Origin of the sequence: Celerinatantimonas sediminis (genome assembly GCF_046054195.1) — a bacterium.
Lineage (GTDB): Bacteria > Pseudomonadota > Gammaproteobacteria > Enterobacterales > Celerinatantimonadaceae > Celerinatantimonas.
Genome location: NZ_JBEQCS010000014.1, coordinates 1 through 57,671, shown reverse-complemented (window position 1 = coordinate 57,671; position 57,671 = coordinate 1). Strand labels below are relative to the sequence as shown.

Genomic DNA, 57,671 nt, shown 5'->3' with positions numbered 1-57,671 from the left:
TTATCGAATATTTCATCTTTTGATGATGTTGCCACGCGGTTCGCTGTGGTGAGGGTTGGTTTGTTAATCGCTACTATCGCGGTCATCGTTGCTATGCTGGTGAGTGCAAGTCGCATTGAGTTTAAATGGCGTAAAAGAGCAAGCACTGAGCAAGTCTGATATCACTAAAATAAAAGAGCGGGATTACTCGTTGATTGAAATATTAAACACGTTACATAAACCTCATCAATAAAGTTTTCAGGGCGCATTAAAATAACCTATGACGCATCCGGATTTTAATTTATTAGCAGCGCTTGATGCGCTGTTATCTGAACAAAGTGTAGTGGGGGCCGCTAAGCACTTAAAGCTCAGCACTTCTGCCATGAGCCGCACTTTGGCTCGTTTACGCCAAGTCACCGGCGATCCGTTGCTGGTTCGTTCGGGTCGGCAAATGGTGTTAACGCCTTATGCCCAATCCATTCGTGAACGTACTCGACAAACCGTATTTGATGCATTGGATATTCTTACACCAGAGGTGAGTCAAGTCGATTTTACTACCCTTGAGCGCACGTTTGTTTTACGTGCAAACGAAGGATTTATTGATGCCTTTGCATCTTCGTTAATCATGCGAGTTGCCCAAGATGCACCTCATGTGCGTTTAAGCTTTATGCTAAAACCTGAAAAAAGTGCCGATGCCTTGCGAGAAGGGCGAACAGACTTAGAAATAGGTGTTTTAGGGAATAATCCGATGGGGCCCGAGATCCGAATTAAAGGGTTATTTCATGACCGATTTATTGGGGTGGTTCGCCGCTCTCATCCTTTAGCAAATGCAGAGCTGAGCCCGGAACGTTACACAACGTTTGGCCATATTGTTGCCTCTCGGCGAGGGGAATTTTCTGGGCCGGTCGATAAGCTGTTACAGCAGCAAGGATTATCTCGTCGGATAGTGGCTACTGTGCCGGGGTTTCCGGCAGCAATCAGTGTGGCAAAATCATCTGATTTGATTGCTTTAGTCCCTGCTTCTTTTTTAATTTCACAGCCGCTCAATGATGAGCCAGGAGCGGCTTTGTGGGCATTTGAACTGCCGGTTGCAACAGATTCAATTACGATTTCAATGATGTGGCATCCGCGTTTGCAAAATGATTCTGCGCATCGTTGGCTAAGAGATTTGGTGCAGGATGTTTGTCAAAAAGCGTTGGCTAAGCAAACTCTTTTTTCTAGTAAAGACGAAAATTTGTAAACTGCCAGTTAGATTTAAACTGGCAGTTTAACAGGGCAGGCAACGAATTAATCGTGCATTCCTATTCGCTGGCTTCATCAACAGCCAGTGACAGCATTAGAGCCTGCACTAAGCACATCGAGGCAACCTGCGAGCGAAATCCTTCCATCTGCGCTTCTTTTATTACAAAGCACACATCACTAAATGCCGCGAGTGGACTCACGATACTGTCCGTAATCGCAATCTGTTTGGCCCCACTTTTGGCCCCAAACGAGACTAAATCGACCACTTCTGGCGCATAGGGTGAGTAGCTAATTGCAACCACAACGTCATTGGATTGCACCATGCTTAACTGCTCTTGAAACATGCCACCTAAACCATCGATTAGAAAGACGCGGCGCTGCAGGTGACGCAGAGCATAGGTCATATACGAGGCAATACTAAATGAGCGGCGCAGTCCAATAATGTAAATATTATTGGCTTTATCTAAGATATCGACCGCTTTTTTAAGTTGCTCTTCATCGATTTGGTTAGAAAGCTGTTGCAGTGCCGCCTCGTTAACCATCGCGAAGTTTTTCAAGATCTCCATCGGTGTTTCAGGCACTGTATCCGAACCATTGGTTTGACGATAAAGGCGGACTCGTTCGGTGTAATTGACGGTATCTTCCATGAGATTTTGACGAAAGATTTGTTTCATTTCGTTAAAACCATCATAACCAAATGCGTCTGCAAAGCGGATCAATGTAGATGGAGGCACTTGTGCTTTTTCGGCAATTTCTGCAATTGTCTGAAAAGGGATGCTGTTACTATTATCGAGCACATACTGAGCGACCTGTTTCAGGCGTTTACTCAGTGAGTTGTAGCGCGATCTAATTTCTTCTTGCAACTGTGTAAGCTGAGATGTGTTAGTCATATATTTTTAATTTTTTAATTAATATTGCTATTTATATTAATCCAAATACTTAAGTCGTCCGTGAATTGGCGCTGAATTTACGCTCATCGAGTCGTTATAACGAGCGAAAATGCCAGTAATTGGCTCAAAGCACAGTTGCCATAGCTTAATATAAATAACTTTTAACGTGCAATTGAATTGGAATATTTTTTATAAAAATTCATAAAACGTGATATTTATTTCAATAGCGATACTCTGCCAGCATGAGTGCGCTGGCAGATTTCGCAATCAATTTCATCAAACCTAACTATCCACGTGATGATTGTGGGCGAACGCTGCGCCAATCATCAATGAGTTTTTCATAGTTGCGCTGCACATGCTCAATGAGCTGCTGATCGTCATATTCCCCTTGTAGCCATTTACGAGATGGCTGGCCAAAAATGGTTCGACCAACGGCAAAGCCTTTCACCCAAGGCATATCGGCGGCCTGAGCAAACCCTGCTTTAAGCTGTTCTTCTGGAGCATCCAGCCCCAACAGCACAATTCCTCGGCAATATGGGTCGTATTTTTCAATAATGGCACTAATGGTGACCCAGCTTTGGTGTGACAGCGAAGGCAGTTTCCACCAGTCGGGCTGAATGCCTAACTGATAAAAGTGCTCAACGATCTGCGCGTAGTATTTTTCATCTTTATCTTCGATGTCATCAGGCAGGATCATTTCGAGCAACAACTCATGACCTGATTGGCAACAAGCGTGGTAAACATCGGCAAGTAATGTTTCTTGTTCCTGTTTCATCTGCTCAGTATCAAGCGGATGGTAGAACGTCAAACATTTAACGATGTGTTCTTGTGGCCAACTGATCAGCTGAGAGCCAAGATTGCCATGCTCTAAGCTTAAAGGCCGAGAACTAGGTTGTTCAATCGGGCGTCCAATCCACCATCCTTGACCGGTGATTTCATTCAATGCAGCTTGGCCAAACGTGGTGTCGGCTAAAATCCCGCTTGAATGTTTGAGCCCTTTGGCTTCGGCAGTTTGTTTCGCTGCTTGCAATAACAGCGTTTTGAGCCGCGGAATGAGGGTTTCACTAACGCCAGCTTCTTGTGCCATATCTGTTAATTGACGACGATGATCAAAGGCAAAAATGCATAAGTCTTCATCCCATTGCTGTTTGCGGGTTGTTACCCGGTGCAGATGATTTAACCGAGCGTCTTTATCTGGCCGTGGCACGTCATGCTCACGCGAGAGATAATCATCTAGCTCAACTTTAGTCGGCATCGCGGGTGCACAGCCGTGACGAGAAACAACCAGAGCGCCGCAAGCATTCGCATAACGACAGCTTTGTTCCCAGCTTTCATCATTTAAATAGCCGCGTAATAGGCCAGACATAAAGGCATCACCAGCACCTAACACGTTGAGCACTTCGACTCTAACGCCACTATAGAGCGCTGTATCATTCCAACTATTGGGAATTTCACCTTCAAATACTGAGCAACCATCTGCGCCGCGTTTACAAACTAAGGTCGCATTGGTAAATTTGCGAACGTTTTTAAGAGCAACCAATGTATCCGTGCTGCCGCCAGCGATATTAAACTCTTCTTCAGTACCGACAATTAAGTCAAAGTTATCCAATACTTCCTGAAGGGATTCGGTCACCTCTTGTGATTCGACATAACGTGTTTCGCCATCACCTAATGATGTTAATCCCCAAAGAACAGGGCGATAGTCGATATCAAGCGCACGTTTGAGGCCATGTTTTTTAGCCAGTTTTAACGCTTTGAGTACCGCTTTACGAGTATTCGGGTGAGAAAGGTGAGTCCCTGTCACGGCAACCGCGCGTGATGATGCAATGTATGGTTCACTTATATCATCTTCACAAAGAGCCATATCAGCACAGTTATCACGATAAAAGATAAGCGGGAAAGTATCTTGGTCTTTAATCCCTAGCACCACCATTCCGGTGAGCCGTTCTTTATCGGTAATTAAATACTGCGTATCACAACCGACCCGGGTCAGCTCTTCGCGCAAAAAACGACCCATGTGTTCATCACCCACGCGAGCCAGCATCCCTGATTTCAACCCTTGAATAGCTGTGCCATAGGCAACGTTACCTGATGACCCACCAAGATATTTAGAAAACGAGCTAACATCTTCCAGTCGCGATCCAATTTGCTGACTATATAAGTCTAGAGCGATACGACCTATGCATATCACATCTAGTTTTTTGGCCACCTCATTCATTTTGTTCTTCCTCATTTGGTGAAACTATTAGCTGAATTATTAAAAATAAAAATTTCATTTTCAACTATTTTAAAATAATTAATGTCTTATTATAAGGATGCTGATGTCAAAAATGATATTTGGATCACGTTTAAAGAGCTTTTTGAAAGATGCTTAAAAAAGCTATTTCGTATTAAAAAATAAAATAATTTCAATATCTTATTATGTTTTTTGCAATTATTTGTAGTTTTCCAAATTGAAAAATGAAATTTCCTTGTAAATTTATGATCTAGATCTCTTTGTGAAATATTTGTTCTGTTTTATATTTAAATGAAAATACAGGCGAGTATTCTCTTCGTCATGAAATTCGTAACCTTAGGAAGATAGATGATGAACACTGTCAGATTAACCGTTGCTCAGGCATTGGTGCGCTTTTTAGATAACCAGTATCTTGAGGTTGATGGTCAAGAAATTAAATTTGTGAAAGGAATTTTTGGCATTTTTGGCCATGGTAATGTTGTCGGCCTAGGGCAGGCATTAGAAGAAAATAGTGGTTCTTTGGAAATTCATCAGGGCCGTAATGAACAAGGGATGACGCATGCTGCGGTCGGTTTTGCTAAACAGTCGCTGCGCCAACAAATTTTTGCCTGCACATCATCAATTGGCCCTGGCGCTGCTAATATGATTACCGCTGCTGCAACGGCCACTGCCAACTGTATTCCGGTGCTGCTCTTGCCTGGTGATACATACGCAACTCGCCAACCTGATCCAGTGCTGCAACAGATTGAACAGAGTAACAACCTGTCGATTAGTACGAACGATGCGTTTAAAGCAGTGAGCCGCTACTGGGACCGTATTACTCGTCCAGAACAACTGATGAGTGCTTGTATTAGCGCTATGCGAGTGCTTACTGACCCTGCGCAAACCGGGGCAGTTACGCTAGCTTTACCGCAAGATGTGCAAGGCGAAGCCTATGATTACCCTGATTACTTTTTCCAGCGCCGTGTTTATCGTCTAGAACGTCAAGAACCGACTCAGGCGATGTTGGCCCAAGCGGTTGAACTGATTAAATCTAAATCAAACCCGATGATTATCTGCGGTGGTGGCCTTAAATATTCGCAAGCGGCTGAATCACTCAAACAATTTGCCAAAGCATTTCAAATTCCATTTGCGGAAACTCAAGCTGGTAAAGGGACTGTAGAATCTAGCTATGAGCTTAATGTCGGTGGGATTGGTGAAACAGGGTGTTTGGCGGCTAACATCTTAGCTAAAAAAGCAGACTTAATTATTGGCGTCGGGACTCGTTACACCGACTTCACCACTTCTTCGAAATGGTTGTTCCAAAATCCAGATGTGAGCTTTTTAAATATCAATATCAACCGTTTTGATGCCTTTAAACTCGATGGTGTGCAGATGGTTGCGGATGCCAAAGCGACCCTCGATGCACTCTATCCATTGGTCAAAGCTCAGAATTATCATGCTCAATGGGGTGATGAAATTGCCGATGTGCGTCGCAAATATGAAGATGAACGCAAACGGCTTTATCAAATTGAGTTCAATGAAAAAGATTTTGTGCCTGAAATCGATGATCATCTGCCACGAGAAAAAGTTTATGCAGAGTTTAAAGCGCTAACCGATTCTGTTTTAACCCAGACTCGCGCACTTGGCATCGTCAATCGGTTGCTGCCAGAGAACGGCATTATTGTCGGAGCTTCAGGAAGTTTACCGGGTGATTTGCAACGTATTTGGAATGCGCCAACAGCAGGAAGCTATCACGTTGAATATGGCTACTCGTGCATGGGGTATGAAGTCAACGCCTCGCTTGGGGTGAAAATGGCTCAGCCTGATCACGAAGTATTCACCATGGTTGGTGATGGCTCATTTATGATGCTGCACTCAGAGTTGGTGTCATCGATTCAAGAACATCTAAAAATCAACGTTATCGTTTTTGACAACATGGCCAATGGTTGTATCAACAACCTCGAAATGGAACATGGCATGGATAGCTTCTATACCGAATTCCGTTTTCGTGGTGAACGTAAAGACCGGCTTGATGGCGGCTTGGTGCCAGTTGATTATGCAAAAGTTGCCGAAGGTTATGGCTGTAAAACATACCGCGTCGCAACTGCTGAGCAGCTTGAAGCGGCTATCAAAGATGCGCTTACCCAAGATCGCTCAACTCTGATTGATGTGAAAGTTCTGCCAAAAACAATGGTTCACAAATACTTTAGCTGGTGGCGCGTTGGGGTAGCTCAAGTGTCTGAAAAAGAAAGTATTCAAAAAACAGCTGAATGGGTAAACGAAAAATTATCACAAGCCCGTCAGTATTAACCAGCAGGAGTTCGTCACTGCGTAAGAAATTGAGGAGACCCTGAATGAAAATTGCCTTTGATGTGGATGTTATTCGCCCTTTAGGGATCACTGGGATGATTCATAAAGTTGCTGATTGGGGATATAAGTATATAGAGCAATCGCCGCATCCTCAGATTAACCCTTTTTATAAACATCCTAAAGCAGGTAAGGATGTTATGGATGAGTATAAACGCGCGTTAAAAGAAACAGGCGTTGAAGTCTCATCTTTCATTGTCGTGTATCGCTGGTCAGGGCCTGATGAAGAGCGTCGTCAGGCTGCGGTTCGCAACTGGAAACGAATGATCGAAATTGCCGTTGATTTGGGCGTGCAAGTGATCAATACCGAGCTCTCAGGGGACCCGAATCAGAGCGAAATATGCGAAGAGATGTGGTACAAATCGATGGAAGAAATTCTGCCGATTATTGAACGCGAAGGCATTCGGGTTGAAATCCAATCTCACCCTTGGGATTTTTGCGAAATCAATAATGACACCGTCGATTTAGTGGCATCGCTTTATAGTGATAACGTGAAGTATTTATACAGCGCTCCGCACACCTTTTATTATGACCAAGGCAAAGGTGATGTCAGCTCAATGCTTAAATATGCAGGATCTGAGTTATCGCATGTGTTAATTGGCGATACAATGAATCACACCAAACCGAATCGCTATATCGTTAACCCACCAGGGGTTGATGCCGTTGTGCACCAGCATACGGCGATTGGCGAAGGCGAAGTTGATTTTGATGGCATTTTCCAAAGCCTACGGGATATGGGATTTGCCCATCGGGAATTTAAAGTCGGTGGTGAGAGCATTATCACGCCAGCGTTATTTGGGTTCCCAGAAAAAATGGATGTTCAAGCGGTACAAACTCGGGAACGTATCGAAAAAGAACTTTATAGATAGTAATCATAGGTGGTTTCAGGGCTTCGTCTGAAGCCCTTTTTTTAGTAATGGACAGAGTATGATTTCAGCACGAAAAGCAGAGTTATTACTATTGCTTACGACTTTTATCGCCGGATGGGGATGGATATTTTCTAAAGAAGCTTCGCAAGGGATGCCAATTTTCTATTTTTTAGGAATTCGCTTTAGCTTCGCTGCTTTATTAATTGCGCTGATTAATATGAAATCATTCACCAAAGTTACCCGTAAAAATTTAAAAGGTTTAACCATTAGTGGCACATTGCAAGGCATTTCAATTATTGCTTGGATGTATGCCGTTAAAGTATCAACAACACTAGGAGAGGGCGCATTTATTATGAGCCTCTCGATGTTGTTTGTTCCTGTATTAGCAAGATTTTTATTTAAAAATAAAATATTAAAAGTATTTTGGATCTCATTGCCAATTGCTGTTGTAGGGCTTTTTTGTCTGACAGCAAGCACTTCAATGAAAATTACTTATAGTCAGGTTTGGTTTTTAATCGCAGCGTTTTTACAATCACTTTATTTTTGCTCTAATGCCTTTTATGCAGAAAAAATACCAACGATTCCGTTAACATCGGTGCAGTTATTATTCACCGGGGTGATTTCGCTATTGCTTGCTTTTAAATTTGAGATCTGGCCTGAGACGGTTACCGCAGTTACCTGGGGTTGGGTTGTCGCAAGTATTTGTATTGCCACTAGTTTAAGGTTTTATATTCAGCTGACTGGGCAGCGTTTTTGTTCGGCCTCTAATGCTGCCATTATTATGGTAATGGAGCCAGTTTTTACCTTTATCATTTCAGGCTATTGGTATCACGAAGAATTGTCTGTGCATAAGGTTATTGGCTGCATTCTTATTTTACTGGCTTTAATCATTTATCAAATCAAGAAAATAGAACATCGAAAATTATCTCGTAAATTAAATAGAGATATTCCGCAAGTCAAAGTTTAGGTTTATAACGTTTCAACACGTGTATATGTCGAGGAGTTTATGGAAAATAAAAACTTTAAGGTCGCCTTAATTGGATATGGTTTTTCAGGTAAGAATATCCATTCAAATCTGATCATGAATACTCCAGGTCTTGATTTAGAACTTATCTGCGATAGTGTTATTCAAAAATCAGAAAAATATCCATCGGTGCAATTTACAACTCAAGTTGATGATATATTTAATAACGCTGCAATTGATTTAGTCGTTGTTGCTACCCCAAATGCTAGCCATTTTGCATTAGCTAAAGCGGCATTACTCGCCGGTAAAAATGTAATTGTTGATAAACCATTGACGATTACCTTAGCTGAAGCAACTGAGCTTGTCGAAGTAGCTAAACAGCAAAATAAACTGTTGTGCACATTCCAAAATCGCCGTTTTGATAGTGACTTTTTAACCGTGCAAAAAGTACTTGCAGAAGGCGCTATTGGGCAGCTGCGCTATTTCGAGTCGAACTACACCTTCTTTTTCCCTGATGTTGGGGATGGCTGGCGTGAAAAAACAGGTCAGGCGGGAACTGGGGTTTGGTATGATCTTGGCGCGCATGTTATCGATCAGATGGTGCTGCAATTTGGCGAACCTCTAGATGGTTATGTGAACTTTGCCTGTCAGAGAGAAAATGCCGGATGTCCTGACTTTTTCAAAGCGCTGTATATCTATCCTGATTTTCGAGTCGGTTTGCAGGGAAATTTATTATGTCCTGCTAAATCACCGCGGTTTCATTTAAATGGCACGAAAGGTAGCTATGTGAAACATGGTGTTGAACAACAAGAAAGCCGACTGATAGCAGGCGTCGTTCCTGGTTCTAAAGATTGGGGTAAAGATCCCAATGATGGTGTACTGACGACTTATGAAAACGGTCAGCTAACTGAAAATGTTTATCCAAGTGTGGATGGTAACTATCTGGAATACTATCGCCAATTGCGCGAGGCGTTAAAAGGTAACCAACAGCCACCGGTTAGCTTTGAGCAGATGCTCGCGACGACGCGGGTGATTGAAAACACCAAACGCATCGGGTAAGTTGATTGAAAGGGCTTGGATAAGCCCTTTGATTTTTAATCAATTTAGGCTTTTTGAGCAGGTTGCAAAGCATGGAATTAACCAATCAGCGGGTATTTATCTTCGGTGGTACATCGGGCTTTGGTTATGCGCTGGCAAGAGCTGTTCTTGCTCAAGGAGCGAGAGTCATCATCACCGGCCGCAGTAAAGACAGGCTCAATCAGGCGCTTGATTCGCTAGCGCCAAAAGGCCAAGTGCAAGGATTTATAGCCGATACTGCTGATCGCAGCGAGATTGAAGAGCTTTTTGCCAAGCTTGGACAATTTGACCATTTTGTGTCACTGGCGGGGGGATTTACTCCGGGAAGCTTTTTAACCGGTCCCGAAGCTGATGTGCGCGCTGCTGTGGATGAGAAACTTTTCGTTAATATGATTTTAGCGCGCCTTTGTGCGCCGCATCTATCCTCTGGGGGTAGCATTGTGTTTACCGCTGGCGCTGATGGCACGCCAGTTGAAGCAGCTGGCGCTTATGTAGGTAATGCCGCAATTCGAACCCTGGTACAAGGATTAGCCGCAGAGCTTGCCCCCGGGATTCGCGTGAATGCCGTAGCGCCAATTTGGACGCCAACTGGTTTGTGGCGAGATTTACCCAAAGCACAGGTGGCTCAAATGCGTGAGCATCTAACTCAAACGATTCCATTAAAGCGGGTTGCAACAGTTGATGAAGTCGCTGATGCTTATTGTTTTTTAATGAAAAATACGTTTATGACGGGTCAAACAATAAATATTGACGGTGGTTTGAGTATTCCAAGATAGTTAGCGCAAGTCGCTTTTCGAAATGAGAAATGGTGCAGTCACATTACTTGGAGCTGCAAAGGTGGCCGCTCCAAGCAAATTGAATTAAGTTTTATGAATTTGATTGATCAAATGATAATTTGTGATAACCGCGTAAGCGATAATTGAGCAGAGAAAACAGCCAACAAGCGATCATAATCCCAACAATCCAAAATCCGATATTACCCAGATGCTCGTTAGCGCTTTCAATCCATTGGCTAAAATCGGAATGCCAATTGCCTTTATCAGCCAAAATTCCCAATGCTTCAAAGCCGCCAATAACCAATGCAATAACCAACGAGGATGCGGTGATCGTCAGGTTATAATAGAGCTTGCGAAATGGCTGTTCGAAAGCCCAACCATAGGCTTTGACCATAATGACGTTATCAACTGAATCGATAAATGCCATTCCTGCAGCAAATAGAGCAGGGAAGATTAAAATTGAGCTGATAGGCAAACCGTTAGAAGAACTCGCCGCCGAGATAGCCAATAAACCAACCTCAGTTGCCGTATCAAACCCGAGCCCAAATAAAAACCCAACGAGATACATTTGCCAGCTGTGATTGATAAAGCGGAACAGGCGGCGATAGAGCCATGTCATCAGGCCGCCACCGAGCGGTTCGCTAACTGATGCGTGCATCACTTGATGATTGCCTTGTTTGACTTGGCGGAATTTTTTCCAAATATCTTTAAAAATTAAAAAGTTGATGAAGGCAAGGATCAATAAAAATAAGGCTGAAACAGAGGTGCCAATTGTGCCACCTACATCCTGAAACCAACTGAGCTTGCTATTAAACTCACTGGTTGCTATGCCTACTAAAATTGATGCCAGAACAACAACGGTTGAATGCCCTAAAGAGAAAAAAGCTCCAACAGCCACAGGCTCTTTATTTTGCTGCATCATTTTTCGAGTGACATTATCAATAGCGGCAATATGGTCGGCATCGACGGCGTGACGTAATCCATATGTCCAAGCCAGCAAAGCTGTTCCGATTAAAGCGGGGTGGTGCTTAAATGCAATAAATGCCCAAATCCAGATAACTAAATTTAAAACTCCCAGACCACCTAACAGTAGCAGTCCCTTGGTTCGTATTGAAACTGTGTGTGACACAATAACGACCTCTTGTTGATAACGACGCTGAAACGATTTCATCCATGGGAAAGTTGCTTATCCAGATTTGGATAAAAAACTGTTCGTTTCAGTAAAATGGCTAAAAAAATATACCCTTTTAGTGAGAAGATGACTACAGAAAAGTATGCACTTTTTAAAAAAAAGTATGATTTAAGTCATTCAATCCAGATTTGCTCTTCAGATGAAGTTAGGTGAGAGAGAATTGATTGTAGGGAAAGTCGAGGGGAAAAAAGGACAAGGTTGGTGAATGTTTTTATGTTTTTTCACTTTTGCATTAATTTTTTTGACAATTCAGTCATTATGAAATTATTTCATTGAAAACAGTGACTAACCTATCGGTTTTAGATTTTAAAAATAGTAACATCAGTAACGCTTGTTACATATATTTTGTTTGTCTTGCTGATGACAATGCCCGGCCTAATCCATGCCGGGCTTTTTTTATGGTTTACACAATGATTCAGTCACACTTATCAAACAGATGCTACAACTTCAGATAATGTAACAGGCTCATGTTTTGGTGAGCTTTGATTGATTTAAAAGAAGTAGCGCATCCCTAACATGATCTGCTGGGTACGATAATTCATTTCATAAGAGCTATAAGTGGTTGAACCCGATGTTGTGCTTTTAGCTTTTACTTTTCCGTAATCGTTATAAGCATAAGATAAGTCTAATACGATATGTTTTGTGGCGGCGTAAGTGACGCCTAATTTTGTTTGCCATGCAAAATCGGTATGTGTATCGGCGTTATCTAAACTGACGACCCCTGCGCTGACATTATCCTCGTTAGCGCTTAAATCGCTTAATTTATTTCGACTAACCCCCACACCAAGACCAACATAAGGGTGGAACAACCAATCATCTTGGTTAAAGTAACTTGCTAAATCGATTTGACCTGAGAGCATCAAAGTTGTGCTTTTTATATGTTGATGACTCTGTTCGCTATAAGAGGTGCCATTAATAATGAAGGTATCACCTTGAGCTTTGAGTTTCGCATTATAATTTAACGATAGTTCGGTCGTTAACCATGATAGTTCGGGATAGCGATAACCGATAGCTAGTTGATAACTATCGCTATGTTTGAAGTCCAGGCTGTCTTTGGCATTTAATGTCGAGCTTGATGTCGCAGCTATGTTGAAGTTATCATTTTTGCCATAACTTTGGCCAATTCCTAATTTGGCATAGAACCCTGTCGGCATCGTTGCCGCTGATGTACTTGCTGATAAAAAGATGAGGCTACTAATCAGTAATCTATTATTCACTATTATTAAATTCCTTTTGCTGAAAATATTAAGTGCTCATCCAATGATAAGGTTAGTTCTGATAAGTATTTGTGACCGAGCTATCTTATTGATAAAAATAAAAATTAACTAATTAGTACTAATGATTTATATCTCAAATCAATATCTTTGATTTTTTATCGCAACGAGTGAATATCCACTTGCTTTTGATTCAATACCAAGTGTGATTTTTAGACTAAATGCAGCTTAGTGAAGGTGTAAGGAAACCATCAGCTATTCAAAATATGTCAGGGGGCTTTTGCTCTTTTGCTATTCAGTTTTGTTCAATTTTAAAACCGTTTGAGTGTGATGTGGTTTGTATGGTCTATCTCACTGAATAATTTAGCAATTTTATAGAATACTCATCTTTAAACGTTGAATTAAATAGGGTGGGGTTATCAATTGGCGAATTAAAAACGAAACTGCAGTTAAACTCCCATGTATGTCTTTTGGACGGGGAAATTTAAGGTTTTTTCATGATTTGAACTAGTATGAAACAAGGCCCTGTTCATTACGGAATTTTTCATGTTTTTCAATAAACGTTCAGATAAATCTAAGTCTGACACTCCTATTGTAAACCGCGATAGCCAAATTATAGATTCCATTCAAAAATATGTGGCGACCATCGAGTTTGATATTGATGGTAATGTTGTTGATGCCAATGACCTTTTTCTCTCAGCGATGGGATATACGTTAGATGAAATCAAAGGCAAGCACCATCGCATGTTCTGTTCCCAAAAAGATGCTAATAGCGCAGCATATCGCCAGCACTGGCAAGATTTAGCTAGAGGACTCAAAAAAGAAGGTACATTTTATCGATATAAAAAGGATGGTTCGTTAATCATTATTGAGGCGACTTATTTCCCAATTTTTGAAGGAAATAAAGTTACAGGATTTATGAAAATCGCATCTGATGTGACAAGTCAGCATGTCGAATCTCAGCGCATTGCCGATGCATTTACAGCATTGAATAAAACCTACGCGGTCATTGAATTTACCAATGATGGTACGGTGACCTTTGCTAATAATAACTTTTTAAATACGCTTGGATATACTGCTGACGAGGTTGTTGGTAAACATCATCGAATGTTTTGCTTTGATGAATTTTACGAGCAACATCCAGATTTCTGGCAGCAATTAGCTAAGTCTCGCGCCTACTCTGGGCGTTTTCGGCGTAAATCAAAATATGGTGATGAAGTATGGATACAAGCTTCTTATTGCCCAGTTCTGAATACAGACGGAGAGGTTTATCGTATTGTGAAATTTGCCGTGGATATTACCGAAGACGTTCACCACGAGCAAATTGTGAGGGATGCCGCTAATATCGCTTATAGTACGGCGGTTGAAACTGCTCAGGTCGCCGATCAAGGGAATGATAATTTGCAGCGCTGTGTCCAATTGGCTGACTATATGGATGAAACAGTCATATCAGCAATTGAGAAACTTAATCAGTTGGTTACGTTGTCTGATGATGTTTCAAACATCGTTAATACGATTAGTAGCATTGCCGAGCAAACCAATTTGCTGGCGCTAAACGCGGCGATTGAAGCTGCGCGCGCTGGCGAGCAGGGGCGTGGTTTTGCGGTTGTTGCTGATGAAGTCCGCCACCTTGCCTCTCGGACTTCTGGCTCAACGGAAAGCATTAATAAAGTTGTTCAGCAGAACTTGAAATTGACCAATGAGATTGTTGAAACCATTCGAGGCCTCTCATCGGTTGCCTCTGATACGAATGATAAAATTGATGAGGTTTCAGCCATTATGAATGAAATTCACAAAGGCGCTGACGATGTCTCTAGAGCGGTTGAAAACCTGAAACTCAACAATGGTTAAGCAGATTAGAATCTGTTAAGAGCTCGCAGCAACAACCATCTTCAAGAGTGGCTAATTCACTGTATTGGATTTGATATGAACGTACTGATTTTTTGACTGCAATATGTCGGCAATATTGATTTCAATCCAGTTGACTAATTCTGCCACTCGTTTGCCAACCTCTATGCCGTGCTCAGTCAGTTGATATTCAACATGAGGCGGGATCACTGGGTGAGCAATGCGCAATACAAATCCATCCGCTTCTAATGACTGCAGCGTTTGAGCCAGCATCTTTTCGCTGATCCCTGTTATTTTTTTCCTTAATTCACTAAACCGATGTGTTCCATCCAATAAAGAGAAGAGGATCAATACTCCCCAACGGCTCGTTACATCTTGTAGCACCGCGCGTGATGGGCATTCTTTAGCAAGTACGTTACCGCGACTTAATTTATCGGTTAATGACGCTCTTATATCTTCGCTCATGAGTCTTTCCTATTTTTTTATTTAATACTTACCAAAAAGTGCGTACTTACAAATAGTAAGTATATATGGCAAGCTGAATGAAATCGAGCTTATTTTAAGCAAACCAAGGAGAACAATATGATTGCAGTGACAGGCGCGACAGGTCAGTTAGGTCAATTAGTGATTAAATATTTACTTCAAAGAGCACCGTCAGAAAAATTAGTGGCATTGGCTCGAGACCTTGATAAAGCACAATCTTTAATCGGTTCGGGAGTCGAAATTCGCCAGGCTGATTATTCACAACCTAGTTCGTTAGTAGCTGCGCTAAAAGGCGTGACGAAACTTTTGCTTATTTCATCAAGCGAGGTGGGGCAGCGCTTTGTGCAACACAAAAATGTCATTGATGCAGCCAAAGAAGCTGGCGTAGAGCTCATTGCATACACTAGCTTATTGCATGCTGATACATCACCATTAATGTTAGCCGCAGAGCATGTAGAAACCGAAGCATATTTAAAACAAGCCAATATCCCGCATGTGTTGCTGCGCAACGGATGGTATAGCGAGAACTACTTGGCAAGTCTTGCGCCTTCGCTTGCTAACGGCGGATTTATTGGATGTGCTAAGGATGGCAAGATTAGTTCAGCCGCTCGTGAAGATTATGCTCAAGCTGGCGCAGCCGTTCTGACTAGCGAGCAATCCCAAGGCGGTAAAATTTATGAACTCGCTGGAGATGAAAGTTATACGCTGACCGATTTGTGTGAAATTATCAGTGAAGAATCGGGTCAAAAAATTCCATATATCAATCTGCCAGAAAGTGATTTTGTCAAAGCGCTTGAATCGGCCGGAATTCCAAGACCCTTTGCAGTTGTGTTAGCCGATTCAGATAAAGGAGCATCAAAAGGCGGTTTATTTGATGATAGCCATGACTTAAGCAAATTAATCGGTCATCCAACTCGCTCATTGCGTGAGATGATAAAAGCGAGCCTTTAAATCACTCTGTTTTTGCCAGAACAACGAGCAATGGCTTATTCAACGGCTGGCGAATGCAAAGGCCTAGGTATTGAGCTGGATAGGGAAATGCATGATGAGGCGAAGTCTGATATTAAATGAAATGATTTTCAAATGAGAAGATTAAATAAATGTAAATATCAAGATATATCGTAGAAAGTGTCGTTTTGAGATGCTAGTGTTAATTCGAATTAATCATAGAATAGCTTCATTTTTTGTCCCTAAGCCCGGTTACTCAATGCCGGGCCTTTTTTATTTCATTTGTTCATCCAAAATCGTATTGGCTAAGAGATAGTTAAAATCGTTGCGATTTGCTTACCTTTCTAAATTCCAACTCAACGCCTTTAAGCACATCTACATCTCGAACAGGTTTAGCTGCTGACAATGGCTAAACGATGATTCTCACGCTAACTTTTTACATCTGCAGCCGTGATGATAGCCGAGTAAGAGAGTGGTTGGGGCGAGTACATCTATGGCTTACATAACGAACATGAAATGATTGCATGTGAAAAGTGCGATATATCATAGCCAACCTTCATTATGAATAGTATTATCAATAACGCTTGTTACACATATTTTTGCTTGTCTTGCTTATGACAACACCCGGCATGATCCATGCCGGGTTTTTTATTTATTCGAGTCGGATTAGACAAGTGGAAGGCACAAAAATAATTGCGGATAACTGCTCAGGGCCAAGAGATTTGCCCAATGGCGAATGGGTCCTTCTGAGGGCTAAAAACCTGCATACGCAGCCACATCGCGCGATAAAAAAATTTTTAGCCCCCTAAGTCACCACCAACAGCAGAGCCAAAAGAGGCAAAATGGTGGTTGAGGTAGGAGAACGTGACGTGTCACACAATCTAGAATCCCCCTCCCATTGTGATTAAAAAATATAACCCATTCCCTTTAAAACTTAATTTTTTGTAGTATAATTCGGTTTAACTAAAGTTGATATGTGAGGAATGGTTAATGGCAAGTGTTAACGCGCAGCTTATGGGGTTCATTGCGAAGAATATTGAATGTAGCTTCTTTGAGCGTATCCGCGAACAGATCTATATTCGTTATGGTATTGCTGAAAACTTCCTCACAGAACAAATTACCCATACTCCAAAAGGTCGGTTAAGACCGCAAATGCTGCGTTATCTTACTGATGAAGTTTTAGCTGAAGTAGGCGGAGAAGTTCGTCAGACTAGACCGCTAGGAGAACATTATTTAGTTTCGGAGCACGAAAATATTGTTATTTCCCACGTGGCAGTAAAGGCTAATGGACGTGTCCGAGCAGCAGCGCATCGAAAACTCCTCGCTATGGGAAATACAATTTTAGAACCATATACTCCAGATATGTTTCGTGATGACAATGAAGATATACGTGGCAAACTGCATGTTGTAATCATTGTAAGTCAGCCTGAGTCCCAAGCAGCACAGCAAGGAGTCCCCCAAGGAATTTTTATAGCTGTTCCATTTTCCGATTGGTCGGGATACCATGCGTGGCTTTCAATTGACGAGATGATTGAACAGTATCAATCAGAAGATGTTCAAGAAGCAGACACTGCATGGCCTGTCTTGAAAATTGCGCTTCAGGAACAAGAACATAAACAAGGTAACGGTGAATAATGAAAACGGGTGTGGGTGGATTTCAACCGCAGCGATTGACGCAAGCTAGAGAAGCTTTAGGACTGACCAAGGTTGCATTAGCGACTTTGGTGAATGTTTCTAGTGCGACGGTGACGCAGTGGGAAAGTGGTAAGCAAAACCCGCAAGAGGATAAATTACAGGCTCTAGCATCTGCGTTAGGGCAAGCATCTCATTGGTTTTTAAAACCCGTTCATGAGTCCGTAAACGGAGCTTATTTTTATCGAGCTCTTTCTGCTGCGACAAAAGGTGGTCGTACAGTCACAAAAACTAAGCTTAATTGGATTATTGAACTGAGCCAAAGCTTAGAAAAATTTGTTGATTGGCCAAAATATAAATTGCCAGCATTAGACAAACCCTTTACATCTATTTCTGATGAAGAAATCGAAGAAATGGCGTTAGAGTATCGGAATGTAGCTGGTTTAGGTTCCGGACCAATTAAGGATTTAATGCTTTCAGCTGAAAGTTCGGGTGTTATTTGTGCACGAAGTGAAATAGGCTACGATAAACTGGATGGATTATCGAATTGGAACTTTGATGATCAACGAGCTTATATTTTATTAGCCTCAGATAAAGATAATGGGATTCGTAGCCGTTTCGATTTAGCGCACGAGATAGGTCATATGGTACTTCATCGTTCTATGCCTGTTGAGAAATTAACGATTCAAAATCATAAGGAAATAGAAAGACAAGCTAATTTGTTTGCAAGTAGCTTATTATTACCAGAATCGGGTTTTGCTAAAGAGTTAAACTCACCAACATTAGAAACATTTCTAACACTAAAACCAAGATGGAAAGTTTCAATGGCTGCAATGATTTTTAGAGCGCATTCATTAGGTATTTTGACGGATCTTCAATACTCTAATTTGTACAAAAATCTATCCGCTAAAGGGTGGCGATCAAAAGAGCCATACGATGAGCAAGTGCGACCAGAAAAACCAAAACTACTTCATCGAGCTGTAGATATGCTTGTGAATGCAGGGATGAGTAAAGCTGATTTGCTTGAAATACTGGGGTTACAGGAATCGATGATTGAAGAGTTCGCAGATTTGCCAAAAGGATTCTTTAGTGACAATATTGATGTAGATAACTTGCTTGCATTCAAGAAAATCAATATGGAAAGTAATCAATCCAATAAATTCATTGGAAATAATATATATAAATTCGAACGATGAATATATATTACGAGTGTGTGATAATGCACACTCGTTAATACTATCTATTTATTTTTTATTTCTCCTTTTTTATATTTTTCATACAAAAAATAATTATATAATATATTATTTCAACAACCAATGGATGGCCTTTTAATAAAAATATAGAGATAAATATATGTGGTATGAAAATATGAATTATCAAAAATACTATTAAACCTACTATTAACCCTATTATTAACTTAAACGACATTAGCCCTCGTTAAGTCAATTAGAGTCAAAGTTTTAACTTTATTTAAATGGAATTTTCCATCCATTGTTGCTTGCTCAGCTATATGCTACTAAACCTAAAAATATTTCTGATAATTATCTGAATAATCAGAATCGTTTTATCGCTGGCAAGCATTACTTTAAGTTAACTCATTCTGAATTAAGAAATTTTAAGAACAGACCCGATTCTATCGGGTTAGTTAAAAAACATGCTCGTAGCGTGATCCTATGGACGGAGCGTGGCGCTGCAAGACACGCAAAAATGCTTGAAACCAATCAAGCGTGGGATGTGTTCGAAAAGCTGGAAGATTATTACTTTAGTCGGCAAGCTAAATCAGATGTGAGTGTTCAAACTCGCCAATGTACCGCCGAACAACTAACCCCACTGCGCCAAACCGCCGAACGACTGATTACCACGGGCGTGGCCAACATCTATCCGGATATCTGGAAACTCGTTCATCAACACTTCGATGTTCAACACATCAACCAACTATTGCCAGAGCAAGTGAGTGAAGCAATCGATTATCTCGATGTCATAGAAGGGGAGTTTATCGGCAAACAGGCCGCACTGGCCGCGCCAAAACCAATCTGAACTTTCCCATGAGTTGGTGGAAACAACACCAAAGAATACTTCAGGCGAGGGGACTCAAACAAATCAATATCAACAATCAATCAGTAGGACTTCTCCACAAAACTACACTATAGCAATATCTGCGATTTCTCCTCAGCAATTTCTGAACTACTCATCGAACTTGAAAAAGCTGGCTTCAACGTCCAAGCCGCCCGCTTCGAAATCCAAGCACATCGCCATCACTTAGAAATGACCGAGCAAAAGCTAGAAAACTTAGCCAAACTCACAAAAAACTACACCCGCGAAGCCCCGCACTGCCTAGTGCTATCATAACCACTTCCGCTTTTTCCTCCAAAATGAGGAAAATCATGTGTTCAATGCTTGGCTAATCGTCCAATCGTTTAAACGCTTTTTGATATACTTCGCTTCGTTCGCGTTTGCCTACGGCCAGAACGGTGATGACAATGATGTCATCCTGAACTTCATAAACAAGTCGATATCCCGATTGACGGAGTTTAATTTTATATAAACTTTCTGCGCCGGAAAGCTTTGCTGATGGCACTCGCGGCTGAATCAGGCGCTCTGAAAGTTTCTTTTTAAACTGCAGCTGAACCGTTGCCCCGAGCTTTTCCCATTCTTTGAGAGCACTTTTCTTAAATTCGAGTTTATAAGTCATCGAGATTAACCGGAATGCTTTCTTCCCCGATGCGTTCTTTGGCGATTGCTACCAGCTCAAGATCGTCAAGTTTATCCATCATCATTTCATAAACTTCAGCAGGGACACAGTAAAATGCGGGGGCATTACGGTTTAAAACCGCAATTGGTTCGCCGTGTGCACTCTGCACAACTTTCATCGGATTTGCTTTTAGTTCAGTGATGCTCGCAGCAACATCAGTTAAGATTCTTGATGCCATAAATAGCCCTTTTAAATGGTCTTTAATTAGGTCATTTTAGATGGTCAGTTGATATTAGGCAAGTCTACATATAATGCGAAAATCGGTCGTGTTGGTATGAGAAAGAATAATTGGTATAAGGCTCACTAAAATGCTCTAATCCTTCATAAAATAGTGATTTTTATTATTTAAAATCAAATGGTTAAATTCGAAAATGCTTCATATATTTGAAGCACATCGTTCACTGCTTGATACGCTCTTTTTACCGAGGGATTTTAAATCCCTTGTGTGAAGCAGTTTACCAAGAAGAGGAAAATCGCAGGTTTTAAGCGGTTCTTAAGTGCGCTGAATAAATAGATGAGTTAAAGCGCATGTTTGGCTGCGCTTTAATTTTAAGCTGTGGATTAGTCGGTAAAACCGACTGAGAGTAGAAATTCGCGGCTTTCTTTCACATCGGCTAAGCTGCCGCTTGAGTTTCGTGGGTCGCGTTCTTGCTCAATGGTAATGTAGCCTTCATAACCTATTTCTAAAAGCGTGTTGTAGATTTCTTTGTAGTTAATCAGCCCTTTGTTAAGTGGGCACATTACGCCTTTAGCTACCGCATCGAAAAAGCGAATATGCTCTTGCATAATCGCGTCATAAACTTTGGGATTGATATTTTTAAAGTGAATATAATCGATGCGATCTCGGTATTTTTTTAGCCACTGGACTGGATCCATCCCTGAGTATTGCAGGTGACCAATATCGAGCAGTAAACCTGCGATATCATTATTAATATCTTGTGCTATTTGGTCAATTTCATCAGCAAATTCAATGTAACCGCCAGCATGATGGTGGATCACCGGGCGCACGCCATAGTCGTTAAAGGCGATTTTTGAAATTTCACTAATCTGCATCACCATATTAGACCATTCATCGGCGCTCAAGCGCGGGGTGGTTTCACTGTGCCCAGCGCCGTAATCGCGAACATCATGGCCCCAGTCAATAAGCACTAAATATGGGGTTTGGTAATGTTGATGCGGGTATTTGCCAGGTTGCGGCAGTTTGGTAATGAGCGAGCAGATGTCGCGAGTTTGCTTTTTAAGCTGCTCAAAATTACTTTTTGAAACCAGATCATCAAAGATGGTTCCGGCGATAATCGACAGGTGGTTTTTTTCTAGCTCATGGTTGACCACTTGGGCATCAAGCGGCAGGTAACCATAGGGACCAAGTTCAATCCCTTTATAACCTGCGATGGAAGCTTCACTAAGGACAGTTTTCCAGTTTGGGAGATAAGGATTTTTAGGATCATCAACCCCCCAACAGCAGGGAGCAGAACATATCTGCATTGTCATAATAATTATCCTTTATCTTTAGATAAGCTCTATCATCGGCAAGGCGTTAAGCCGTTGCCAATGATAGACAGGGTACAGGTGTGAACGATATTACACACCGTAGTCAAGCAGGCTCTGATAGTTTTCTTTACCAGTTTGCATTAGGTCATCTTCCCAATGCGTCTGGCTTAATTGTTCTGGAGCCCAAACGCCGTCGTAGCCAGTGGCTTTAACTGCATCAACCCATTCTTGAACTGGAATATCACCTTCACCAACGCGGTAGTCACGTTGAATCAGTTCATCCCATTTTTCATTTTTATAAGGTTTGCGACCATCGCAGAAGTGCACGCCATAAATCAGCTCTTTATTCATTGCTGCAACTTCTTCAGGTTTGGTGCCGCTGGCATATAAGTGCCAGAAGTCAATGACCATCCCGATGTTACTGCGACCTGCACGGTCAATAATTTCTAGACCTTGTGCCAGTGAACCAAATGAGGTGAATGCAACCACTTCAATCTGGAATTTAACACCATATTCCAAACCTACATCGCCGATGATAGAAGCGTTATGAGTTAAAATTTCTTTACGAGTTTCAACGTCATATTCGTCAATTTCATTGAGCGCCATGATCTGAACAACAGGGCATTCTAGCTGTTTCGCAGCATTTGAGAATTTATGGGCTAATAATGCTAGCTCTTTGTCCTGATTTGGAAAACCCATGGTATTTAAGGCGTTGATACAGCTAACTTCAATGCCATTTTGTTTACATAGGTTCAATAGTTTTTCATAGCTGCCACCATGTTCGCAGTAGCGGAACAGATGTTCTGGTAGTACTTCAAGGGCGTCAAAGCCACATTCTTTAGCAATGCGAACCTGGGTTGTTACGTTGCAATGGCGTACTGCTGCGCCGTGTAAAGCTCTTTTCATCAGAGTTCTCCTTAATTAGTGACTCATTTTGCTTCTTCAGCTTCATTGGGTAGATAAACTTCGTCCGTGACTGCCTTTCTGTTAAATTTTGACAGAACGACTTTTTCCATTTTTTCTAACGCGATTCCTTTGGTTTCTGGAACGCATTTTTTAACAAAAACTAGTGAGATTAATGTGCAGACTGCGAAGATAAGTAGTGGCAATCCACCGTGGAATTTATCCACGAGATACTGACTTTTATTCATCAGTGGGAATGTTTGGGTGGTTAAAAAGCTGCCTGCCCACATGGCGCTAATCGAGATCCCTGTACCAATGGCGCGCAGGCGAGTTGGAAATATTTCCCCAATGACAGTCCAGACTACCTGAGCCCAGCTCACACCGAAGGTAAACATAAATCCAAATAACCCGATAACTGACCACCATCCAGGGAATTTGTAATAGAACGCGACGAAGGTATACAGCAAGAAGATAAAGGCAAAGAACGACCCAAATTTTAGCAAGATAGTGCGGCCAACTTTGTCAATCAGGCTCATACCGACGATGACTCCACAAAATTGTAAAGCAGCCAAAAAGATGGTCATAAACATGGCTTCTTTCAAACTGCTAGTGATATTTAGCATAAGAGTTGGTCCAAAATATTGGACAACGTTAATGCCTGTCAAGATGTTAAACAAAGCCAAGCCAATCCCGATGCTTATGAATATCCAAGAGTTTTTACCAAACTTACCTTGTCGATGAGAGTGGCTTGCTAACGCAGCTTTAGCTTCTAGCGCAAAATTGTCTTTAATTTCTTTAAACACTTGTTCAGCGTGTGTTGCGTTAGAAATTTTAGTGAGTGTTTTAAGTGCTTTGTCATCGCGGCCATTGAGAATATTCCAACGAGGTGTTTCTGGAATAAACCCAACCAGGATGAAAAACAATACACATGGCACTAATGCTGATGAGAGCATCCAACGCCAACCCACCGCATCGAGTTGAATGTCGCTCATCTCTTTGGCGATTAGATAATTGGTTATCAGAACAACCATTTGCCCACCAACGCAACAGATCATATGCATTGTGATAGCTGTGCCACGCATCTTACGCGGAGCTACTTCGGCAATATACACCGGTGAAATGACTGATGCGGTGCCGATGGCAAATCCGCCTAAAATTCGAAACCACACAAATGCTTCAAAGCTGTTGGTCCAAGCAGTGCCGAGAATCGAGACAATAAACAGGGCCGCAGTAACGACTAAAGCACGTTTGCGTCCAAATTTATCGCTTAAATATCCAGCACTTAGACATCCTATCACACATCCGATGACCACGTTTGAGACGGCCCAACCAGTTTGCGATGGTGTTAACTGATAATGATGGCCCATTGGTTCGATCACTCCGGAAATTACCGAAGAGTCAAAACCGAATAAAAGCCCGCCTATTGCAGCTACAGCGCTAATCGCCATGACATAAATGACATTATATTTTGTTGTTATTTGCGTTTTCATAGAGGTACCTTTTATTTGCACATGCCACGAGATGCTATTGGCGTTTACTTAGGTACTGATTGATTGCCCATAATCCCAACGCATGGTCTTCATGCGAAAGTAGGCCGCTGACAGTAACTGCTCCTAAAATTGAACCGTTTTTCGTTAACAGAGGAAAACTGCCTCCGTTGTCGGTGTAATTAAATGAATCGATGTAAGGCAGTTGCTCCATTTTTAGACCTTGTTTTTCATATTGCAGACCAACGTATAAAGATGAGTGCGAGGTGAGCAGTACTGTATTACGTTTGCGAGCCATCCACTCAACGTTTTCTCTGGCTGATCCTTCCAGTGCAGATAGAAATAAGGTCTGACCAAATGCATAGACTTCGATAGAGACTGGATAACTTTCACTCACCGATTTTTCACGAATAGTACTGCCGATTTCCCAGGCACTGGAGAAATCGAAATGTTCGAAACGAGCCTGTGCTTCTTGTTGGAGAACTTCATCAATTGATGGAATTTGCATCATCTTCACCATTTTTGGAAATTAAATTTCATAAAAACATAATATCGATTATTTGTTTGATCTAGGTGTTTCATTGAAATAACCGAGCCAAGTCACAATTTTATTTGTATGGATAAATTTCCAGTCCTTAAAATTAACTTGAATATTCTTTTATTATCTATTTTGTTAATAATCATTTAGAAGTGTGATAAAGCTCTTATTTTTAAATAAGTTAAATTAAATCATGCTGTTGTGTTGTTGAGTTGAAGGAATAACTTTCTCATTCGAAAGGATTAAACATGTTGTTTTTTAATTACATTTTTAACAGAGTTGATACATCTCTCAAAACTTACCTAAATTTACTTTTAAGCCACCATAATGTGACATTCATAGCAAAACAAATATTCTCTATTTATTAATATAAAATATATATTTCATAATCCGATATGAAATACGGGTGTTATTTACACAACTTGAGAGTGGCCTTGTGCATTTATTCAGTGATAAGAGCAATTGGTAAATCGCCCGATACCGTTACTGAGCTTTTATCAGACGTCTGTCTCAATGTCATTTCTATAGCCTGTGGCATATGCACCAGCTTTTATCAACAAATCTGTATCGCACTATTGAGGAGTAATTTATGGATCGCACACGATACAACTCCATTTACGTCTATTGGCTTTGTGGAGTCGCGGCACTTGGCGGTGTAATGTTTGGTTTTTCAACCGGGGTTATTGCCGGAGCATTGGACTTTATCAAGGCTTACTTCACGCTTAACTCCACTGAAACCGGGTGGCTCGTTTCGAGTATCTTTTTAGGTTGTATTTTTGGCGCGCTGATCGCTGGGAAACTCGCCGATAAAATAGGCCGTAAAAATACGCTGTTGATTGCAACGGTTGGGTTTATTTTATCCACTATTGGTTCAACCTTTGCGACGACATTTACGCTCTTTTCGATTGCGCGAATTATCGCAGGCCTTGCAATTGGGTTTACCAGTACGGTTGCCCCGATGTATATGGGGGAAATTGCGCCATCGGATATTCGTGGTAAATCATCAGGCATTTGGAACCTGTCTTTGGTTGGGGCACAAACGGCCATCTTTTTGATTAACTTTTTAATTGCCCGCGGTATGGCTGATAGTTGGCTGACTGATATTGGCTGGCGTTGGATGATGGGCGTGCAATTTGTCCCCGTTGTACTGATGCTGTTCGGAACTCTGATTTTGCCTGAAACTCCTGAATTCTGCTTGAAAAAAGGGCGTACTGAATTGGCGCTTAAAGTACTTACAAAAATCTATCCAAATATTAATCAGACAGAAGCAAGAGAATTATTCACAGCCCGTATAAATAAAGAAAAAGCAGAAGGTAATCAAACGATTAGTAGCTTGGCCTTTATTTTAAAAACACCTGTTTTACGCTATGGACTGATTGTCGGCTGTTCTATTGCAGCACTGCAGCAGCTCACTGGCGCATCTATTGTGATGTATTACGCACCAGTGATTTTGCAAACAGGCAATGCCTCTAAAGAGGTCATTTTGTTCCAAACTATCTTTATTGGCTTGCTCAATGCTATCGGTGCTTTTGCTGGGATGAACTTGTTTGACCGCTTTGGTCGTCGTCCGGTGATGCAATTTGGTACGCTCGGTTCGGTTGTCTCATTGTTGATTATCTCTTATAGCATGTACACTCATTCAACAGGCTATATCGCAATTTTTGGTGCGCTGCTATTTATGGTGATGTTTGCGATTAGTTGGGGCGCTGGATGCTGGGTACTCATTTCAGAAATATTCCCGGCTCGTATCAAAGGCTTCTCAATGGGACTGGCGGTCATGTTAATGTGGATTGTGAACTTTTTAGTTGCTCAGTTCTTCCCGATGATTAACGATATTCCAGTGTTGCAGGAGCATTTTAATGGTGCCTTCTCTATGTGGATTTTTGCGGCATTGAATCTCTTCTGCTTATTCTTCTTAACCCGCTATGTACCTGAAACTAAAGGCGTAAATCTAGAAAATATCGAACAGTTGCTTTCGGATCACATCGATCATTTATCGCATAAACACGATGGCGGCACTATTCATCATGCTAAGTAATTTTAAAGGCAAAATGTTAGAAACACTTCACCATGTCTGGACTCGTTAGTGTAATGTTTTAACTAAAATTCGCTAAATAAGTGATTGAAATATGAGTTGCTCTGCCGATTAGCCGTTTGTAAAGTGACAGGTAAAGCCATCCATCGGGATGGCTTTTTCGTATCTGGTTTGGTGCTTTGTTTGAATTAAGATTCCCGGATTTCGCTACGCTCCATCCGCTCTACAAGTTAGAAATAGAAGTTAAATATCCCGAATTTCGCTTCGCTACATCCGGGCTACGAGGTTAGAGATAGAAGCTAAATATCAATGTAGCTCGGCAAGAGCGAAGCGGATGCCGGCGCAGTGGATGAGTTTGGATTTAAGTCGAGATCCCCGGATTTCGCTGCGCTGCATCTGGGCTACGAGGTTAGAGATAGAAGTTAAATATTGCTGTAGAAAATCCCCGGATTCCGCTGCGCTGCATCCGGGCTACGAAGTTAGAGATAGAAGTTAAATATTGCTGTAGAAAATCCCGGATTTCGCTGCGCTGCATCCGGGCTACGAGGTTAGAACTAGACGTTAAATATCAATGTAGCCCGGCAGGAGCGAAGCGGATGCCGGGGCAATCGATGAGCTTGGTTTTAAGTCGAAGATCCCGGATTTCGCTGCGCTACATCCGCTCTACAGGTTAGAAATATAAGCTAAATATCACCGTAGCCCGGCAAGAGCGAAGCGGATGCCGGGACAATGGATGAGCTTGGATTAAAGCCGAGATCCCGGATTTCGCTGCGTTGTATTCGGGCTACGAGGTTAGCAATAGAAGTTAAATATTGCTGTGGCCCGGCAAGAGCGAAGCAGATGCCGGGACTTATGATTTACGCGATTAATGCTGGTCATCCCAGACCTGTTTATATAGCTCTACCATTTCATCAATGCTTGGAACTCGTGGGTTATTGGCCGGCGATCCCGAGTCTTGCGCCTGTTGTGCCATAATCGCAAGCAGCGCCATATATTCTTTTTCATTAATGCCATAGTCTTTGGGAGTGGGAACTTTAAGCTCTGCAGTCAGTGAGCGTAGATTATCAATAAGTTTTTGACACGCATGGCTTACATCGTCATTTGCATCACAAAATCCAAGCGCAATCGCACATTGAGCATAGCGATTTTCATTACCCACAATTGAATACTGAGTAATTGCCGGAAGTAACATTGCATTGGACAAACCGTGCGGAACATGGAAAAAGGCTCCGATAGGTCGGCTCATTCCATGTACTAACCCAACTGATGCATTTGAAAAAGCAATTCCAGCAAGCGATGCTCCTAACATCATTGCTTCACGCGCTGCTTCGTTATCTGGCTCATGGTAAGCTGTTTTCAGGTTTTTGCCAATCAGCTCCATGGCATTGAGCGCTTGCAGCGATGAAAAGGTATTTTTCTTGCGACTCACATACGATTCGATTGCATGGGTGAGCGCATCAAGCCCGCAATCAGCAGTGACGCGAGGTGGCAGTGAAGTGGTTAGTGCATAATCAATAATTGCCGCGCTCGGCATGAGTCCAAGTCCTTGACACATCATTTTTTCACCTTTTACATCATCCGTGATGACCGAAACACGCGTATTTTCTGAACCCGTTCCGGCAGTGGTAGGTATGGCTATAATGGGTAAGCCTGCTTCATTCACATCTTTGGGAAATTTATAATCTCGAATGTTTCCTCCAAATTTCCCAACGACTGAAATTGCTTTTGCGCTGTCTATGGGGCTTCCGCCCCCAAGTGCAATAACAGAGTCAAATTCTCCTGCACGAACCATTTGCACACCGGCTTGAATTGAACTTGCAGTTGGTTCTGGAATCGTGTCAGAAAAAGTTTGTGCGTGGATCCCTGCCTCTTTAAGGGAGTCTTCCAAGGTTTGAACATAGCCCAATTTCACCATCATTTTATCGGTGACAATCAAGGGAGAGTGTACATTCAATGCTTGTAAGATTTGCGGTACTTTCAATGAAGCGCCTTTGCCGACTTCCATTATGCGAGGAAGTACAATCTGTGAGCTCATTTTAATACTCCTATAAACGGAAAAATATTTTCATATTATAATACTTAAAAAAAATATTTCATTTACTATTGTGTAATTGCATAGAAGTGCACATCGATTTTTGTAGGATTAGTGCAAAGAGCTGTGATAGACGAGGCTAAGCTGGCAGGAGATTATTTAGCAGAATAAAAAGCCGCAATGAGCGGCTTTGTAAATGGTACTTAATCGCGATCAATTGCAAATGCAGACCAAGCTTGGCGGGTCGGCATCACTTCCACACGGTTAATACAGATGTGAGATGGCAAAGTGGTGATATAGAACATCTGTTCGGCGATATCTTCGGCACTCAAAGGCGTTGTACCTTGATAGAGTTTATCCGATGCTGCCTGGTCGCCTTTGGTTCGCACTAGCGTAAACTCAGTTTCAGCAATCCCCGGCGCTAAATCAGTCACTCGTACACCCGTACCGAGCAGATCGCAGCGTAAGTTATAACTGAACTGTTTTACAAACGCTTTACTAGCACCATAGACGTGGCTGCCGGGGTAGGGCCATTGGCCAGCGATAGAGCCAACATTGATCATGGTGGCGCCTTCTCCAGCTTCAATGAGCGATGGCAACGTGGCGTGGGCAACGTTCACCAACCCTTTGACATTGGTATCGATCATAGTGTGCCAATCTTCTAAATCCACTTCTTGAGCTGGTTTGGGACTGAGTGCCAGCCCAGCATTATTAATCACCGCATTTAAAGGCAGAAACTCTTTAGGCAGTGATTTTATGGCCTCTTTTACCGCATCGCTGTCTCGTACATCTAACGGCATGATCAATACGTTTGCTTCAGCTGAGATTTCGTCAGCGAGCTGTTCTAAGCGTTCTTTGCGCCGACCACTGATTACAATCGACCAGCCAGCTTTTGCAAAACGTTTGGCGGCTGCCATTCCAAATCCTGATGTAGCACCAGTAATTAATACAACCTGAGTCATTTTATCCTCTTTATTAATAAAGGTTACTGTCTGTCTTTGTTATTTGACTTTAGGTAGTCTGTTGGCTCGTTTAAAGAGCCAGATGAATTAAGAAATGGGGCCAGAGTGCTCATCTGGCTAAAGACTATCGAACAATTGGCTCTATGGTGGGCGAGGATTTGTTTTTAAGCTGTTTTTAAACGCTTGACCCATTGACCGGGAGATATGATGGAAGTAACCAACGACTATGTTTATCAACTAGACCGTGAGTATGTTTTTCACTCATGGGCTGTTCAATCTCAGATGCATCCACTGGTAATTGCTGGAGCGCAAGGGTGTAAACTTTGGGACTATCAGGGCAAAGAGTACTTGGATTTTTCCAGCCAGCTGGTCAATGTCAATATTGGCTATGGCCATCCAAAAGTGATTGAAGCTGTGCAAAAACAGGCGCAGGAGCTATCAATGATTGCCCCTGCTACAGCAAACTTGGCTCGTGGTGAAGCGGCTAAACGTATTATTGCGCATGCCCCTGATGCCTTTAAAAAAGTGTTCTTTACCAATGCCGGTGCTGATGCGAATGAAAACGCGATTCGTATGGCGCGTATTTTCACTGGTAAATCAAAAATTCTTTCTGGATATCGCTCATACCATGGCAATACTGGCAGCGCGATTGTGGCAACTGGCGATCCTCGGCGTATTCCAAATGAATACGCGCATGGCCATGTTCACTTTTTTCAGCCATATTTGTATCGCAGCGAATTTAGCGCAGAAGATGAAACACAAGAATGCGAACGTGCACTTGCTCATCTGCGCCGAGTGATTGAGCTCGAAGGTCCTGATGCAATTGCAGCTGTATTGCTTGAATCAATCCCAGGAACTGCGGGTATTTTGACGCCGCCTAAAGATTATTTAAAAGGCGTTCGCAAACTGTGTGATGAATTTAATATTGTCATGATTTTAGATGAAGTGATGGCAGGTTTTGGCCGGACCGGAAGCTGGTTTGCATTTGAACAGTTCGATGTTGTGCCAGATTTAGTAACGTTCGCTAAAGGTGTGAACTCTGGTTATGTTCCAGCGGGTGGGGTGATGATAACAGAGGCTATCGCTGAATTTTATAATGACCACTTCTTCCCAGGCGGGCTGACCTACAGCGGCCATCCATTAGCAATGGCCGCCATTGTTGCCACAATTGATGCGATGGATGATGAAAAAGTCGTCGAAAATGCCGCAACTATTGGCAGTGATGTTTTAGCTTCAGGGCTTGCAACACTTGCTGAGAAATATCCGGTAATCGGGGATGTTCGTGGTAGCGGCGTTTTCTGGGCCTTAGAGTTGGTGAGTAATCCTGATACGAAAACGCCATTAGCATTGGATAAGATGGGCGCGATTAAAACTGACTTAGTCAGCAGTGGTTTATTGCCATTTGTTGCAGGTAATCGCATTCATATCGTTCCACCATGTGTGATTAGTAAAGAACAAGCAATGCAAGGCCTTAACATCATTGATGATGTTCTGGGTAAACATACAATTTAAGTTGTAACAAGCATATGTTAAAGCCGCAGTTCATTTAAGCTGCGGCTTTTTTATTACATGGATTATTAGGCAAGTTTTATGTCAGACTAGAAAGGTTCAAGCTTAATAATTAAGGAATGTTAAATGAGCCAATATTGCATGGTTCTAACGACAGTAGACAGTAAAGCTAATGCAGAGTTGATTACACAAAGTGTGTTACAAGCCAAGTTAGCGGCGTGTGTACAAATTCAGCCGATTGAAAGTTATTACACCTGGAAAGGCCAAGTGGAACATGAGCCTGAATTGATGCTGCGGATAAAAACGCGTAACGATTGTTATCCCCAACTGCAGCAAAAAATCTTAGCACTGCATTCTTATGAGGTTCCGCAAATTGTGCAGGTGCCAATTACCGGTGGATTACCAGAATATCTTGCATGGCTGGATGAAAACTGTTCATTTTAAATAGTGCGTTGATTTTAAAGTATAAAATGAATTGGACTGAGGTAAAAATAGGCATACAAAAAACAGCCGTTAGGGACTGTTCAAAAGGCCAATAATACGATATGCTCCTCAGGTTTGTGTGTAAGAAACTATAAAGAGGAAAGCTATGCGCATAGAATCAGACTTGAAATTGGGCTTCAAGGACGTTTTGATTCGGCCAAAGCGCTCAACACTAAAGAGCAGGTCTCAGGTTGAAGTTACTCGCCAGTATACGTTTAAACATTCTCAGTGTCAATGGTCTGGCGTACCTATCATCGCCGCTAATATGGACACTGTTGGAACTTTCGGCTTAGCGAAAGCATTAGCCGCTCATCAGATGATGACAGCGGTTCATAAACACTACAGTGTTGCACAATGGCAGGCATTTTTAGGTGAAATTCCAGCGGACTACCAGCATTATTTGATGGTGAGCACGGGCACGAGTGAGAATGATTTTGCCAACACCCGCAAAATTATGGCATTGAGCGATAAACTCCAGTTTATCTGCATTGATGTCGCGAATGGTTATTCAGAACACTTTGTGGAATTTGTATCGAAAATTCGTGATGAATTTCCTGACAAAACTATCGTCGCGGGTAATGTCGTCACGGGTGAAATGGCTGAAGAGTTAATTATTAGCGGCGCAGATATCATCAAAGTAGGGATTGGCCCTGGAAGTGTTTGTACGACTCGGGTTAAAACAGGGGTTGGTTATCCGCAGCTCTCTGCGATTATTGAGTGTGCTGATGCCGCTCACGGCTTAAGTGGTCATATTATTGCCGACGGCGGTTGCACTTGTCCTGGTGATGTTGCCAAAGCCTTTGGTGGAGGCGCTGATTTTGTCATGCTCGGTGGAATGCTGGCCGCTCATAATGAGTGTGGCGGCGAGGTTATCGAGCGTGGCGGTAAACAGTTTATGCGTTTTTATGGCATGAGCTCGCAAGCTGCGATGACCAAACACTCTGGCGGAGTGGCTGATTATCGAGCAGCGGAAGGTAAAATTGTTGAATTGCCTTTGCGCGGCAGTGTCGAGCATACCGTGCAAGATATCTTAGGTGGCGTTCGTTCTGCCTGTACTTATGTTGGCGCAAGTCGGCTCAAAGAGCTCAGTAAACGGACCACTTTTGTGCGCGTGCTTGAGCAAGAAAACAATGTATTTGGTAAAGAGAAATAGATTGCCGCACTAAACAAGGCGATAGTGCATATCGCCTTGTTTAGAAAATGCGTATTTGATTTAATCATGGCGCCTCATTACACCACCATTGGTGCCGAGATAATCCTGTAAATTCATTTATATCATCAGATAGCTACTGGATCGGTGAATTTTCTTAGTGCCGCGTCAATAAAAACCTGAACTTTGGCTCGACGCTTAAGCTCAGCTGGATAAATGAGATGCATTTGTCGAGGTGGTGGCGTGAATTCATCGAGAACAGTGAGCAATTTCCCGGATATTAGAAATTCTTGTACAAGCACTCGCGGAGCCATGATGATTCCCTCTCCAGCTAGCGCAGCTCGAAGCAGCGCATGGCTATCATTTACTCTGAGCCTTGCGAATATGGATTGTTCAAATCTTTGTCCGTCTTGATTAAATGTCCAGGTATCTTGCTGATTGGGCAAAGACCACCGATAAAGCAGACATTGGTGCTCGATTAGCTGTTCTGGGTGAGTTGGGATGTTGTGTTGCGTAAAATATTTTGGTGCTGCGCAGGTGACTAGTTGATATGGCTTGAGCGGTTTGGCAACTCGTTCAGGATCGAGTTTGTTGCCAATTCGAAAGGCTACATCACTGTCATTATCTTCAAGTTTGCCAAGATGATCGCTTAAATTGAGGTCTATTTCGATGGCTGGATAGCGGTTTAAAAACTCGCAGATAAAATCCATCAAAATAGTATTTCCAAATGAAACAGGGGCACTGACTCGCAATAATCCTTCTGGACGATTTCTCATCTGAAGCGCAATAGCATCGGCATCCTCTATGTGGTTGAGTATTTCTCGCGCTTGAGCGTAATAGCGTTGGCCAAATTCGGTGAGCGTTTGCACTCGAGTGGTCCTGCGCAGCAATGGCAACGTTAATTGTTGCTCCAGTTGGGCCACAGCTCGAGCGACACGTTGTGGCGAGAGTGATAACTTTTCAGCTGCAGCGGCAAATGTTCCAGTTTCAACCGTCATAACAAACGCTTGCAAGCATTTGAGTTTATCCATATTCACACCTTTTAATTGTGATTAAGACAATTTAAAGCGTATTTATCACATTATTCTCAATTAATTAAACTTATCACATATTTTTGATAGAGCGAGAGAGTGACAAAATGAATAAAATTTCAGTGATCGGTGCAGGTTTAGTCGGGTGTGGTTGTGCTCAGTTATTTCTTAGAGCTGGTTTCGATGTGATGCTCTCAAATTCGCGCGGGGTTGCTTCATTAAGCCGCCTTTTAAATGTAATACCCGGTTGTCAAATAGGTGATCAGGCGGATGCAATTGCATTTGCGGATTTAATTCTGCTGGCTATTCCCTATAACCAACTGGAATCGTTGTCGGCCCAAGCATTACAGGGAAAAGTGATTATGGATGCGACCAATTACTATCCTGAACGAGATGGCCATATTGCTGAATTAGATGAACATTTGACGACAACGACACAGCGAGTTGCTAAGCATTTGAACCAATCGATTGTTATCAAAGCGTTTAATGCGATTTTAGCCCGCGATCTCGTTAAAGATGCGGTGTTCGAACCAAATTTACCGAGACGAGCATTGCCTGTTGCTGGTGATGATGACGGCGCAAAAGAGAGAGTCATTGCGCTTTATCAACAAGTCGGTTACGACATTGTTGATGCTGGAAGTCTGAGCCAAAGTTGGCGATTTGAAAGAGCCAAACCTGCTTATTGTATTGCTTTAAATAAAGAGCAATTAGTCAAGGCGTTAGCCGAGGCCAAACGTGATGTCGAGCTTGAACATGGCAGTTGGCGTTAAAAGAACAAATGCAGCCACGAAAGTTTAACAGTCACTAACTAACCTTTATTTTTTCTTAGATAAGATCGATTCAGTTTGCGATTTTCTTATCAGGTTTTATCATGGGGCACTTTTTGCCAGAACGCCCTAAATGTTTGAGTTTCATAAATACATTAAAGCGGTTGTCTGAGGCTTTTTTCAGTTAAGCAGTTACATATGGATTTGTTCTTACAGGTTTGGGGTGGGGTATTTTATCTTGTTAATAAAATGCTCTTTTCGATAGCCCAAACACAGCCGTTAACAACTCGTCGGCGGCTTAAAATATTAGGTTGGGGCGTGTATATCTTCGGCGTACCGCCATGGGTTATCATTTTAGTGGGGCAACAAAATTGGATTGCAGCTTCTATTGAATTTGGCGGGATCCCAGCCATGATCTTTGGCTTATATGTGGTGATTAAAGGGCGAGTTGCGAATCACTTATATGACAAGTTAACGTCTGTCATTACCTATTTTTTTATCGTGTTAGGCAGTGGATATAGCTTGTATTGTCACCATGGCATTTCATCGCTGACTCAGGTGTTTGAAATCGGTGTGATGATCGGCTTTTTACTAGGTGGCTATCTGTTAGCCAAAGACAATATCAATGGTTGGTTTTGTTTTGCGTTGATGAATTTATCGATGGGAACGTTAATGCTGATTCAGCACAAGCCCATTTTAGCCATTCAACAGGTTGTTTCATTAGCGTTTGTATTGTTTGGCTTAATCGCAATGATTAAAAATCATAAACGCCATACGGCCCATTTAGCGCCTTAAATAAACTGGTTTTCCCTGTCACAATATCACTGTAATGTATGATGGTGACTGTGATTGAGGGAATATGATGGACTTCGACTTATCGCATTTATCATTGCAAAAGCAATTGGTTGATGACGCCTTGGCAGCATTAATTGCACAACCCGATGTGATTGCCGCAGTGCTTTCTTATCCATAATGTCTATCCTTAGCCTTTTAAGGCTTAAGCTTAGACAATTACACAGAAATTAGGACAGTCTCAAACACCGCTTGGTAAAGTTGGCGGATTTTTTGGAACAAAAAAGGTGACAGCTTTACCAAGTCCGTGTGCTTTGACTTGTTAGCACTTATTTGAACCCAATTTCCTTAGCTTTTACTGTGACAGAGTACTTTTCCCAATCTCCACCAGACATTTTAATTTTGGACTTCACCTTCATGCTGTTAGGAGCGTGAACAATATCTGCTTCTTTATAAATCTCGCCTTCGGCCATTAGATCGGTGGCGACCCTCATGCCCCTCTTAATGCCTCGCTTATACCATTGCAAAGCTTTCTCACGCATTGCTTCAGGAATTTATGAAAGCATGTCTTGGAAATCTTCACTCGGATATTTTGTGTGCCGGGGATCAGTTTTTATAGCTTCAGCTATACCATTAACAGCTTTCCGGTAAGTTGCACTTGCAGCCCCAACTGATGAATCTGACATATTTTCTCTCCATTACGAGTGCTAACGCCGCGTTAAGGGGCAGCAACGCGCTACCACCAAACTTCAATTTACTAACGTAAACACAAATACCAATACTTGAGCCAAACTCGCCATGCGTTGACTGTCCCTCTTGAACGCCTTGTTATACAAACAGTTACAGCTTGCCAGCTAGCTTTTTAAGGTGAGCTTTAGCCAATTCATTATTGTCACGACTTAACCATTTTATACAGTCGAACAGCTCCCATATTAAGCCTTTATCGCCATTGGTATAAGCTGGAAAGTCTTCGTGCTTTGGAGCTGGCTCATCGGTTAGACGCGACTCTACGATTCCAGATTTATCGAATAGAACTTTAAACGGTTTAGATATATTGAAAGGCTCATTTACGTCTAAACAGTGAATCTCCGCACTGGTCAAATCGTTGAAAATATACTTTTTAAAGAACGCGTTTTCATTATGAAAACCTTCAAGACAGTAGAAAATTTCTTTGCCGGCTTCGAAATTGGAGAAGCATAAGTCCGAAATTTTGTGGAACCCATTTTGGGTAAAAATGAGAATGTCAGCATCAGATATTCGGTCACCTTTGCCAGAAGCAAGTGAACCCAACAGCACCGCTGCTAATACATTGTCCTCAGAGGAAAATGATATACAGGCGGACTTAACTAACTCATTTTGAAGTGGTAAATGTTCAATATTTAATTCTTCCTGACTCACAACTTTCTCCGTTTGTATAACAGCTTATTCGTGCGCATGCTCGTTTACCTCGTTGGGCCAGTGAAAACGCGCACAGTTAACTATTTGTATGTAATGAACTTATCAGCATTTTGCTAAATTCACCATCTGGAAAAACGCGCACGAAGTTGGGATACAAATAGTTATAATTTCAATATGACTGTATGCATGTTCAGCTTTTAGGCATTTCAAAGAAGGGCAAAATTTGAGTGAAATGGATTAAAATTTGTAGGCGAGAAAGTCTTCGTTTGACTGCACCACAGACAAAGAGTTAACTCGTTTTGGGGCAAAAATGAGTCAGACATAATCATCATAAAACGTCAAAAATGATCAAACTATATTGGCTTTAGACAAACTTTATTATCCGACTACAAGTATTTCTTGGTCAGAGGTTACGCTGGTATATGAGCGATTAATTGAGTACCTTGATAATAATCATATTTGTAGAACGAATAGGACGTAAAAGATGATCGATCATGTAACGATGGCAGTAAGCGATATAGAAAAGAGCAAACAGTTTTACCAAAAAGCATTTAAGCCGCTTGATTATGAGGTTTCTTTTGGTGATGAAGGCTCTTTTTGGGCGTTTGATATTGGTAAAGGGTTGTTTGAAATCTATCAATCAAAAGAAGATAAAGCGCTCACTCATTTTCATATTGCGTTTCGTGTCTCTAGTCGTGATAAAGTCCATGAGTTTTATGAGGCAGCAATTGCTGCTGGCGGCCGTGATAATGGCAAACCTGGGCCGCGGCCACAGTATACTGAGAACTACTACGCTTGTTTTGTCTTTGACCCCGATGGCAATAACATTGAAGTGGTTCATGATATCTGGAACGACTGGGAAATGTAGTGATAAAACCAAGGCTGAGAGAGATGCTCAGCAGCCTTTATTATCAATGTTTATAAGATCATACCGCCAGATGCTTCGATTCGTTGGCCAGTAATCCAATCAAATCCTTCACTAAACATAGCCGTCACTGCTTTACCGATATCTTGCGCTTCTCCAACGCGGTTAAGTGCCGTCACTGAAGCAACCATTGATTGGGCTTGCTCGCTGTCGCGAATAGCTCCACCTCGAAAGTCAGTGGCAATAGCACCGGGGGCTAATGTGTTCACACGAATCTTTCTGTTGGCAAATTCTTTGGCCATATAGCGAGTCATTACTTCAACAGCACCTTTCGCCATGGCATAGGCCGCAGATCCTGGAAACGAAAAACGGGCCAGACCTGATGAGATATTAATAATGTGTCCGCCGTCAGCTATGAGCGGCAAAATTTTCTGGGTGAAGAAAAACGGCCCTTTAACATGAATGTTGAGCATCTCATCGAGCTGTTCTTCGCTGGTTTGTTCAATTTCAGCGTGTAATCCGGTTCCCGCATTATTTAACAGGTAATCCACTTTATGGCCCTCAAACTGCTTATCTAAAAGGGTGCTTAAGGTTTGCTTAAATGTGTCAAGCGAGCTGATATTGCGAACATCGCATTGTAGTGCGAATGCTTTGCGCCCGGTGCTTTGTATGGCACTGACAACTTCTTGGGCTGCTTGTTCGTTGCTATGGTAGGTAAAGATAATGTCGATGCCTTTTTCGGCAAGTTTTAACGCTGAGTCGCGACCTAATCCGCGGCTACCGCCAGTAATAAGGGCTAATTTTGTCATGGTCTGTCCCAATTCATTGCTTGATGAAAGAGTAACCAGAGTAGAGTAATTAACTTTTGAGAAAAATAGGTCTAATATGATAGGACTGTTCATTTAAAACGAACAATTAAGCTATGGATAAATTTGAATCAATGCGCCGTTTTATTGCTGTTGCGCAGACCGGCAGTTTCACTCGGGCCTCTGAGCAACTTGGTGTGCCTAAATCGGCAATTTCAGCATCGGTTAGCGCGCTTGAGGTACATCTGCAAACCCGGTTGTTGTTTCGTAACACTCGGCGTGTTTCGCTAACTGAAGCGGGAGGCCGTTTTTTAGGGCAGTGTCAGCGTTTACTTGATGAACTCGAAGGACTGGAAAATCAGTTCCAAAAGGAGAGTAATCAGTTAAGCGGTGTGATCAAAGTTGATATGCCTAGCCGATTTTTCTCCAATATTGTTGCCCCTCAATTACATAAATGGTTTGAGATGCATCCGCTTACTCAAATCGAGTTGCTCGGTGCTGATTATCGAATCGATCCGATTCAAGAGCAGGTTGATTGCGTGATAAGGGCCGGTACCCTTGATGATAGTAATTTAGTTGGGCGTTCGCTGGGCTTGATGCCGATGGTCAACTGTGTGAGTGCAAGCTATGCCAAGCGTTATGGTATTGCTCAATCACTTGATGAGTTGAATGAGCATTATATCGTTGAATATGCAGCCGATGTTCGCCAACAAAAAACCGGCTTTGAATATGTTGAAAGTGATAAGTTGCGTCGTATCAGTGTTCGTTACCTTATTTCGGTGAGCACTACCGATGCGTATTTGGCTGCCTGTTTAAATGGCTTAGGGATTGTACAATTGCCTCGTGGGGGTGTTACAAATTATCTTAAAAGTGGAGAGCTTGTCGAAGTTTTGCCTGACTATCAATGTGCCCCGATGCCACTTTCAATTTTATATGAGTCAAGACATCAGCAGCCGCGCCGCTTAAGTGAATTTATTGACTGGCTGATGAGATTATTTAGCGACGATAAAATATGCTAATTGGTATGAAACGGCGATTGAGTAAAGCCATGGCGCAGGGTGTTGAGTGTTATCTCTAACGCCGGATTATCATTGTCGCTATCCCAAATCAGTAATAGTTCGTTACTAAGCGTTTGTAATTGTGGCAATTGCCGAAAGACAACTCGCTCAAAGTGCGCATTTACACTGTGTTCTGGCACTATCGCAAGGCCCATTTCACCGCTGACCAACGATAAAATCGCAGCCGTTGAGCCCACCGAGCAAATCGTTCGCGGTTGAACATGGTTGCTTGCCAGAAGAGCGTTGATCATCTCGTAAAATGGTCGCCAACTGGTCGCATCATAACTGATAAAAGGTTGCTGCTGGAGCGATTCCAAGCTAAGCGATGGCTTACTTGCAAGTTCATGGCTAGCTGGTAACGCTAGCACAAACGATTCTTTAAGTAACACATCGCTACGCAGCCATTGCGGCAAAGGCATTTTACGCACCACGCCTAAATCGACCTGATGCAAGCGCAGAGCATTGAGCTGTTGATGGGAGGTCATTTCGCGAAGATATACTGAGATATTAGGGTGCGATGAGCTAAGTTGATTAACGAAATCTGGCAGATATTGATAGATGGAACTTGCCACAAAACTTAAAGTGACTTGTCCTTGTTCGCCGCACGCAATTCGCTGGGCTTTCTGTGTTGCTTGGCTTGCTAAATCAAGCAGCTGCTGAGCCTCAACTAAAAATGCTTTTCCTGCAGGGGTGAGTTTTACCGAGCGTGTTGAGCGCGATAGCAATGTTACGCCTATTTGATGTTCTAGCATCTGTATTTGGCGAGTGAGCGGTGGCTGCGTCATGTTTAAACTCTGTGCTGCGCGGCTAAAATTTAGCTCCTGAGCAACCGCTACAAAGCAATTCACCTGAGTTAAATTGAGCATTGATACAAATCCTGAATAAATAGATTCAATGTTGGCATTAGACAGTATTAATGCCCGGGCGCAAGCTAGTAAAGCATTGTTTCCTCTGTATAAGGATTAATTTGACCATGAGCACAAATACTAAAAATAACGTTCAGGATGCGATTCGCCAGATCACTTTAACTAGCATTGAGGTACCACTAACCACGGCGGTGAGTGATGCTAAAGTTTTAACCGGGCGACAAAAAGCGCTGAGTGCTGTGTCGTTACTGGTTGCACAAATAGACACCGAGCAGGGCGGTTATGGCCTTGGCTTTACCTACACTTTACGAGTGGGCGCTAGCGCTCAGATGGCTCTTGCTAAAGAGGTTGCGCCACTGCTGGTGGGGGAAGATCCCAGTGATATCGGCCGCCTCTGGAATAAATTATGTTGGGCTGCGGCATCAGTTGGGCGAAGTGGGGTAGCTACTCAAGCAATTGCTGCGTTTGATACGGCTTTGTGGGATTTAAAAGCGCGCCGAGCCAATCTGCCTTTAGCTAAATTATTGGGGGCTTGGCGTGAAGGCGTGCCTTGCTACAACACCTCCGGCGGATATTTGCAAGCTTCGGTAGGTGAAATTGTTGACCGGGCATCGCAATCGCTAGCGCGTGGAATCGGCGGGATAAAAATGAAAGTTGGTCATCCGGATCAAGCTAAAGATCTTGCTCGGGTTGAGGCAATTCGCAAACAACTTGGCGATAACGTGCCATTGATGGTGGATGTGAATCAGCAGTGGGATCGCACCAGTGCTCTGCGTATGGGCAAAGCACTTGAATGCTATCATTTACAATGGATAGAAGAGCCCTTGGATGCCTATGATGTGCAAGGCCATAAAGCGCTGGCTGAGGCCTTGATCACCCCCGTTGGTACAGGCGAAATGCTCACCAGTGCAGGTGAAGTTGAAAGATATATCGAACAGGACGCGGTTGACTTAGTGATGCATGATGCCCCTAGAATCGGTGGTATTACGCCTTTTCTAAAAGTGGCGGCTCAAGCTCAAAACAAAGGATTGATGATGGTGCCGCATTTTGTCATGGAAATTCATATTCATTTGGCGGCTGCTTATCCACTGGAAACTTGGGTTGAGCATTTTGAATGGCTAGAGAGCGTATTTAACGAGCGCTTGCGTATTGCTGATGGCAAAATGTGGGTTCCAGATAGACCTGGACTTGGGCTGAGTTTGCATGAACGTGTGCAGCAATGGACGGTTGCTAAAGTTGTCATTAATGCTCAAAGCTAGTCAAAACAGAAAATCCGTTACCCGTCACCGATAACGGATTTTCACTTTCTTAAATCTCTGTTGGTAGAGCTTTTAACTCGCTACGCTTTAAAATTGCGCCAGCTTTTTAAATGGGTGATCTCTTCGGCATTGTCTGTTGCGCATGGCTCGCTGATAAAACCGCTGACCCATTGCCCATCTTCCAGCTCAACTTTACCAAGTCCCAGTGGTGCACCAATTCCCATTAAAAACTCAGCTAGAAACTCAGAGCCTAATTGCCAGATCTCAACTTCAATCGATGTGCCTTGCTTGGTGTCGCGCACCATTGCCGGGCGCCGTGGAAAACCTTCATTGAGCGCAAATAACCGATAGCTCGCAGCGGTATGAGTTTGCTTGATGAGTTTAGCGCCTTTATTGCTTAATTGATGGTTGAGCGCCATGCCAGATAGGTGCGCACCACAAACACACAGATCAATCGTTTGCGGTTGAGCTTTCAGAGCGCCAAGTGGTAGAGGCAGCTGTTTTTGCCAGCGGGACGCAATGCTAAGGAGGGCATCTTCATAAAAAGTTGGACCAAACAGGGTAATGCCAAATGGTAAGCCTTGTTTCGTGCCACTTTGACGAAATCCAGCCGGTAGCGCAATCGCACTGTAATCAAGCAGGTTCATGAAGTTTGTATAAAACCCAAGATTAGAGTTAAGCGTGATTGGGTCAGCATTAACCTCATCAATAGTATAAATGGTGCCAGTGGTCGGTGTGACGATAAAATCAACCCGCGCTAGCTGTTGGTCAGCATGGCGTTTGAGCGCTTTCAGTTGATAAAGTGCCGCATAAGCATCGGCTGCGCTATAGTTTGCAGCACCGCCAATAATCGTTTGAATCACTGGCAGCGTTTGCTTTTGGTGGGCGCTAAAAAATTCGCGAAGGGCGGCGAGGCGTTCGGCAACCCATGGGCCATCATAGAGCAGTTTAGCCGCCTGACTAAATGGTGCTAAATCAATGGGTACTGCTTCACCACCCATCTGCGTTAGGGTTGCTATCGCTTGCTCATAACAGCTCTTTGCCGCTTCATCGCTAAAAAACTCAAGCTGTTCTTTGCTTGCAACCCCAAATTTAAAACTTGGCGTCATTGTTTTAACCAACTCGGGTCGGGTACGGGCAAATTCATCTTGCTCATCAAATTGTGCGGCAACTGGCCAGATGGCCGCTAGATCGTCGCTAGTTTTGGCAAAAATAGTGACACAATCTAAGCTCTTACATGCAGGCACAACACCACGACAACTGATGCGACCGATGCTGCCTTTAAGGCCTAAAATATTATTAAATGCCGCCGGAACTCGCCCGGAGCCTGCGGTATCAGTGCCTAGCGAAAAAACCACCTGACCATCGGCCACCGAAACAGCTGAGCCTGCACTGGAACCACCGCTGACATAGTCGCCATTGATACTGTTGTGACATTCACCATAAGGACTGCGAGTCCCCACTAAGCCCGTGGCAAATTGATCCAAGTTGGTTTTCCCAATAGGAACCGCGCCTGCTGCAATCAGTTTGGCAACTACAAAGGCATGTTCGCTGGGTTGATAGCTGTAATCAGGACATCCTGCAGTAGTTGGCAGATCGGCTAAATCAATATTGTCTTTGATAGCAAAAGGAATGCCATATAGTGGTAGATCTGCCGGGCTATGGCCCTCTAAATTTATAATGTACGTTTCTAATTGTTCGTCGCTTAAGAGGCTAATCCAAGCCTGATGTGAGTCGTTTCTTGCGCGCGCTAAACAATCGCGTAATAGCGTCCCGACGCTAGTCGCGCCATTGGTATAGCTGCGGTGCAGTGCTTCAATTGTCATTGGCTCAATCATGTTGTTCCTCCAGAATCAGTAAGGGTTGGCCTGCGCGAACGTTTTGGCCTGTGGGGTGGCAAATTTGGGTGATTTTTCCACAGCAAGGGGCTTTGATTTCAATTTCCATTTTCATCGATTCGATGATCATTAAGGTTTGATCGCTTTGCACCGCTTGGCCTGGCTCAACTAACACTTTCCAGACGTTCCCGGAGACCAAACTTTCAATCGCTTGTTCGCCATCTTTAAGAGTCAGCGCCGGGGCATCATCTTCTATCATCAAGTCAGCTTCGCTACTAAAGTTCGCTTGTCCGGTTTCTATCCAGCGCTGACGTTCTGCTTCAAATGCCGATTGTTGGCGCTTCTTAGCGGCCGTTATCTCAAGAGCGTTGTCCTTAAGTAATTGGTTGTATTGCTCGAGGGAAAACTCAGTTTGACGAATATCTAACGGATAATTCCCTTTCGGAAACTCACGGCGAATCCGTTGGAGTTCTTCACTTGAGACTTCATAGAATTCAATCTGATCAAAAAAGCGCAACAGCCAAGGTTTGGTAAATTCTTCGGTGGTGCGATAGCGGTTCCACATTTGCAGTGTGCGTCCGACAAACTGATAACCACCAGGCCCTTCCATGCCGTATACACAAAGATATGCACCTCCAATTCCTACCGCGTTTTCAGGGGTCCAAGTGCGGGCTGGGTTGTATTTGGTCGTGACGAGCCGGTGGCGCGGATCTAGCGGTGTCGCAACCGGTGCGCCTAAGTACACATCGCCTAATCCCATCACTAAATAACGGGCATTGAATAGAATGTGTTTGACCTCATCGATTGAGTCTAAGCCGTTGATGCGACGAATAAACTCAATATTAGATGGCGCCCAAGGCGCATTTTTTCGAACCAATTGATCATATTTTTCAATGGCCAAACGGGTTGCTTCGTCATCCCATGAAAGCGGCAGGCGGACAATGCGTGCTGGCACGCTCATCTGGTCAATATCGGTGAGTTCACTTTCAGCCTGTTCCAAATAGGCTAAAAGTTTATCGGTACTGAGAATGAGGTTGTTGTAGTGGATTTGCAGCGAGCGAATCCCTGGAGTGAGTTCTTCAACGCCTGCGATTTGGGCTTTTTCAAGCCATAGCATCAGCGCGTGAGCGCGAAACCGCAGCCGAATATCAAGCACTTGCGGGCCATATTCGACCAGCAGAAAATCATCGCCGCTGGGTCGATAAACAACTTGTTCACCATAACGCTCTGGCGGGATGGTTTTTAAAATAGCGCTAGAGATTGACGCATGCTCGATAGCAACATCGGTTTTAGTGAGCGTACGTAAAGCATTTAGCTGGGCTCGCTCCATCTTTTCGGCGCACTGCATCGAAACTGGAATAAAGCGCACTTTATCGCCAGCTTTAAGCTGTCCCATTTTCCAAAGGTCTGCTTTGATGATGGTCGCCGGGCAGACAAATCCCCCCAAACTTGGCCCGTCAGGCCCTAAAATCACCGGCATATCACCGGTAAAATCAATCGTCCCAACTGCGTATGCGTTATCGTGAATATTGGATGGATGTAAACCCGCTTCGCCGCCATCTTCTCTGGCCCAATTAGGTTTGGGTCCAATCAACCTGACACCCGTGCGGCTTGAGTTATAGTGAACTTCGTAATCATGGCTAAAGAGCGTTTGGATGTCTTGCTCGGTGAAATAATCTGGCGCGCCATGCGGCCCATAAATGACATGGAGCTGCCAGTTGTGAGTCAGTTCTGGATAAATCGCAGGATCTGCCTCTATTATCGGCGCTTTTGCTGGTGGCTCAAAGAGATGCAAAACATCGCCAGCGCGTAACTCTCGACCAACATGGCCGCCAAACTGACCCAGCGTAAAGGTCGAACGACTTCCTAAATAAGTCGGGCAGTCAATGCCGCCAGCAATTAATAGATAACTGCGCGAGCCAAAATTTTTAACTTTTCCAAGTTTCAGTGTGGCGCCAGCGGGAATATCGACAACTTGCCACATCGCAACAGGTTTGCCATCAACACTGGCGTCAATGTTAGCTCCCGCGAGGATAATCTGCCGAGCACTGTTAAATCCAAGGGTTGGGCCTGTCAGGGTAATTTCGATGCCAGCGCATTGTTCATCATTGCCCAATAGTCGATTGGCTAAGCGAAACGAATAATTATCCATCGGCCCGGATGGTGGAACGCCAATATGCCAGTATCCGACTCGACCAGGAATGTCCTGAATGGTGCTTTGTGTGCCACCAGAGAGCACATCAATAGTGGCTGGCTGCGGATGAAACGAGTTTAAACTGTTGGTTAAAATGCGTCCCTTGGCAAAAGTATCGCTGCTGAGTAAATCAATCAGATAATGGCGGTTCGTTTCAATACCATAGACTTCACTGTGCTTAAGCATGTCGATAAGCGCTTGCCGGGCTTGGCTGCGATCGTCTTGATAAGCAATTAATTTAGCCAGCATTGGATCAAATAGCGCGGGAACTTCGATACCGTTTTCAAGCCAATGATCGATGCGTTGTTCTGGCAGCTGCATCTTCGGAAAATGAACATGGCTGATTAATCCAGCGCTAGGGCGAAAGGCTTTTGCTGGGTCTTCAGCATAAAGGCGCGCCTGAATGGCATGTCCGCGAGGTGTTAATGTCGGTTTTAGCTCAGATAATGGACGAAGTTCACCAGCACCAAGTTCGACCATCCAGCGCACTAAATCAATATTAAAAACTTGCTCAGTGACACCGTGCTCGACCTGCAGACGCGTGTTCATTTCCAGAAAATAGAATTTTTCTGTGTCGGCATCGAGAATAAATTCAACTGTTCCGGCGCTGCGATAGTTTACCGATTGACCAAGTTGTACGGCTGTTTGATGCAGTTGCGAGCGCGTTTGCTCTGAAAGGTGAGGAGCCGGGCATTCTTCGATGACTTTTTGATTACGCCGCTGCGATGAGCAGTCGCGCTCACCGATTGCTAGAACTTGGCCTTGTCCATCACCAAAAATTTGAACTTCAATGTGACGAGCATGTTCGATAAATTTTTCAATAAATACGCCACTGTTAGAGAAGTTATTGGCACTTAAGCGTTTTACGCTATCAAAGGCTTTTTCTAGTTCTTCATCGTTATAACAGCATTGCATGCCAATTCCGCCGCCACCAGCGGTACTTTTTAGCATCACTGGATAGCCGACTTGTTGGGCTTTGCTTTGGGCTTGGGCTATGTCATCGAGTAAATCGCTGCCACCTAACAGTGGCACATTCGCTTTTGTTGCCAGTGCACGAGCTTTATGTTTTAGACCAAAGTCAATCATCTGCTGCGCGCTGGGCCCTAAAAATACGATATTTTCGGCTTCACAGCGTTTGGCAAATTCGGGGTTTTCACTTAAAAAGCCGTATCCGGGATGAATTGCTTGAGCGTTGGCGCGCTTGGCAATATCGATAATGAGATCCTGATTTAAATAGGTTTGTGCGCTTGTGCCGTTGCCAAGACAATAAGCCTCGTTAGCCTGCTGCACATGTAAACTGTCGGAGTCGGATTCGTGATAAACAGCTACCGATGAGATACCCATCGCCTGAAGCGTGCGGGTGATACGGCAACTAATAGCCCCACGATTGGCTATAAGCACTTTGGAAAACATAAGTGAACTCGCTTAATGCATAATGGTGCGGGTCGTCCCGCTGACAATCAGAGTGTGACTCAAGGCCGTCCTTGCACTCGTTTGCGTTATGCGTCCCAGATCACCAGTTCGATTGGTGTTGGGTTATAGGCATTACACGGGTTGTTCAGTTGTGGACAGTTGGAAATTAAAACAATGACATCCATATGCGCTTTTAGCTCAACGTATTTACCGGGTGCACTGATGCCATCGGCAAAAGTTAGACCGCCATCGGTGGTAATCGGAACATTCATAAAAAAGTTCACATTATGGGTCAGGTCGCGTTTGCTCATACCCAGTTCAGGGTGTTCGCTAACCGCTAGCAACCAGCTATCTCGGCAGGCGTGCATGTTTTTCTTTGTTAGCGAATAGCGAACTTGATTGCTCTCGGTGGCACAGGCACCCCCTAATGTGTCATGACGACCGCAGGTGTCAGCAATAATAGTTAACATGGGATTACATAAATTAGTTAACAGTGTGCTGCCTGTTTCAAGATAGACATTGCCTTGTTCGCGAATCGTATCGACGGCGCTGTAGCGCTCAGCTGTATCGGCGGCACTGAAAAACAGCGTATCGGCAGCTTGGTTGCCTTCAATATCGACGATGCGCAGTGTTTGGCCTGCTTTGACAGTGTGTAACCAATAGTTGCCGGCATTAACGACTTCGCGAAAGCTTGCGTCACTGGCGGATAATTTACTTTCAGTAAGCATGAGAGAGTCTCCTGTTAAGCGTGAATAGCGAGGTTGTAACGGCGAGTGTTTTCAAAACCACGGCCATTTTCTGGGCGAAAGTTTTTGCAATAGTCATCGTCAGAAATGGGGGATGCTTTTCGAACTTCGTAGCTAATCGCGCGGTGCGGGTATTCTTCGGCTGGATTCATCGGGTGAGGGCAGGTGTTCATCACAACCAGAGTATCCATCTCAAAGCGCAGAGTAATGCTGTCGCCCGCTTTAGAATGTTCGCGCTCAAAGGTGAAGTTGCCGTCATCATCGGTGAAGATTTTACTGAACAAATTGACATTCGCTGCGATGTCTCGTGCTCCCAAGCCAAATTTGGCAATTTCAACTAAGAAACTGTCGTAACCGTTTTGTTTCCAGTAATTGCGCTCAGTTTGATAATCACGTTCTCCCCAGCGTTTGGCAACGAGTTCTTTATTGGTTGTGCCGGCGACAGTGTCAATCCAACCGGTGTCATCTTCGGTAATTGAGCAGAAAATTCGGCCCATATCCGAATACAGACAATTGCCTTTGGTGAGTTTAAACGTGTGTTGGCATTTGAGCGTATCCGGTGCGTTATAACGCTCTAGCAAATTATGCGGATTGTAAAATAACATTCCGAGATTGGCGCCGCCCTGAGTGTCGGTAAATTTTAGCTCAGTGCCAGCTGCAACTTGTAATGACCAGTGGCTGTTGCCAGGCAGATCATCGGTGTAAAGCAATTCACTCATTGCTTGGTTCTCCTTGTTTGATGGTATGTTGAATGGTTGAAAGCTCACTTTGTTTGAGTGCGCTTGATTGGTTTAGCGACAAATCGTAGGTAATTTGGGCTCCAAATCGCTCTGGTGCATGTGGGTCGTGACGAACTTTGTCAAACACCCATAATCGCGAACCGAGCTTAAAACCTTCCGAAATATCGTGGGTGACCATAAAAATGGTCAATTGTTGTTGCTGCCATAACTCATGAATTAATTGATGCATATCGGCTCTGATCCCCGGATCGAGTGCTCCGAATGGTTCATCAAGTAGCAGCACTCGCGGTTTTTTCATCAAGGCTTGGGCGATGGCTAGTCGCTGCTGCATGCCACCAGAAAGTTCATGAGGATAGCGGTTGAGTGCGTGGCTGAGTCCGACTCTTGCGAGCATGTCCTTGGCGCGTTTAAGAATCTGCTGCTTATGTTTGCCAAAGCATTTGCCCAGTAGATGCGAGTGTGAGAGCTCATCGGCGAGCATGACATTGCCCAGTGCACTCAGATGGGGAAAAACCGAATAGCGCTGAAAGACAATGCCGCGCTGCTCGTCAGGTTCATGGATGATCGGTTGGTTATCCATGAATAATTCTCCGCGACTGGGTTGTTCAGTGCCAAGAATAAGTTTTAAAAAAGTACTTTTGCCACAGCCTGAAGCGCCGACCACAGTAATGAATTCACCGGGGTAGATATCGACATTGAGACGTTCTAAAACACATGTGTCGCCATAGTCTTTATAAAGATTTTTCGCACTTAGAATTGGCTGACTCATGCGTTAGAACTCCCGTTTAAGCTGGCATACCAAGGAAAGACTCGTAAAGAAACTTGTTTTAAAATCCAGTCCATGAGAAAGGCGAGAAAGGTTATCCAAACCACGTAGGGCAAAATAACGGCCATATCCAGATAGCGACGGACTAAAAAGATTCGATACCCCAGTCCGCTGGTGGCGGCAATGGCTTCTGCGGCAATTAAAAATAACCAAGCACTACCAAGAGTTAAGCGAACCGCTTCGATAAGCCGCGGCAGGACTTGAGGTAACATGACTCGCAGAATGATTTGCCAGCTTGTGGCGCCCAGAGTCTGAGCTTTAATCAATTGCTCTTGGGGTAAGCTGAGTGTTTTTAATTGCATGTCTCGCACCAGTAAAGGTGCAACACCAATGACAATCAGCATCACTTTAGCCAAATCACCAAGGCCAAAAGCGATAAATAGAATGGGTAAAATTGCCATGGGTGGAATTAATGAAAGTGCGGTAAACAGTGGCGACAAAGGTGCTCGAAGAAGTGGAATAGCACCATTGATGATCCCGACAATTAATCCAACCAGTGCGCTGATTCCAACTCCCATACAGAGCAGCTTTAAGCTAGAGAGTGTGTCGTTCCACAATAAATAGTCACCGGTTCGGCGGCTCGGAACGAATGCCATTTTGTAAATGGCATGATAGATACTCTCAAACGATGGCAATAGCTTGTCGTGAGGGTTAATTGCCAGTCTTGCTTGGGAGGTAATTAAATACAGTGCCACGATAATGATAAATGGCAGTAATCCCAGCAAGAGTCGGCTTGCGCGATCAGGTTTACGATTAATGAGTCGGGTCATCCCGTGCTCCTTTTCTTACAATTTGTCTGAAGCTGCGAGTTTCATGAAGGTTGGGTCAAAGCGGAACTTGATATTCCCTTTATCTCCATAAGTACCAGCGGGTGTTTGAATACCGATAAAGTCCGCACTTGGAGCGCTATCGCCAAGCAGCCCATGGTCGTATGAGAAGCGGGCAATCAGTGACATCGTTTCTTTAAGTTTTGGACTTGTGGTTTCTTTGAGCGCTTTTTGCGCGCTGTAGAACATGTAGGTGGTTTTTAACTGTTTGTTGTAATCAGCTAAATCAGTGCCAGAGGCTTTTGCCATTTCAGTGCGAGCTGCGATCCCTTGTTTACTGTCAGATTGCATCACTTTCATGGTTTCATACCATGCACCCGTCAAGGCCTTGCCAAGTTCAGGGTGTTTTTTCAACACGTCTGTTTTAACGACCATCAGGTCTAAGATTTCACCCGGGATCATGTGTGAGCTAAAGACTTCATGAGCATCTGGTTGGCTTTTAATCACATTCAGCATTGGGTTCCAGGTAACGGCTGCTGTGACATCAGGACTTTGGAAAGAGGAGACGATATCTGAGTCAGAGGTGTTGACCAGTGTGACGTCTTTTTCGCTCATGTTCTGAAATTGCAATGCACGAGCTAAAAGGTATTCAGAAACACTTAATGAAACTAAGTTAACGCGTTGGCCTTTGATGTCTTTAAGGCTTTTTTTACCTTTTAAAACAATCCCGTCGTTACCATCTGAATAGTCGCCAACAATAATGGCGCTAGTATCTACACCGCTGGCCGCTGGAATCGTGAGTGCATCCATATTGGTCATCACACAACCGGCAAATTTGCCAGCAGTGTACTGGTTGATGGATTCAACGTAGTCATTAACCTGGGTCAGATTGATTTTAATATCGTACTTGTCAGCCCATTTTTTCAAAATGCCACTTTGCTGGGCATATTCCCAAGGCATCCAGCCTGCGTAAATCGACCAAGCAATGTTAAAAGTGGGTTTTGCTGCTGCCGCGCTAAAAGAGAGCAACAGTAAGACAGGAATAAATAACGTACTAAGTTTTTTGAATAATCGAGACTTTGACATCATTCCCTCCTTGGGGGGATGGTTACAGGTTACAGAGATCAGGGCTGTGCGCCGTTGGTCTCCCGGGCTTTTATCCCGCCGTGTAACCTCAAGGAGGTCGATAACTCTCGGACCAGACACTATCGAAATAGCCGGAACCCTAGTCATCTATTAGCTAATTGTATAAGCACAGAGGAATCAACGTCAATACCGCACGCCGTAATCTCCAGTGTTGCGATAAATAAAATAGCAACAACTAGGCCAAAAAATAAAAACTTTAAAAATCATTATGATATAGTGATAAAAATATAAAATAGTATTTTTAATAAATATATTATGCACATAATTGGTGTGCTTATTTGGTGCGGGTTTTAAGTTTTAAGTGCAAAAATAACAATTGCTGAGGCATCTTTAGGTCGGTAAATTGATGCTTTATCTATCGGCTCAACCAGAGACTAGGCGACACGCTATTATGATGAAAAATCAATCACAATTACGCTATCAGAGCGCTTATTTAGCTGAGCAATTGATTGTTGATTTACTTGCTAACGGAGCTTATCACTGGCTTGATGAAGTCTGCTTATACTGCCCAGATAGTAGCGAATTGATAAGTAAATCCACACTTATCTATCTTGATGAATACCCAGATGAAGATGAGGTTGGTGACGATTTGTTTTCTGCATTTGTGGTGGACAATAACTTGGAGCTGCTTTGCTCAGGAGAGCTGTTTAAGGATGTATTAGATAATTTGCAGCATCAAGGCGCAGAGCTTAGTGTGGAGAGCATCATCGCTGCTGCAAACTTCTATTTAGAGCATGATAACTTTATTTCAATCAACGATTGATACGTTTAAGATTTAAAGAGTCGATCGCCAAACATAAAGAAAATTAGTCCGATAAACATAACGCCGAGTCCGGCATATTTATACCAATAGACCGCACGCACAGGCATCTGGATCCAGCCAAAACTATCAACCAGCATACCGGCAATTAACTGACCAAGAATGAACAAAAACATGGTGTTGGTAATACCAATTCGCGGTGCTAAGAAAATGGTGGTAAATACCGCAGATGCGCCTAATAATCCACCCAGCCACCGCCACCAAGGTTGATGGGTGAGGGCGCTGCCGATACCCGACCATTGCACCTGAAATATTGCCAACAAGCCTAAACACAATGTACCAACCGCAAATGAGATAAACGCGGCCATCAATGGCTGATTGTGCACGCCAGAGCTTAATCGGCTATTTACTGCTGCCTGAATCGCTAAACCAAATCCGCTGGCAAGCGCCATGATGAAGTAGAATAATTTCATAAACAGTCCATATGTATGTGATTTTATAAATTTTTGTTAGGTAAGACAGCTATCATGGCCGATCTAGCTCTTGCTAGTCAATCCACTGATATAAAGGCGCTACAAACCCAAAAGCATGGTTTGTAGCGCCTAATCTAACCAATCTTATATGCTAGGGTCTGCTTTAAATGAGCGTCCTTTAAACGTCCGTATCGGATTGCCTCGTTCGAGCTGGTGATGTTGCTGCCAGCGTAGTTTCTGGGTTTTGGCCTGCAGTTGCTGCTTATGTTCGGCCAATTTCGCGGCTATCAGTGCTTTTGCCAGGCGTTTATTGGCATGTTGACTACGTTCGGCCTGAACTTTAACGCTAATGCCGCTGGCGATATGTGTTGCATGAATCGCCGAGTTGGTTTTGTTGACATGCTGACCGCCAGCACCGCTTGCGCGGCACGCCGAAAAGGTTATATCACTGTCAGGCAGCTCGCTCTGATAAGGCAGAATATGTCCGCCAATAAACCAGTTTTTACGTGGATAGCGAGGCCGAAGTGGGCTTTGGCAAATCCACTGAATTGTCCCATTCCAGCTTTTGCCAAGCAAATGCTCCGCTTTGCCATCAAGAGCCACTACCACCGATTTAAAGCCGTTTATCAGTTCATCTCGTTCCGCTTCAATTAAACTGATGTGCACGTCTAGTTTTGCCGCTTCTTTTTCTAGCTGAGTGAGCGCATAGCCCACCGCTAATTGGCACTCTTGCGGGCCAAGGCCTGAGCTAAGTTGTAACATTAACATCTATGTTTCCCCGCAGTTTTATAGGTGAGCACTGGCTTAAAGCGCGCGACTAGCTCAATTAAATCGGCTTCTTGCATCAGTTGGATGATGGGTTGAATGGGTTTGTAAGCCTGTGGCGCTTCTTCATAAATTAATTGGCGATCAGCACAGATAACCCTGCTACCAAATTGGGTTTTTTGCAGTTTTTCAAATGAATAATTGCTCTCTAGGCGAGCTTTTGCACTCTTGCGGTTCCATTTGCGCCCCGCGCCATGAGCTAACGAGCAGAGGCTTTTGTCACTGACCTTAGGTTTAACCAAATAACTATAGTCACCTCGAGAGCCAGGAATGATAACGAAATCTTTATCAGCTGGCGTCGCCCCTTTTCGATGAATCCAGCCTGAGCCAAGGTGAGTATAGGGCTCGACTAAGTTATGATGCACATCTAAGCGCAAGCTCATCTCACAACTCAATGCGCTTGATATACGCATTGCGATGAGTTGGCGATTTAGCTGCGCGAACTTTAAGGCGCGATTATGCTGACAAAGATAGTGTTGCCCGGCATCGCTATTAGCCTCAATTCCCTGATGAGAATATAGCTTAAGATGTTCAGCTAAGATCTGTTCGCCGAAGCCTCGTGAGCCACTATGTACCAATAGATTCAGTTGTTTCTTATCCAAATGTGCGTCAGCAAATAAGCTTTGCGAATAGATTTTGTCGGTCACTTGCAGCTCGGCAAAATGATTGCCCCCACCGATTGTGCCGAGCGAGAATTGCCTTGCAATATCAATGAGATCATATTGGTGCAACTGTTCTTGCACCCACAATGGATATTCCTGTGGCGCGCCGTCAATGTTTCCTAAGCGCTTTTCGAGCTTATCTAGCTTTACTTTATGAGTGGCTAGACTCGTTGTAAATAAAGCCATCCCACAGCCGATATCGTTGCCAATTAAGGCCGGATAGAGCCACGTTTGGGATAAAAAAGCGGCGCCAATTGGATAGCCCTTGCCCGGATGTAAATCAGGCATGCCTACCGCAGCTTTAAGATTTGGGAGCTCAAGAGTTTTGCTTAATTGTTGGATCGCTAAATCTTCGACCCAGATTTTATCGTCGGCAACAATAGATGCACCGTTCGAAATATATTGAATGGAATTGCCCATAAAACTTTACCAAATTTTTTGTAAATCGAAAGATTGATTTTGGCAAGCCGTAAGCCGGGCAAAGCTGGAAACTAACCCTGACAAGGCTTGCAGAAAAATACTGAATAAGTCATTTGTTCCTCCAAGCGTGTTTGATATGTGAATGGAGCGCTAGTCTATAGTTGATTGACATATAAATCAATATCTATTTTCACAGTCAAACATAAATATCTTCTAATAATAAATAACAGGGTTAAATAATATTAATTTATTAATCATTCATTTTTTTAAAATCAATTTAAATATGATCAATTAAAGTGCAGAAAATAATTAATAAGATCAAAATAGCGCATTAAAAATTTATTATTAATTAATGGTTTTAAGTAACTTAATGATTTTAATGGGATTTAATTGTTGGCATAGCGATTGCTATTACAATCATGTATATACATGTAATGGTTAAATAAATATTTTCTCAATTTATAACAGAGGTTTGTATGTATAACAGACGAAAGAAATCTAGCTATTTGACGATATCTGCACTGGTGCTTTCTTTAACAGCAGCGACTGGCGTTAATGCAGCAAGTATTGATTATAATGTCCCTGGCTCAGGCATTCCGGCTGCTAAGTTTAATAAAGACATAAAAGAAATGCTTCCTGTATCTATTCAAAAATCAGGTGTCATTAAAATAGCAACAGATGCGCACTATCCACCTTGTGAATCATTTGCACCTGATAATAAATCAATGGTGGGTTATGAGCCGGACTTATGGATTGCAATTTCCCAAAAACTGGGTATTAAATATGAAGCTAAATCAATAGATTTTTCTGGATTGATTCCTGGAGTCGATAGCAAACGTTATGATATGGCCTCGGAATGTATTTCTGATAGTAAAGCAAGAGAGCATAAAGTTATGTTCGTTGAGGATGCTTTTGCAACAGGTGCGGTTTATACATTGCAAACCAATAAATCAATATCTGATAAAACAGAATCATTGTGTGGTTTAACTGTTGGGATCCAGCAGGGAATTGATTTTGAAAAAGTCGTAAAAGATGAAATGACACCTTATTGTGTATCAAAAAATCTTAAACCGATTACAGTGAACTTGTATCCATCGGGGCAAGATGTATTATTGGCACTTTATTCTGGACGAGTTGATTTTGTATTAAACGATTTAGCAGCATCTAAAAAAATCAAGGAAGCAGCTCCTCATCCAATTCGAATTGAGACCAATAAGTTTCTTCCAAAATACTATAACGGTATTGTAGTTGCCAAACATAACACTAAGTTAGCAAATGCTTTATTAGCTGCATTAAAAGAGATTAAACAAGAAGGCATCTATCAGAAGATTATGAGTAAATGGAAAATCTCAGAATTATCGTTAGATAAATTTGGCATTAATATGGTCACAAAGTAATTTGAACTGAGATAGATATGGTCGATGAAAGAAATCTTAAAATAATTAAAAGGAAAAGTTATAGTAAGCATATATCAGCCTTTTTATTTATTATATTTTTATATTTCATATACAGCTTAGTCGAAAATCCAAGATTTGGATGGGATATTGTCGGTAAATATTTATTTAACGAAGCAATCATGTCAGGGCTTTTATTGGCTGTATGTTTAACCGTAATATGTATGGTGATTGGTGTTGTATTGGGGATTATCATAGCCTTTTTTAAGGTGTCCAATGTATTTTTTTTGGAAAAGATAGCCCAACTGTATATTTGGTTTTTTCGCGGGACACCAATTTTAGTACAGTTAATATTCTGGTATAACTTATCGGCTTTGTACCCAAGCTTATATATTCACATCCCATTTTTAGATGTTGATTTTTTTAAGTTTACTACCAATGATCTGATTACGCCTCTCATCGCTGCGATACTCGGCTTGTCTCTCAATGAGGGAGCTTATATGTCAGAGATTGTCAGGGGCGGCATACTGTCAGTAGACTCAGGTCAAGAAGAAGCGGCAACATCGTTGGGAATGAAAAAAATAAAGATAATGCTCAGAATTATCTTACCACAGGCGATGCGTACTATTATTCCGCCAACTGGGAATGAAACAATTGGAATGTTAAAAATGACATCTTTGGTCAGTGTTATTTCATTATCTGACCTGTTGTATGCAGCGCAGTCGATATACTCAAGAAATTTTGAAACGATACCATTACTTCTCGTTACTTGTTTCTGGTATTTAGTTATGACAACTATTATGACTTTTTTCCAAGAAAAAGTAGAGCGGCATTATCACTATTCTACCTAGGAGGTAATATGGTTGATTACATGGTGGAGGCCATTAATGTTCATAAACACTATGGTAGTTTAGAAGTATTAAAAAATATAAATCTGAAAATATGTAAAGGTGAAGTGATTAGCCTAATTGGTCCATCAGGTTCAGGTAAATCAACTTTTCTTAGATGCATAAATAATTTAACTGAAGTTTCTTCGGGGTTTATAAAAGTAAATGGTGATTATTTATTGCATGAGTTGAAAAACAATGAACTTCATGAATTAAGTAAATCAGAGATAGCTAAGAAACGATCTAAGATTGGGATGGTTTTTCAGAGATTTAATCTTTTCCCACACTTAAGTATTTTAGATAATATCACTGAAGCACCTATACAAGTTTTAAAAGAAAACAAACAAAGTGCACAAGAGAAAGCTAAAAATTTATTAGATAAAGTTGGTCTTTTAAATAAGGCCAATGCATATCCTAATGAACTTTCAGGAGGGCAACAACAACGCGTAGCTATTGCTCGAGCATTAGCAATGAATCCTGAGCTCATGTTATTTGATGAACCAACATCAGCACTAGATCCAGAATTAGTTGGAGAAGTGCTCGATGTAATGAAGTCATTAGCTGCCGAAGGAATGACAATGGTTGTTGTTACTCATGAAATGAAATTCGCACAGGAAGTATGAATCGCCACTACTTCACTAGACGACTTTTAGCCTCATTAAAATATTGACGCTCATACTCTAACGGCGATAGCCCA

53 protein-coding genes, 1 pseudogene and 1 riboswitch (1 of these 55 running past the window's edge) are annotated in these 57,671 nt (G+C 42.9%); of the genes and pseudogenes, 25 read left to right on the top strand and 29 right to left on the bottom strand.

Going from position 1 to position 57,671, the window contains the following annotated elements; translation table 11 throughout:
- Both ABTQ23_RS15135 and ABTQ23_RS15130 read left to right on the top strand, forming a co-directional pair.
- Positions 1-159, top strand: the 3' portion of a protein-coding gene (locus tag ABTQ23_RS15135; protein WP_408616585.1) for an MFS transporter. Its footprint begins 1,272 nt before the window's first position; only the last 159 of its 1,431 coding nucleotides appear in the window; its start codon lies off the left edge, out of view; the stop codon is at positions 157-159.
- Between the two features lie 100 nt (positions 160-259).
- A complete protein-coding gene (locus ABTQ23_RS15130) occupies positions 260-1,219 on the top strand; it encodes a LysR family transcriptional regulator (RefSeq protein WP_408616584.1) in 960 nt (319 codons plus the stop codon).
- Positions 1,220-1,280: 61 nt separating this feature from the next.
- On the opposite strand, the gene ABTQ23_RS15125 is transcribed toward ABTQ23_RS15130, so the two are convergent.
- Complete coding sequence (locus tag ABTQ23_RS15125) at positions 1,281-2,111, bottom strand: MurR/RpiR family transcriptional regulator (protein ID WP_408616583.1); 831 nt, start codon at positions 2,109-2,111, stop codon at positions 1,281-1,283.
- 286 nt (positions 2,112-2,397) lie between these two features.
- Positions 2,398-4,329, bottom strand: coding sequence for a bifunctional 5-dehydro-2-deoxygluconokinase/5-dehydro-2-deoxyphosphogluconate aldolase (locus ABTQ23_RS15120; protein WP_408616582.1), 1,932 nt, complete (start codon positions 4,327-4,329; stop codon positions 2,398-2,400).
- Positions 4,330-4,698: 369 nt separating this feature from the next.
- Between ABTQ23_RS15120 and iolD the strand changes: the two genes are divergently transcribed.
- From iolD to ABTQ23_RS15095, 5 genes are all read left to right on the top strand, one after another.
- Complete coding sequence (gene iolD / locus ABTQ23_RS15115) at positions 4,699-6,639, top strand: 3D-(3,5/4)-trihydroxycyclohexane-1,2-dione acylhydrolase (decyclizing) (protein ID WP_408616646.1); 1,941 nt, start codon at positions 4,699-4,701, stop codon at positions 6,637-6,639.
- A gap of 44 nt (positions 6,640-6,683) precedes the next feature.
- Positions 6,684-7,565 (top strand): sugar phosphate isomerase/epimerase family protein, encoded by an 882-nt coding sequence (locus ABTQ23_RS15110; protein WP_408616581.1) that lies wholly within the window; start codon positions 6,684-6,686, stop codon positions 7,563-7,565.
- A 58-nt stretch (positions 7,566-7,623) separates the two neighbouring features.
- A complete protein-coding gene (locus ABTQ23_RS15105; protein WP_408616580.1) occupies positions 7,624-8,532 on the top strand; it encodes a DMT family transporter in 909 nt (302 codons plus the stop codon).
- 39 nt (positions 8,533-8,571) lie between these two features.
- Positions 8,572-9,588: an oxidoreductase gene (locus ABTQ23_RS15100; protein WP_408616579.1), complete on the top strand. Its 1,017-nt coding sequence runs from the start codon at positions 8,572-8,574 to the stop codon at positions 9,586-9,588.
- A 71-nt stretch (positions 9,589-9,659) separates the two neighbouring features.
- Positions 9,660-10,382: an SDR family NAD(P)-dependent oxidoreductase gene (locus ABTQ23_RS15095; protein ID WP_408616578.1), complete on the top strand. Its 723-nt coding sequence runs from the start codon at positions 9,660-9,662 to the stop codon at positions 10,380-10,382.
- 91 nt (positions 10,383-10,473) lie between these two features.
- Here the strand turns inward: ABTQ23_RS15095 and ABTQ23_RS15090 are convergent, their stop codons facing one another.
- The gene (locus tag ABTQ23_RS15090) at positions 10,474-11,553 is read right to left on the bottom strand and encodes a HoxN/HupN/NixA family nickel/cobalt transporter (protein ID WP_408616577.1); all 1,080 of its coding nucleotides are present in this window, start codon (positions 11,551-11,553) and stop codon (positions 10,474-10,476) included.
- A 512-nt stretch (positions 11,554-12,065) separates the two neighbouring features.
- Positions 12,066-12,791, bottom strand: coding sequence for an outer membrane protein (locus tag ABTQ23_RS15085; protein WP_408616576.1), 726 nt, complete (start codon positions 12,789-12,791; stop codon positions 12,066-12,068).
- Between the two features lie 543 nt (positions 12,792-13,334).
- Here ABTQ23_RS15085 and ABTQ23_RS15080 point away from each other — a divergent pair.
- Positions 13,335-14,639 carry a methyl-accepting chemotaxis protein gene (locus ABTQ23_RS15080; protein WP_408616575.1) on the top strand — a complete coding sequence of 435 codons (1,305 nt, stop codon included), beginning with the start codon at positions 13,335-13,337 and terminating at the stop codon, positions 14,637-14,639.
- 51 nt (positions 14,640-14,690) lie between these two features.
- Here the strand turns inward: ABTQ23_RS15080 and ABTQ23_RS15075 are convergent, their stop codons facing one another.
- The gene (locus tag ABTQ23_RS15075; protein WP_408616574.1) at positions 14,691-15,101 is read right to left on the bottom strand and encodes a winged helix-turn-helix transcriptional regulator; all 411 of its coding nucleotides are present in this window, start codon (positions 15,099-15,101) and stop codon (positions 14,691-14,693) included.
- Between the two features lie 117 nt (positions 15,102-15,218).
- Between ABTQ23_RS15075 and ABTQ23_RS15070 the strand changes: the two genes are divergently transcribed.
- The 4 genes and pseudogenes from ABTQ23_RS15070 to ABTQ23_RS15055 form a co-directional block, all read left to right on the top strand.
- A complete protein-coding gene (locus ABTQ23_RS15070; protein WP_408616573.1) occupies positions 15,219-16,070 on the top strand; it encodes an SDR family oxidoreductase in 852 nt (283 codons plus the stop codon).
- Between the two features lie 987 nt (positions 16,071-17,057).
- The gene (locus tag ABTQ23_RS15065; RefSeq protein WP_408616572.1) at positions 17,058-17,702 is read left to right on the top strand and encodes a hypothetical protein; all 645 of its coding nucleotides are present in this window, start codon (positions 17,058-17,060) and stop codon (positions 17,700-17,702) included.
- The gene (locus ABTQ23_RS15060) at positions 17,702-18,895 is read left to right on the top strand and encodes a helix-turn-helix domain-containing protein (protein WP_408616571.1); all 1,194 of its coding nucleotides are present in this window, start codon (positions 17,702-17,704) and stop codon (positions 18,893-18,895) included. Before ABTQ23_RS15065 ends, ABTQ23_RS15060 begins: the two co-directional genes overlap by 1 nt.
- 298 nt (positions 18,896-19,193) lie before the next feature.
- Positions 19,194-19,481, top strand: a pseudogene (locus tag ABTQ23_RS15055) (ORF6N domain-containing protein); the annotation flags it as partial.
- Positions 19,482-20,100: 619 nt separating this feature from the next.
- On the opposite strand, the gene ABTQ23_RS15050 reads toward ABTQ23_RS15055, so the two are convergent.
- The 6 genes from ABTQ23_RS15050 to ABTQ23_RS15025 form a co-directional block, all read right to left on the bottom strand.
- Positions 20,101-20,391 carry a type II toxin-antitoxin system RelE family toxin gene (locus ABTQ23_RS15050; protein WP_408616570.1) on the bottom strand — a complete coding sequence of 97 codons (291 nt, stop codon included), beginning with the start codon at positions 20,389-20,391 and terminating at the stop codon, positions 20,101-20,103.
- Positions 20,381-20,629 (bottom strand): type II toxin-antitoxin system Phd/YefM family antitoxin, encoded by a 249-nt coding sequence (locus ABTQ23_RS15045; protein ID WP_408616569.1) that lies wholly within the window; start codon positions 20,627-20,629, stop codon positions 20,381-20,383. Before ABTQ23_RS15045 ends, ABTQ23_RS15050 begins: the two co-directional genes overlap by 11 nt.
- A gap of 383 nt (positions 20,630-21,012) precedes the next feature.
- Complete coding sequence (locus ABTQ23_RS15040) at positions 21,013-21,942, bottom strand: sugar phosphate isomerase/epimerase family protein (RefSeq protein ID WP_408616568.1); 930 nt, start codon at positions 21,940-21,942, stop codon at positions 21,013-21,015.
- A 90-nt stretch (positions 21,943-22,032) separates the two neighbouring features.
- Positions 22,033-22,848, bottom strand: a complete 816-nt coding sequence (locus ABTQ23_RS15035; RefSeq protein ID WP_408616567.1) for a sugar phosphate isomerase/epimerase family protein — start codon at positions 22,846-22,848, stop codon at positions 22,033-22,035.
- 23 nt (positions 22,849-22,871) lie between these two features.
- Positions 22,872-24,335, bottom strand: coding sequence for a sugar porter family MFS transporter (locus ABTQ23_RS15030; RefSeq protein WP_408616566.1), 1,464 nt, complete (start codon positions 24,333-24,335; stop codon positions 22,872-22,874).
- 34 nt (positions 24,336-24,369) lie between these two features.
- Positions 24,370-24,843: a heme-degrading domain-containing protein gene (locus ABTQ23_RS15025; RefSeq protein WP_408616565.1), complete on the bottom strand. Its 474-nt coding sequence runs from the start codon at positions 24,841-24,843 to the stop codon at positions 24,370-24,372.
- Between the two features lie 616 nt (positions 24,844-25,459).
- Here ABTQ23_RS15025 and ABTQ23_RS15020 point away from each other — a divergent pair.
- Complete coding sequence (locus tag ABTQ23_RS15020; RefSeq protein ID WP_408616564.1) at positions 25,460-26,908, top strand: sugar porter family MFS transporter; 1,449 nt, start codon at positions 25,460-25,462, stop codon at positions 26,906-26,908.
- An 862-nt stretch (positions 26,909-27,770) separates the two neighbouring features.
- Here ABTQ23_RS15020 and ABTQ23_RS15015 read toward each other — a convergent pair.
- Positions 27,771-28,940: an iron-containing alcohol dehydrogenase gene (locus ABTQ23_RS15015; protein ID WP_408616563.1), complete on the bottom strand. Its 1,170-nt coding sequence runs from the start codon at positions 28,938-28,940 to the stop codon at positions 27,771-27,773.
- A 200-nt stretch (positions 28,941-29,140) separates the two neighbouring features.
- On the bottom strand, positions 29,141-29,899 hold the full coding sequence (locus tag ABTQ23_RS15010) for an SDR family NAD(P)-dependent oxidoreductase (RefSeq protein WP_408616562.1): 759 nt from the start codon (positions 29,897-29,899) through the stop codon (positions 29,141-29,143).
- 207 nt (positions 29,900-30,106) lie between these two features.
- On the opposite strand from ABTQ23_RS15010, the gene ABTQ23_RS15005 reads away from it, so the two are divergent.
- The 3 genes from ABTQ23_RS15005 to ABTQ23_RS14995 all read left to right on the top strand — a co-directional run bounded on the left by ABTQ23_RS15005 (position 30,107) and on the right by ABTQ23_RS14995 (position 33,044).
- On the top strand, positions 30,107-31,411 hold the full coding sequence (locus tag ABTQ23_RS15005) for an aspartate aminotransferase family protein (protein WP_408616645.1): 1,305 nt from the start codon (positions 30,107-30,109) through the stop codon (positions 31,409-31,411).
- A 123-nt stretch (positions 31,412-31,534) separates the two neighbouring features.
- Positions 31,535-31,852 carry a divalent-cation tolerance protein CutA gene (gene cutA / locus ABTQ23_RS15000; protein ID WP_408616561.1) on the top strand — a complete coding sequence of 106 codons (318 nt, stop codon included), beginning with the start codon at positions 31,535-31,537 and terminating at the stop codon, positions 31,850-31,852.
- A gap of 145 nt (positions 31,853-31,997) precedes the next feature.
- Positions 31,998-33,044, top strand: a complete 1,047-nt coding sequence (locus ABTQ23_RS14995) for a GMP reductase (protein WP_408616560.1) — start codon at positions 31,998-32,000, stop codon at positions 33,042-33,044.
- 125 nt (positions 33,045-33,169) lie between these two features.
- Here the strand turns inward: ABTQ23_RS14995 and ABTQ23_RS14990 are convergent, their stop codons facing one another.
- On the bottom strand, positions 33,170-34,072 hold the full coding sequence (locus ABTQ23_RS14990; protein WP_408616559.1) for a LysR family transcriptional regulator: 903 nt from the start codon (positions 34,070-34,072) through the stop codon (positions 33,170-33,172).
- Between the two features lie 107 nt (positions 34,073-34,179).
- Here ABTQ23_RS14990 and ABTQ23_RS14985 point away from each other — a divergent pair, with 107 nt between their 5' ends.
- Both ABTQ23_RS14985 and ABTQ23_RS14980 read left to right on the top strand, forming a co-directional pair.
- Positions 34,180-34,842 (top strand): NADPH-dependent F420 reductase, encoded by a 663-nt coding sequence (locus ABTQ23_RS14985; RefSeq protein ID WP_408616558.1) that lies wholly within the window; start codon positions 34,180-34,182, stop codon positions 34,840-34,842.
- 195 nt (positions 34,843-35,037) lie between these two features.
- The gene (locus tag ABTQ23_RS14980; protein WP_408616557.1) at positions 35,038-35,634 is read left to right on the top strand and encodes a hypothetical protein; all 597 of its coding nucleotides are present in this window, start codon (positions 35,038-35,040) and stop codon (positions 35,632-35,634) included.
- 326 nt (positions 35,635-35,960) lie between these two features.
- On the opposite strand, the gene ABTQ23_RS14975 is transcribed toward ABTQ23_RS14980, so the two are convergent.
- The 3 genes from ABTQ23_RS14975 to ABTQ23_RS14965 all read right to left on the bottom strand — a co-directional run bounded on the left by ABTQ23_RS14975 (position 35,961) and on the right by ABTQ23_RS14965 (position 37,029).
- Positions 35,961-36,173 (bottom strand): hypothetical protein, encoded by a 213-nt coding sequence (locus ABTQ23_RS14975; RefSeq protein WP_408616556.1) that lies wholly within the window; start codon positions 36,171-36,173, stop codon positions 35,961-35,963.
- A gap of 12 nt (positions 36,174-36,185) precedes the next feature.
- A complete protein-coding gene (locus ABTQ23_RS14970) occupies positions 36,186-36,317 on the bottom strand; it encodes a hypothetical protein (protein WP_408616555.1) in 132 nt (43 codons plus the stop codon).
- Positions 36,318-36,471: 154 nt separating this feature from the next.
- Entirely contained in the window at positions 36,472-37,029 is a 558-nt protein-coding gene (locus ABTQ23_RS14965) for a nucleotidyltransferase domain-containing protein (protein ID WP_408616554.1), read from the bottom strand.
- Between the two features lie 484 nt (positions 37,030-37,513).
- Here ABTQ23_RS14965 and ABTQ23_RS14960 point away from each other — a divergent pair, with 484 nt between their 5' ends.
- Positions 37,514-37,897 (top strand): VOC family protein, encoded by a 384-nt coding sequence (locus tag ABTQ23_RS14960; RefSeq protein WP_408616553.1) that lies wholly within the window; start codon positions 37,514-37,516, stop codon positions 37,895-37,897.
- 50 nt (positions 37,898-37,947) lie between these two features.
- On the opposite strand, the gene ABTQ23_RS14955 is transcribed toward ABTQ23_RS14960, so the two are convergent.
- Positions 37,948-38,703: an SDR family NAD(P)-dependent oxidoreductase gene (locus tag ABTQ23_RS14955; RefSeq protein ID WP_408616552.1), complete on the bottom strand. Its 756-nt coding sequence runs from the start codon at positions 38,701-38,703 to the stop codon at positions 37,948-37,950.
- A 113-nt stretch (positions 38,704-38,816) separates the two neighbouring features.
- Between ABTQ23_RS14955 and ABTQ23_RS14950 the strand changes: the two genes are divergently transcribed.
- Positions 38,817-39,719, top strand: a complete 903-nt coding sequence (locus ABTQ23_RS14950; protein WP_408616551.1) for a LysR family transcriptional regulator — start codon at positions 38,817-38,819, stop codon at positions 39,717-39,719.
- Here the strand turns inward: ABTQ23_RS14950 and ABTQ23_RS14945 are convergent.
- A complete protein-coding gene (locus tag ABTQ23_RS14945) occupies positions 39,716-40,624 on the bottom strand; it encodes a LysR family transcriptional regulator (protein ID WP_408616550.1) in 909 nt (302 codons plus the stop codon). The two genes, ABTQ23_RS14950 and ABTQ23_RS14945, sit on opposite strands and share 4 nt — an antisense overlap.
- A gap of 107 nt (positions 40,625-40,731) precedes the next feature.
- Between ABTQ23_RS14945 and ABTQ23_RS14940 the strand changes: the two genes are divergently transcribed.
- Positions 40,732-41,883, top strand: coding sequence for an L-talarate/galactarate dehydratase (locus ABTQ23_RS14940; protein ID WP_408616549.1), 1,152 nt, complete (start codon positions 40,732-40,734; stop codon positions 41,881-41,883).
- Positions 41,884-41,963: 80 nt separating this feature from the next.
- On the opposite strand, the gene atzF is transcribed toward ABTQ23_RS14940, so the two are convergent.
- The 7 genes from atzF to ABTQ23_RS14905 all read right to left on the bottom strand — a co-directional run bounded on the left by atzF (position 41,964) and on the right by ABTQ23_RS14905 (position 51,496).
- A complete protein-coding gene (gene atzF, locus ABTQ23_RS14935; RefSeq protein WP_408616548.1) occupies positions 41,964-43,721 on the bottom strand; it encodes an allophanate hydrolase in 1,758 nt (585 codons plus the stop codon).
- Positions 43,714-47,328 carry an urea carboxylase gene (uca, locus tag ABTQ23_RS14930; RefSeq protein ID WP_408616547.1) on the bottom strand — a complete coding sequence of 1,205 codons (3,615 nt, stop codon included), beginning with the start codon at positions 47,326-47,328 and terminating at the stop codon, positions 43,714-43,716. Before uca ends, atzF begins: the two co-directional genes overlap by 8 nt.
- 86 nt (positions 47,329-47,414) lie before the next feature.
- Positions 47,415-48,056: an urea amidolyase associated protein UAAP2 gene (locus ABTQ23_RS14925; protein WP_408616546.1), complete on the bottom strand. Its 642-nt coding sequence runs from the start codon at positions 48,054-48,056 to the stop codon at positions 47,415-47,417.
- 14 nt (positions 48,057-48,070) lie between these two features.
- Positions 48,071-48,793: an urea amidolyase associated protein UAAP1 gene (locus tag ABTQ23_RS14920; protein WP_408616545.1), complete on the bottom strand. Its 723-nt coding sequence runs from the start codon at positions 48,791-48,793 to the stop codon at positions 48,071-48,073.
- Entirely contained in the window at positions 48,786-49,583 is a 798-nt protein-coding gene (locus ABTQ23_RS14915) for an ABC transporter ATP-binding protein (protein ID WP_408616544.1), read from the bottom strand. Before ABTQ23_RS14915 ends, ABTQ23_RS14920 begins: the two co-directional genes overlap by 8 nt.
- Entirely contained in the window at positions 49,580-50,410 is an 831-nt protein-coding gene (locus tag ABTQ23_RS14910) for an ABC transporter permease (RefSeq protein WP_408616543.1), read from the bottom strand. The genes ABTQ23_RS14915 and ABTQ23_RS14910 overlap by 4 nt, the downstream gene beginning before the upstream one ends.
- Before the next feature lie 15 nt (positions 50,411-50,425).
- Positions 50,426-51,496, bottom strand: coding sequence for a putative urea ABC transporter substrate-binding protein (locus tag ABTQ23_RS14905; protein ID WP_408616542.1), 1,071 nt, complete (start codon positions 51,494-51,496; stop codon positions 50,426-50,428).
- A 54-nt stretch (positions 51,497-51,550) separates the two neighbouring features.
- Positions 51,551-51,647: riboswitch (guanidine-I (ykkC/yxkD leader) on the bottom strand.
- Between the two features lie 297 nt (positions 51,648-51,944).
- Between ABTQ23_RS14905 and ABTQ23_RS14900 the strand changes: the two genes are divergently transcribed.
- On the top strand, positions 51,945-52,316 hold the full coding sequence (locus ABTQ23_RS14900; protein WP_408616541.1) for a DUF7716 domain-containing protein: 372 nt from the start codon (positions 51,945-51,947) through the stop codon (positions 52,314-52,316).
- A gap of 5 nt (positions 52,317-52,321) precedes the next feature.
- Here the strand turns inward: ABTQ23_RS14900 and ABTQ23_RS14895 are convergent, their stop codons facing one another.
- The 3 genes from ABTQ23_RS14895 to ABTQ23_RS14885 all read right to left on the bottom strand — a co-directional run bounded on the left by ABTQ23_RS14895 (position 52,322) and on the right by ABTQ23_RS14885 (position 54,693).
- Positions 52,322-52,786: a DMT family transporter gene (locus ABTQ23_RS14895; protein ID WP_408616540.1), complete on the bottom strand. Its 465-nt coding sequence runs from the start codon at positions 52,784-52,786 to the stop codon at positions 52,322-52,324.
- Positions 52,787-52,930: 144 nt separating this feature from the next.
- On the bottom strand, positions 52,931-53,554 hold the full coding sequence (prfH, locus tag ABTQ23_RS14890; RefSeq protein ID WP_408616539.1) for a peptide chain release factor H: 624 nt from the start codon (positions 53,552-53,554) through the stop codon (positions 52,931-52,933).
- Positions 53,548-54,693 (bottom strand): RNA ligase RtcB family protein, encoded by a 1,146-nt coding sequence (locus ABTQ23_RS14885; RefSeq protein WP_408616538.1) that lies wholly within the window; start codon positions 54,691-54,693, stop codon positions 53,548-53,550. The genes prfH and ABTQ23_RS14885 overlap by 7 nt, the downstream gene beginning before the upstream one ends.
- Before the next feature lie 476 nt (positions 54,694-55,169).
- Between ABTQ23_RS14885 and ABTQ23_RS14880 the strand changes: the two genes are divergently transcribed.
- Genes ABTQ23_RS14880 through ABTQ23_RS14870 form a run of 3 tightly spaced genes read left to right on the top strand, consistent with a single transcriptional unit; the run spans position 55,170 to position 57,597 of the window.
- Entirely contained in the window at positions 55,170-56,090 is a 921-nt protein-coding gene (locus ABTQ23_RS14880) for a transporter substrate-binding domain-containing protein (protein WP_408616537.1), read from the top strand.
- A gap of 17 nt (positions 56,091-56,107) precedes the next feature.
- A complete protein-coding gene (locus ABTQ23_RS14875) occupies positions 56,108-56,938 on the top strand; it encodes an amino acid ABC transporter permease (RefSeq protein ID WP_408616536.1) in 831 nt (276 codons plus the stop codon).
- A gap of 8 nt (positions 56,939-56,946) precedes the next feature.
- Positions 56,947-57,597: an amino acid ABC transporter ATP-binding protein gene (locus ABTQ23_RS14870; RefSeq protein WP_408616535.1), complete on the top strand. Its 651-nt coding sequence runs from the start codon at positions 56,947-56,949 to the stop codon at positions 57,595-57,597.
- Positions 57,598-57,671 lie beyond the last annotated feature (74 nt).

Coding starts and splice junctions, on each gene's coding strand:
- ABTQ23_RS15005 (WP_408616645.1), top strand. CDS start 30,107: ATGGAAGTAACCAACGACTATGTTTATCAACTAGACCGTGAGTATGTT.
- ABTQ23_RS15100 (WP_408616579.1), top strand. CDS start 8,572: ATGGAAAATAAAAACTTTAAGGTCGCCTTAATTGGATATGGTTTTTCA.
- ABTQ23_RS15030 (WP_408616566.1), bottom strand. CDS start 24,335: ATGAAAACGCAAATAACAACAAAATATAATGTCATTTATGTCATGGCG.
- ABTQ23_RS15070 (WP_408616573.1), top strand. CDS start 15,219: ATGATTGCAGTGACAGGCGCGACAGGTCAGTTAGGTCAATTAGTGATT.
- ABTQ23_RS15095 (WP_408616578.1), top strand. CDS start 9,660: ATGGAATTAACCAATCAGCGGGTATTTATCTTCGGTGGTACATCGGGC.
- ABTQ23_RS15025 (WP_408616565.1), bottom strand. CDS start 24,843: ATGATGCAAATTCCATCAATTGATGAAGTTCTCCAACAAGAAGCACAG.
- ABTQ23_RS15130 (WP_408616584.1), top strand. CDS start 260: ATGACGCATCCGGATTTTAATTTATTAGCAGCGCTTGATGCGCTGTTA.
- ABTQ23_RS15065 (WP_408616572.1), top strand. CDS start 17,058: ATGGCAAGTGTTAACGCGCAGCTTATGGGGTTCATTGCGAAGAATATT.
- ABTQ23_RS14945 (WP_408616550.1), bottom strand. CDS start 40,624: ATGCTCAATTTAACTCAGGTGAATTGCTTTGTAGCGGTTGCTCAGGAG.
- ABTQ23_RS14955 (WP_408616552.1), bottom strand. CDS start 38,703: ATGACAAAATTAGCCCTTATTACTGGCGGTAGCCGCGGATTAGGTCGC.
- ABTQ23_RS14910 (WP_408616543.1), bottom strand. CDS start 50,410: ATGACCCGACTCATTAATCGTAAACCTGATCGCGCAAGCCGACTCTTG.
- ABTQ23_RS15105 (WP_408616580.1), top strand. CDS start 7,624: ATGATTTCAGCACGAAAAGCAGAGTTATTACTATTGCTTACGACTTTT.
- ABTQ23_RS15035 (WP_408616567.1), bottom strand. CDS start 22,848: ATGAAAAGAGCTTTACACGGCGCAGCAGTACGCCATTGCAACGTAACA.
- ABTQ23_RS14925 (WP_408616546.1), bottom strand. CDS start 48,056: ATGCTTACTGAAAGTAAATTATCCGCCAGTGACGCAAGCTTTCGCGAA.
- ABTQ23_RS14880 (WP_408616537.1), top strand. CDS start 55,170: ATGTATAACAGACGAAAGAAATCTAGCTATTTGACGATATCTGCACTG.
- ABTQ23_RS14940 (WP_408616549.1), top strand. CDS start 40,732: ATGAGCACAAATACTAAAAATAACGTTCAGGATGCGATTCGCCAGATC.
- ABTQ23_RS14990 (WP_408616559.1), bottom strand. CDS start 34,072: ATGGATAAACTCAAATGCTTGCAAGCGTTTGTTATGACGGTTGAAACT.
- ABTQ23_RS15110 (WP_408616581.1), top strand. CDS start 6,684: ATGAAAATTGCCTTTGATGTGGATGTTATTCGCCCTTTAGGGATCACT.
- ABTQ23_RS14915 (WP_408616544.1), bottom strand. CDS start 49,583: ATGAGTCAGCCAATTCTAAGTGCGAAAAATCTTTATAAAGACTATGGC.
- atzF (WP_408616548.1), bottom strand. CDS start 43,721: ATGATTGAGCCAATGACAATTGAAGCACTGCACCGCAGCTATACCAAT.
- prfH (WP_408616539.1), bottom strand. CDS start 53,554: ATGTTAATGTTACAACTTAGCTCAGGCCTTGGCCCGCAAGAGTGCCAA.
- ABTQ23_RS14995 (WP_408616560.1), top strand. CDS start 31,998: ATGCGCATAGAATCAGACTTGAAATTGGGCTTCAAGGACGTTTTGATT.
- ABTQ23_RS14975 (WP_408616556.1), bottom strand. CDS start 36,173: ATGCGTGAGAAAGCTTTGCAATGGTATAAGCGAGGCATTAAGAGGGGC.
- ABTQ23_RS15040 (WP_408616568.1), bottom strand. CDS start 21,942: ATGACAATGCAGATATGTTCTGCTCCCTGCTGTTGGGGGGTTGATGAT.
- ABTQ23_RS14905 (WP_408616542.1), bottom strand. CDS start 51,496: ATGATGTCAAAGTCTCGATTATTCAAAAAACTTAGTACGTTATTTATT.
- ABTQ23_RS15015 (WP_408616563.1), bottom strand. CDS start 28,940: ATGAGCTCACAGATTGTACTTCCTCGCATAATGGAAGTCGGCAAAGGC.
- ABTQ23_RS15075 (WP_408616574.1), bottom strand. CDS start 15,101: ATGAGCGAAGATATAAGAGCGTCATTAACCGATAAATTAAGTCGCGGT.
- ABTQ23_RS15120 (WP_408616582.1), bottom strand. CDS start 4,329: ATGAATGAGGTGGCCAAAAAACTAGATGTGATATGCATAGGTCGTATC.
- ABTQ23_RS14960 (WP_408616553.1), top strand. CDS start 37,514: ATGATCGATCATGTAACGATGGCAGTAAGCGATATAGAAAAGAGCAAA.
- ABTQ23_RS15080 (WP_408616575.1), top strand. CDS start 13,335: ATGTTTTTCAATAAACGTTCAGATAAATCTAAGTCTGACACTCCTATT.
- ABTQ23_RS14985 (WP_408616558.1), top strand. CDS start 34,180: ATGAATAAAATTTCAGTGATCGGTGCAGGTTTAGTCGGGTGTGGTTGT.
- ABTQ23_RS14870 (WP_408616535.1), top strand. CDS start 56,947: ATGGTTGATTACATGGTGGAGGCCATTAATGTTCATAAACACTATGGT.
- ABTQ23_RS14950 (WP_408616551.1), top strand. CDS start 38,817: ATGGATAAATTTGAATCAATGCGCCGTTTTATTGCTGTTGCGCAGACC.
- uca (WP_408616547.1), bottom strand. CDS start 47,328: ATGTTTTCCAAAGTGCTTATAGCCAATCGTGGGGCTATTAGTTGCCGT.
- ABTQ23_RS15125 (WP_408616583.1), bottom strand. CDS start 2,111: ATGACTAACACATCTCAGCTTACACAGTTGCAAGAAGAAATTAGATCG.
- ABTQ23_RS14920 (WP_408616545.1), bottom strand. CDS start 48,793: ATGAGTGAATTGCTTTACACCGATGATCTGCCTGGCAACAGCCACTGG.
- ABTQ23_RS15020 (WP_408616564.1), top strand. CDS start 25,460: ATGGATCGCACACGATACAACTCCATTTACGTCTATTGGCTTTGTGGA.
- iolD (WP_408616646.1), top strand. CDS start 4,699: ATGAACACTGTCAGATTAACCGTTGCTCAGGCATTGGTGCGCTTTTTA.
- ABTQ23_RS15060 (WP_408616571.1), top strand. CDS start 17,702: ATGAAAACGGGTGTGGGTGGATTTCAACCGCAGCGATTGACGCAAGCT.
- ABTQ23_RS14980 (WP_408616557.1), top strand. CDS start 35,038: ATGGATTTGTTCTTACAGGTTTGGGGTGGGGTATTTTATCTTGTTAAT.
- ABTQ23_RS15050 (WP_408616570.1), bottom strand. CDS start 20,391: ATGACTTATAAACTCGAATTTAAGAAAAGTGCTCTCAAAGAATGGGAA.
- ABTQ23_RS14895 (WP_408616540.1), bottom strand. CDS start 52,786: ATGAAATTATTCTACTTCATCATGGCGCTTGCCAGCGGATTTGGTTTA.
- ABTQ23_RS15010 (WP_408616562.1), bottom strand. CDS start 29,899: ATGACTCAGGTTGTATTAATTACTGGTGCTACATCAGGATTTGGAATG.
- ABTQ23_RS14885 (WP_408616538.1), bottom strand. CDS start 54,693: ATGGGCAATTCCATTCAATATATTTCGAACGGTGCATCTATTGTTGCC.
- ABTQ23_RS14970 (WP_408616555.1), bottom strand. CDS start 36,317: ATGTCAGATTCATCAGTTGGGGCTGCAAGTGCAACTTACCGGAAAGCT.
- ABTQ23_RS14900 (WP_408616541.1), top strand. CDS start 51,945: ATGATGAAAAATCAATCACAATTACGCTATCAGAGCGCTTATTTAGCT.
- ABTQ23_RS15090 (WP_408616577.1), bottom strand. CDS start 11,553: ATGAAATCGTTTCAGCGTCGTTATCAACAAGAGGTCGTTATTGTGTCA.
- cutA (WP_408616561.1), top strand. CDS start 31,535: ATGAGCCAATATTGCATGGTTCTAACGACAGTAGACAGTAAAGCTAAT.
- ABTQ23_RS14875 (WP_408616536.1), top strand. CDS start 56,108: ATGGTCGATGAAAGAAATCTTAAAATAATTAAAAGGAAAAGTTATAGT.
- ABTQ23_RS15045 (WP_408616569.1), bottom strand. CDS start 20,629: ATGGCATCAAGAATCTTAACTGATGTTGCTGCGAGCATCACTGAACTA.